General features: G+C 63.1%; 51 protein-coding genes, 1 pseudogene and 1 riboswitch (1 of these 53 cut by a window edge). Of the genes and pseudogenes, 20 read left to right on the forward strand and 32 right to left on the reverse strand.

Annotated elements, in window-relative coordinates:
- Positions 1–44: 44 nt before the first annotated feature.
- The 4 genes from AC5RW2_RS13855 to AC5RW2_RS13870 all read right to left on the reverse strand — a co-directional run bounded on the left by AC5RW2_RS13855 (position 45) and on the right by AC5RW2_RS13870 (position 4293).
- Entirely contained in the window at positions 45–848 is an 804-nt protein-coding gene (locus AC5RW2_RS13855) for an ABC transporter permease (protein ID WP_493963213.1), read from the reverse strand.
- 10 nt (positions 849–858) lie between these two features.
- Positions 859–1839 (reverse strand): ABC transporter permease, encoded by a 981-nt coding sequence (locus AC5RW2_RS13860; RefSeq protein WP_493963214.1) that lies wholly within the window; start codon positions 1837–1839, stop codon positions 859–861.
- A 143-nt stretch (positions 1840–1982) separates the two neighbouring features.
- A complete protein-coding gene (locus tag AC5RW2_RS13865) occupies positions 1983–3179 on the reverse strand; it encodes an extracellular solute-binding protein (protein ID WP_493951013.1) in 1197 nt (398 codons plus the stop codon).
- 46 nt (positions 3180–3225) lie between these two features.
- A complete protein-coding gene (locus AC5RW2_RS13870) occupies positions 3226–4293 on the reverse strand; it encodes an ABC transporter ATP-binding protein (RefSeq protein WP_493951012.1) in 1068 nt (355 codons plus the stop codon).
- A gap of 182 nt (positions 4294–4475) precedes the next feature.
- Between AC5RW2_RS13870 and AC5RW2_RS13875 the strand changes: the two genes are divergently transcribed.
- Positions 4476–5264, forward strand: coding sequence for a winged helix-turn-helix domain-containing protein (locus tag AC5RW2_RS13875; RefSeq protein ID WP_493951011.1), 789 nt, complete (start codon positions 4476–4478; stop codon positions 5262–5264).
- The gene (locus tag AC5RW2_RS13880) at positions 5261–6088 is read left to right on the forward strand and encodes a cache domain-containing protein (protein ID WP_493963215.1); all 828 of its coding nucleotides are present in this window, start codon (positions 5261–5263) and stop codon (positions 6086–6088) included. Before AC5RW2_RS13875 ends, AC5RW2_RS13880 begins: the two co-directional genes overlap by 4 nt.
- Before the next feature lie 330 nt (positions 6089–6418).
- On the opposite strand, the gene AC5RW2_RS13885 is transcribed toward AC5RW2_RS13880, so the two are convergent.
- The 4 genes from AC5RW2_RS13885 to AC5RW2_RS13900 form a co-directional block, all read right to left on the reverse strand.
- Complete coding sequence (locus AC5RW2_RS13885; protein WP_493951009.1) at positions 6419–6892, reverse strand: hypothetical protein; 474 nt, start codon at positions 6890–6892, stop codon at positions 6419–6421.
- Positions 6893–6903: 11 nt separating this feature from the next.
- Positions 6904–8409, reverse strand: coding sequence for an SDR family oxidoreductase (locus tag AC5RW2_RS13890; protein WP_493963216.1), 1506 nt, complete (start codon positions 8407–8409; stop codon positions 6904–6906).
- Between the two features lie 112 nt (positions 8410–8521).
- On the reverse strand, positions 8522–10015 hold the full coding sequence (locus AC5RW2_RS13895) for a peptide MFS transporter (protein ID WP_493963217.1): 1494 nt from the start codon (positions 10013–10015) through the stop codon (positions 8522–8524).
- Positions 10016–10073: 58 nt separating this feature from the next.
- Entirely contained in the window at positions 10074–10589 is a 516-nt protein-coding gene (locus AC5RW2_RS13900) for a DUF6328 family protein (protein ID WP_493963218.1), read from the reverse strand.
- Positions 10590–10777: 188 nt separating this feature from the next.
- On the opposite strand from AC5RW2_RS13900, the gene AC5RW2_RS13905 reads away from it, so the two are divergent.
- From AC5RW2_RS13905 to AC5RW2_RS13950, 10 genes are all read left to right on the forward strand, one after another.
- Positions 10778–11323 carry a dihydrofolate reductase family protein gene (locus AC5RW2_RS13905; RefSeq protein ID WP_493963219.1) on the forward strand — a complete coding sequence of 182 codons (546 nt, stop codon included), beginning with the start codon at positions 10778–10780 and terminating at the stop codon, positions 11321–11323.
- A gap of 109 nt (positions 11324–11432) precedes the next feature.
- Positions 11433–12254 (forward strand): DUF4397 domain-containing protein, encoded by an 822-nt coding sequence (locus tag AC5RW2_RS13910; protein WP_493963220.1) that lies wholly within the window; start codon positions 11433–11435, stop codon positions 12252–12254.
- A 134-nt stretch (positions 12255–12388) separates the two neighbouring features.
- Positions 12389–13108: a class F sortase gene (locus AC5RW2_RS13915; RefSeq protein WP_493951003.1), complete on the forward strand. Its 720-nt coding sequence runs from the start codon at positions 12389–12391 to the stop codon at positions 13106–13108.
- A gap of 67 nt (positions 13109–13175) precedes the next feature.
- Complete coding sequence (locus tag AC5RW2_RS13920) at positions 13176–13748, forward strand: RNA polymerase sigma factor (RefSeq protein ID WP_493963221.1); 573 nt, start codon at positions 13176–13178, stop codon at positions 13746–13748.
- Positions 13735–14451 carry an anti-sigma factor gene (locus AC5RW2_RS13925; RefSeq protein WP_493963222.1) on the forward strand — a complete coding sequence of 239 codons (717 nt, stop codon included), beginning with the start codon at positions 13735–13737 and terminating at the stop codon, positions 14449–14451. Before AC5RW2_RS13920 ends, AC5RW2_RS13925 begins: the two co-directional genes overlap by 14 nt.
- A gap of 49 nt (positions 14452–14500) precedes the next feature.
- Positions 14501–15304 carry a TspO-related membrane protein gene (locus tag AC5RW2_RS13930; RefSeq protein WP_493951000.1) on the forward strand — a complete coding sequence of 268 codons (804 nt, stop codon included), beginning with the start codon at positions 14501–14503 and terminating at the stop codon, positions 15302–15304.
- Between the two features lie 125 nt (positions 15305–15429).
- Positions 15430–15990, forward strand: coding sequence for a Dps family protein (locus AC5RW2_RS13935; RefSeq protein WP_493963223.1), 561 nt, complete (start codon positions 15430–15432; stop codon positions 15988–15990).
- A gap of 81 nt (positions 15991–16071) precedes the next feature.
- On the forward strand, positions 16072–17034 hold the full coding sequence (locus tag AC5RW2_RS13940) for an acyl-CoA dehydrogenase family protein (RefSeq protein ID WP_494074083.1): 963 nt from the start codon (positions 16072–16074) through the stop codon (positions 17032–17034).
- On the forward strand, positions 17031–18473 hold the full coding sequence (locus AC5RW2_RS13945) for a PIG-L family deacetylase (protein ID WP_493963225.1): 1443 nt from the start codon (positions 17031–17033) through the stop codon (positions 18471–18473). Before AC5RW2_RS13940 ends, AC5RW2_RS13945 begins: the two co-directional genes overlap by 4 nt.
- 8 nt (positions 18474–18481) lie before the next feature.
- Complete coding sequence (locus AC5RW2_RS13950; protein ID WP_493963486.1) at positions 18482–19279, forward strand: glycosyltransferase family 2 protein; 798 nt, start codon at positions 18482–18484, stop codon at positions 19277–19279.
- A gap of 61 nt (positions 19280–19340) precedes the next feature.
- Here AC5RW2_RS13950 and AC5RW2_RS13955 read toward each other — a convergent pair whose 3' ends face one another.
- The 4 genes from AC5RW2_RS13955 to AC5RW2_RS13970 form a co-directional block, all read right to left on the reverse strand.
- On the reverse strand, positions 19341–19697 hold the full coding sequence (locus tag AC5RW2_RS13955; RefSeq protein WP_494074084.1) for a hypothetical protein: 357 nt from the start codon (positions 19695–19697) through the stop codon (positions 19341–19343).
- A gap of 29 nt (positions 19698–19726) precedes the next feature.
- Positions 19727–19857, reverse strand: a riboswitch (SAM riboswitch).
- 79 nt (positions 19858–19936) lie between these two features.
- Entirely contained in the window at positions 19937–20326 is a 390-nt protein-coding gene (locus AC5RW2_RS13960; protein ID WP_493963227.1) for a VOC family protein, read from the reverse strand.
- A 134-nt stretch (positions 20327–20460) separates the two neighbouring features.
- Positions 20461–21813, reverse strand: a complete 1353-nt coding sequence (locus AC5RW2_RS13965; protein ID WP_494074085.1) for a GAF domain-containing serine/threonine-protein kinase — start codon at positions 21811–21813, stop codon at positions 20461–20463.
- 151 nt (positions 21814–21964) lie between these two features.
- Entirely contained in the window at positions 21965–22882 is a 918-nt protein-coding gene (locus AC5RW2_RS13970; RefSeq protein ID WP_493963229.1) for a DMT family transporter, read from the reverse strand.
- Between the two features lie 174 nt (positions 22883–23056).
- Between AC5RW2_RS13970 and AC5RW2_RS13975 the strand changes: the two genes are divergently transcribed.
- Entirely contained in the window at positions 23057–23800 is a 744-nt protein-coding gene (locus AC5RW2_RS13975) for a GAF and ANTAR domain-containing protein (RefSeq protein WP_493950985.1), read from the forward strand.
- 190 nt (positions 23801–23990) lie between these two features.
- A complete protein-coding gene (locus AC5RW2_RS13980) occupies positions 23991–24230 on the forward strand; it encodes a hypothetical protein (RefSeq protein ID WP_493963230.1) in 240 nt (79 codons plus the stop codon).
- Positions 24231–24411: 181 nt separating this feature from the next.
- Here the strand turns inward: AC5RW2_RS13980 and AC5RW2_RS13985 are convergent, their stop codons facing one another.
- The 3 genes from AC5RW2_RS13985 to AC5RW2_RS13995 all read right to left on the reverse strand — a co-directional run bounded on the left by AC5RW2_RS13985 (position 24412) and on the right by AC5RW2_RS13995 (position 27142).
- Positions 24412–25230: a CPBP family glutamic-type intramembrane protease gene (locus tag AC5RW2_RS13985; RefSeq protein WP_493963231.1), complete on the reverse strand. Its 819-nt coding sequence runs from the start codon at positions 25228–25230 to the stop codon at positions 24412–24414.
- Between the two features lie 73 nt (positions 25231–25303).
- Positions 25304–25579: a hypothetical protein gene (locus AC5RW2_RS13990; RefSeq protein WP_493950982.1), complete on the reverse strand. Its 276-nt coding sequence runs from the start codon at positions 25577–25579 to the stop codon at positions 25304–25306.
- Between the two features lie 162 nt (positions 25580–25741).
- On the reverse strand, positions 25742–27142 hold the full coding sequence (locus tag AC5RW2_RS13995; protein WP_493963232.1) for a dihydrolipoyl dehydrogenase family protein: 1401 nt from the start codon (positions 27140–27142) through the stop codon (positions 25742–25744).
- 240 nt (positions 27143–27382) lie between these two features.
- On the opposite strand from AC5RW2_RS13995, the gene AC5RW2_RS14000 reads away from it, so the two are divergent.
- On the forward strand, positions 27383–28003 hold the full coding sequence (locus AC5RW2_RS14000) for a phosphoribosylanthranilate isomerase (RefSeq protein ID WP_493950980.1): 621 nt from the start codon (positions 27383–27385) through the stop codon (positions 28001–28003).
- Between the two features lie 16 nt (positions 28004–28019).
- Here AC5RW2_RS14000 and AC5RW2_RS14005 read toward each other — a convergent pair whose 3' ends face one another.
- Complete coding sequence (locus AC5RW2_RS14005) at positions 28020–28712, reverse strand: TetR/AcrR family transcriptional regulator (protein ID WP_493950979.1); 693 nt, start codon at positions 28710–28712, stop codon at positions 28020–28022.
- 108 nt (positions 28713–28820) lie between these two features.
- On the opposite strand from AC5RW2_RS14005, the gene AC5RW2_RS14010 reads away from it, so the two are divergent.
- Together AC5RW2_RS14010 and AC5RW2_RS14015 are read left to right on the forward strand one after the other, a co-directional pair.
- On the forward strand, positions 28821–29552 hold the full coding sequence (locus AC5RW2_RS14010; protein WP_493963233.1) for a DUF2306 domain-containing protein: 732 nt from the start codon (positions 28821–28823) through the stop codon (positions 29550–29552).
- A 44-nt stretch (positions 29553–29596) separates the two neighbouring features.
- Positions 29597–30586 (forward strand): NAD(P)-dependent alcohol dehydrogenase, encoded by a 990-nt coding sequence (locus AC5RW2_RS14015; protein ID WP_493963234.1) that lies wholly within the window; start codon positions 29597–29599, stop codon positions 30584–30586.
- A gap of 15 nt (positions 30587–30601) precedes the next feature.
- On the opposite strand, the gene AC5RW2_RS14020 is transcribed toward AC5RW2_RS14015, so the two are convergent.
- The 4 genes from AC5RW2_RS14020 to AC5RW2_RS14035 all read right to left on the reverse strand — a co-directional run bounded on the left by AC5RW2_RS14020 (position 30602) and on the right by AC5RW2_RS14035 (position 38713).
- Positions 30602–31909 (reverse strand): hypothetical protein, encoded by a 1308-nt coding sequence (locus AC5RW2_RS14020; protein WP_493963235.1) that lies wholly within the window; start codon positions 31907–31909, stop codon positions 30602–30604.
- A 333-nt stretch (positions 31910–32242) separates the two neighbouring features.
- On the reverse strand, positions 32243–32878 hold the full coding sequence (locus tag AC5RW2_RS14025) for a DUF7255 family protein (RefSeq protein ID WP_493963236.1): 636 nt from the start codon (positions 32876–32878) through the stop codon (positions 32243–32245).
- 22 nt (positions 32879–32900) lie between these two features.
- A complete protein-coding gene (locus AC5RW2_RS14030) occupies positions 32901–36068 on the reverse strand; it encodes a UvrD-helicase domain-containing protein (RefSeq protein ID WP_493963237.1) in 3168 nt (1055 codons plus the stop codon).
- Positions 36065–38713 (reverse strand): PD-(D/E)XK nuclease family protein, encoded by a 2649-nt coding sequence (locus AC5RW2_RS14035; protein WP_493963238.1) that lies wholly within the window; start codon positions 38711–38713, stop codon positions 36065–36067. The genes AC5RW2_RS14030 and AC5RW2_RS14035 overlap by 4 nt, the downstream gene beginning before the upstream one ends.
- Positions 38714–38987: 274 nt before the next feature.
- Here AC5RW2_RS14035 and AC5RW2_RS14040 point away from each other — a divergent pair, with 274 nt between their 5' ends.
- On the forward strand, positions 38988–39728 hold the full coding sequence (locus tag AC5RW2_RS14040) for a hypothetical protein (RefSeq protein WP_493963239.1): 741 nt from the start codon (positions 38988–38990) through the stop codon (positions 39726–39728).
- A 5-nt stretch (positions 39729–39733) separates the two neighbouring features.
- On the opposite strand, the gene AC5RW2_RS14045 is transcribed toward AC5RW2_RS14040, so the two are convergent.
- From AC5RW2_RS14045 to AC5RW2_RS14065, 5 genes are all read right to left on the reverse strand, one after another.
- Complete coding sequence (locus tag AC5RW2_RS14045; protein ID WP_493963240.1) at positions 39734–40291, reverse strand: hypothetical protein; 558 nt, start codon at positions 40289–40291, stop codon at positions 39734–39736.
- A 49-nt stretch (positions 40292–40340) separates the two neighbouring features.
- A complete protein-coding gene (locus AC5RW2_RS14050; RefSeq protein WP_493963241.1) occupies positions 40341–41381 on the reverse strand; it encodes a ribonuclease HI in 1041 nt (346 codons plus the stop codon).
- A 102-nt stretch (positions 41382–41483) separates the two neighbouring features.
- Positions 41484–42023, reverse strand: a complete 540-nt coding sequence (locus AC5RW2_RS14055; RefSeq protein WP_493963242.1) for a TY-Chap domain-containing protein — start codon at positions 42021–42023, stop codon at positions 41484–41486.
- 134 nt (positions 42024–42157) lie between these two features.
- Complete coding sequence (locus AC5RW2_RS14060) at positions 42158–43642, reverse strand: ADP-ribosylglycohydrolase family protein (protein ID WP_493963243.1); 1485 nt, start codon at positions 43640–43642, stop codon at positions 42158–42160.
- A gap of 74 nt (positions 43643–43716) precedes the next feature.
- A complete protein-coding gene (locus tag AC5RW2_RS14065) occupies positions 43717–44610 on the reverse strand; it encodes an ARPP-1 family domain-containing protein (protein ID WP_493963244.1) in 894 nt (297 codons plus the stop codon).
- Between the two features lie 124 nt (positions 44611–44734).
- On the opposite strand from AC5RW2_RS14065, the gene AC5RW2_RS14070 reads away from it, so the two are divergent.
- Positions 44735–45397 (forward strand): NUDIX hydrolase, encoded by a 663-nt coding sequence (locus AC5RW2_RS14070; RefSeq protein WP_493963245.1) that lies wholly within the window; start codon positions 44735–44737, stop codon positions 45395–45397.
- Between the two features lie 84 nt (positions 45398–45481).
- Positions 45482–46147: a TY-Chap2 family putative peptide chaperone gene (locus AC5RW2_RS14075; protein WP_493963246.1), complete on the forward strand. Its 666-nt coding sequence runs from the start codon at positions 45482–45484 to the stop codon at positions 46145–46147.
- A 20-nt stretch (positions 46148–46167) separates the two neighbouring features.
- Here AC5RW2_RS14075 and AC5RW2_RS14080 read toward each other — a convergent pair whose 3' ends face one another.
- The 7 genes and pseudogenes from AC5RW2_RS14080 to AC5RW2_RS14110 all read right to left on the reverse strand — a co-directional run.
- On the reverse strand, positions 46168–47718 hold the full coding sequence (locus AC5RW2_RS14080) for an SIR2 family NAD-dependent protein deacylase (RefSeq protein ID WP_493963247.1): 1551 nt from the start codon (positions 47716–47718) through the stop codon (positions 46168–46170).
- 235 nt (positions 47719–47953) lie between these two features.
- Positions 47954–48773, reverse strand: a pseudogene (locus tag AC5RW2_RS14085) (ISL3 family transposase); the annotation flags it as partial.
- A 51-nt stretch (positions 48774–48824) separates the two neighbouring features.
- Positions 48825–50873: an AIPR family protein gene (locus AC5RW2_RS14090; protein WP_493963248.1), complete on the reverse strand. Its 2049-nt coding sequence runs from the start codon at positions 50871–50873 to the stop codon at positions 48825–48827.
- The gene (locus tag AC5RW2_RS14095) at positions 50870–51910 is read right to left on the reverse strand and encodes a PD-(D/E)XK motif protein (RefSeq protein ID WP_493963249.1); all 1041 of its coding nucleotides are present in this window, start codon (positions 51908–51910) and stop codon (positions 50870–50872) included. Before AC5RW2_RS14095 ends, AC5RW2_RS14090 begins: the two co-directional genes overlap by 4 nt.
- Positions 51879–54674: a Z1 domain-containing protein gene (locus tag AC5RW2_RS14100; protein ID WP_493963250.1), complete on the reverse strand. Its 2796-nt coding sequence runs from the start codon at positions 54672–54674 to the stop codon at positions 51879–51881. Before AC5RW2_RS14100 ends, AC5RW2_RS14095 begins: the two co-directional genes overlap by 32 nt.
- A gap of 26 nt (positions 54675–54700) precedes the next feature.
- Positions 54701–56191 carry an ATP-binding protein gene (locus tag AC5RW2_RS14105; protein WP_493963487.1) on the reverse strand — a complete coding sequence of 497 codons (1491 nt, stop codon included), beginning with the start codon at positions 56189–56191 and terminating at the stop codon, positions 54701–54703.
- Positions 56192–56219: 28 nt separating this feature from the next.
- A protein-coding gene (locus AC5RW2_RS14110) for a DNA cytosine methyltransferase (protein WP_493963251.1) crosses the window boundary here: on the reverse strand, positions 56220–57671 show its 3' portion. It continues 30 nt past the right edge of the window; 1452 of the gene's 1482 nt are visible here — the last part of the coding sequence; the start codon falls outside the window, past its right edge; it ends in the stop codon at positions 56220–56222.

The following is a 57671-nucleotide window of genomic DNA, read 5'->3' on the forward strand; positions in this document are numbered from 1 at the left end:
GAACCCGCGCCGCGAGGGCCCGCAAGGGCGGGCCGCATCCGTTCCTACTTCTTGTCGTCGCCAGTCATCCGCTGGCTCAGGTAGACCGGAATCATCGACACGATGATCAGCACGGCTGCGATCACGTTGACCACCGGCGCCTGGTTGGGCCGGGCCATGTTGTTGAAGATCCAGATCGGCAGCGTCTCGGTGCCGGGCGGGGCGGTAAACGTGGTCACCACAATCTCGTCGAAACTCAGCGCAAAGGCGAGCAGGCCGCCGGCCACGAACGCCGAGCGGAAACCCGGGAACGTGACGTGGAAGAAGGTCTTGACCACGTTGGCGCCCATATCCATGGCCGCCTCTTCCAGGCCCTTGTTCATCCGGCCCAGCCGGGCCTGGACGTTGTTGAACACCATCACGATGCAGAACGTCGCATGCCCCACGATCACCGAGAACAGGCCCAGCCCGATGCCCAGCGGCTCCAACACGGTCTTGAAGGTGTTGTTCAGGGCGACGCCGGTGACGATGCCGGGCAGGGCGATGGGCAGCACCACCAGCAGGTTGACGGTGTTTTTCCCGAAGAAGTCGTAGCGGGAGAGCGCAAACGCGATCATGCTGCCCAGCAGTAGGGCGATCACGGTGGCGACCGCGGCAACCCGCAGGGAGGTCCAGAGCGCCTCGCGCACGCCCTCGTTGTGGAAGGCAGCCTCCCACCAGCCGGTGGTGAACTCCGTGATCGGGAAGGCGCCTGAAGTGGTGGCGTTGAAGGAATTGAGGATCACCAGCAGCAACGGCAGGTAGATGGCGGCCATCACCAGGCCGGCGAAAAGACGCAGGGCGACCTTGGCGGAGGAGGAGAGTCTCATTGGTCTGTTCCTAAAGCTGCTTGAGGGCGCCGGACTTACGGGCCAGGAAGAGATACAGGACAACCACCACAATGGGCACGGTGCCGAACGCGGCAGCCAGCGGCGGATTGAGGTTGATGTTGGAGGCGATCACCGTGCCGATCACCTGCGTCTTGCCGCCCACGAACTGCGCGGCAATGTAGTCGCCCAGGCTCAGTGAAAACGTGAAGATGGACCCGGCAATGAACGCCGGCTTCAACAGCGGGATGGCCACCGTACGTACCGTGGACCAAGCCTTGGCACCCAAGTCGGAGGAAGCGTCGAACAGGTTGTCCGGAATCTGGCGGAAGGCCGAGTACACCGGGACGGCCATATAGGGGAACCACAGGTAGGCGAGCGTGATCACTAGCGCCGTGGTGCCATAGCCCGGCCCGGTCATGCCCAGCGGCGCCAGCAACCAGTCCAGCGGGCCGCCGCTCATAAACGTGATGCGCCAGGAGAAAACCTTCACCAGGTACCCGGCCCACAGAGGCAGTGTGATGCCGATGGCCAGCACGGCCCGCATCCGCGGCGAGGCCACTTTGGCCATGTAGAAACCCAACGGCAGCGCCAGCACCGCGCACAGCACGGTCACGGCCAGCGCGATGCCGATGGTCCGCAACGCGGTCAGCTGGTAGGCCTTCACGGTGAGGATCTCAATGAAGTTTTCCAGCGTGAACCCAGGGATCACCTTCGAGGTGAAGGTGTCCGTGGTCCAGAATGCGGTGATGAACAGCAGGATCAGGGATCCGATGTACAGCACGCCGAGCCAGGCCAGCGGCAGGGTGAGGAGTGCGGTCAGCCGCAGTTTGGGCCGCGCATAGAGCAGCCGGGAGAGCCTGTCGCCCATTCCGCTGCCCGTGCTGCCGGGCGCGGGGACGCTGCCGGCTTCGGCCTCCGGTTCGATCGTGGGTGCTGCCATGGCGGTTTCCGGCGGGCTGGCCGCCGTTCCTCCTTCAGGTGCGGTGTTCATCAGGTGCGGTGTTGATCAAGGTGCGGTTCGTACGGCCGGCGGGCGCCGCCGTCGTGCTGGGAGAGAGCCTCCAAGGCAGGGGTACGACGGCGGTGCTCACCGCGCGCCGTGCCCCTGCCGCTGCGTGGGCTGCTGGGGGAGGACTAGCCCTTGACCTCGGTCCAGGCCTTGGTCCACTCCTGGTAGTTGGTGCAGGTGACGTCGGTGCGGCCGTCAATGCACTGCTCTACCGGCGTGGTCCACATCCACACCTGCTTGTAGTAGTCCTCGTCCGTGGCGTGGTACGTGGCGCAGTGCTCCTCGTTCTTCTTGGAGCCTTCGCACGCCAGTGCGTTGGCCGGAGCCATGCCGAAGTTCTGCGCGATCTTGGCGTTCACTTCGGCGGAGGACGCCCAGTCCATCCACTGGTAGGCGCAGTTGGGGTTCTTGGACTTCGCGGAGAGCATCCAGGTGTCGGACCAGCCGGTGGCGCCTTCCTTCGGCAGCACGGATTCGACCTTGCCGCCGTCGGCCTGGGCAATGTTGACGATGACCTGCCAGCCGGTGCCCAGCGAGGCGGTGCCGGAGGAGATCGAGGAGACCGCCTTCAGCGCGTCGTTCCAGTACTCGCCGGCAATCTTGTTCTGCGACTTGAGCAGCTCGACCGCGGCGGCCAGCTGGTCCTGGTCCAGCGCGTACGGGTTGGTGATGCCGAGGTCCGGCTGCGTGGCCATTAGGTACACCGCGGCGTCGGCAATGAAGATCGGCGAATCGTAGGCCATGATCTTGCCGGCGTACTCGCTGTTCGGGTCCCAGGTGGCTTCCCACGAGTCCGGTGCCTCCGGCACGTCTTCGGTGTTGTACATCAGGACGTTGGCGCCGCGGCCGATCGGGACGCCGTAGCTCTTGCCGTTCAGCGTGTCGTAGATCTGGCCCTTCAGGCCGTCCACAATGTGGCCGAAGTTCGGGATCAGGTCCGTGTTGATCGGGGCCACGTCGCCGCCGGCAATCAGGCGCAGCGAGGCGTCGCCGGAGGCGGAGACCAGGTCGTATTCACCGGTGCGCATCAGCTGGACCATCTCGTCGCTGGTGGCGCCGACCTTGCGGTTGACCTTGCACTGGGTTTCTTTCTCGAACTCGGTGACCCAGTCGGCGTCGGGGTTGGTGGAGCCGTCTTCGACGAAGCCGGCCCAGGCGATGATGTTGACTTCGCCTTCCGACTCGCCCACTTCGGTGGCCGCGGGGATGTCCGGAACCTCAATCCCTCCGGCGGACGAAGCGGGAGCGGAGCCGCCGCAGCCGGCCAGGACCAGCGAGAGCGAGGCGAGTGCCGCGAGCGGCAGTGCCTTGGTGATCTTCATGGGGTGCCTTTCCTTCAGGTGCGTAGTTGGTGCGAGTGGTGCAGGTCTAGACGGTGTAGTTGAAGCGGGTGGACCACTGGAGCCGGACCCGGTCGCCGCGCTGCGCGCCGGAGGCGCGGGAATCGTTCTGCTCCTGGACAATCAGGCTCTGCCCGCCGGCGGTGCGCGCCACGTACCGGGTGGCGGGACCGGTGTAGATGATCTCCTCGATTTCCGCTTCCACGGTGGAGAGGCCGTCGGCATCCACAGTCTCGTCCAGCTGGCGGATGTGGATCCGTTCCGGCCGAATGCTCAGCAGTGCCTCGGACCCGGTGAGCTGCTTGGCGAGCGCGCCCTCCACCAGATTGGTGTTGCCCAGGAAGGACGCAACAAACCGGCTGCCGGGGCGTTCGTACAGATCCTCCGGCGTGCCAACCTGCTCCACCACGCCGTCGTTGAACACGGCCACCCGGTCCGAGAGCGTGAGCGCCTCTTCCTGGTCGTGGGTGACGAAGACGAACGTGATGCCCACGGTGCGCTGGATCTGTTTAAGCTCCACCTGCATCTGTTCGCGGAGCTGCTTGTCCAGGGCACCGAGCGGTTCGTCCAGCAGCAGTACCTGCGGGCGCAGGACCAAGGCACGGGCCAGCGCAACGCGCTGACGCTGGCCGCCCGAGAGCTGCGAGGGAAGCCGGTCGGCCACCTGTGGCAGGCGGATCATCTCCAGCGCCTCGGCCACCAGCTTGCGGCGCTCGGTCCGCGGCGTTTTGCGCAGCTTGAGCCCGTATTCCACGTTCTGTGCCACGCTGAGGTGCGGAAAGAGCGCGTAGTCCTGGAACACCGTGTTGACGTCGCGTTCGAAGGGCGCCTTGCGCGTGACCTCGCGGCCGGCCAGATCGATCCGGCCGGAGCTGGGCAGCTCGAAGCCGGCGATCATCCTTAGCACTGTGGTCTTGCCGGACCCTGAGGGGCCTAGCAGCGAGAAGAATTCGCCTTGCTGAATGTCCAGGTCGAGTCCCTGAACGGCGGTGAAGTCGCCGAAGCTCTTTACGACCCGCCGCAGCGAGATGGCCGGGATAGCGGTGTCCGCCGAGCCGACCGGGGCAGTGGTGGCGGAGGTGGCTGTGGCTTGCACGGCTGGATCCTTTCAAGGGGCTGATGTGGTGCCGGTTACATTGTCTTGCGTTAACATATGAAAGCAGATGTTAAATGTAAAGCCGGTCACATCGTGTAGATTTCTGTTACGGACCCTTCGGAGCGGCAGGGCTCGCCGCGTTAGACCGATGAGCGGCCGGTCCGTCTGGAAGGATTTACCGCATGCCCAAGGACTCCCCACCACGCCAGCGCCTGCTCGCTGCGGTCTTCGCCCCGTTGGGCGAGGGCGGCAAAGCGCAGCGCGTCGAGGACAGGATCGTGGAGGGGATTGCCGCCGGCGTGTTGGCCGACGGCGACCGACTGCCCAGTGAGGCCGAACTGGCTTCGTCAATGGGTGTGGCAACCGTGACGGCCCGGGAAGCACTGGTGGGGCTGCGCTCCCGGGGCCTGGTGGCCACTCGACGGGGCCGCGAGGGCGGAACCTTCATCACCGTCCCCACCGGCCGCCGTGCGGAGCTGGTCCGCGGCCGGCTGGGCCGCATGAGCCGGGTGGAACTGCGCGATTTGGCCATCCACTACCGCGCCATTGCCGCCACTGCTGCCGAACTGGCAGCGGAATTTGCCGACCCCGACGACGCCGAGGCGCTGCGACGGATCCTGCACGGTTCCCACCCGTCGGGACTGGGCGGTGCCGTGGTCGGCGAATTCCTTTTGGAGCTGGCGGCTTTGAGTCAGTCGGCACGGCTGACCCGTGAGTTCGTCCGGCTTTACAAAGACTTTGGTTCGCTGATGTCGCTGCTGCATGAGGACGTCGAGTTCGACGCCATGATGGTGACGTTCTGCGAGCGCATCGCCGACGCGGTCGCCGCAGCTGATGCCGCGGCCGCCCGCGAAACAGTGACGGCGCAGATCCAAACCGGCCTCGCTGCACTGATCGATGAACATGCCAGGCTGACCGACCGGCCTGCCCACCAACCCACGTCCGCTACCGCTCAAAGGAGAACGGGATGAGCTCACTGGCCGAACTGGCTGCAGAACGTCACGCGGAGCCGCTCGCCGAGGTCACCGGATTCTTCGAAGAGATTTTGGCCGAGGTGGCCGGCTGGGTGCCGGTCTTGGCAGACCTCTTTGCCGATCCGCAGAGGCCACCGGGCGGCAAGCGGGTCACCACCACCATGCAGCCGCTGGCCGCAGCGCTGGTGCAGCGCGGAGAGTGGCCCGTGGTGGGCGCCGGCTTTGTAGCCGCCGACCAGGTGGTGGCCGACGCGGCTTGGCACATGGCGTGGTGGCAGGGAGAAACCATGGAGCGACTGGTGCTGCCGGCACTCGCCTCGGCGTCGGACGCCTACATGCGGCGGGAGTGGTTCACCAAGCCAATGGAGACCGGCCTGCCGCACGTGACCGGACCCTACGTGGACTTCCTCTGCACCGACGAATACACGGTGACCATGACTGTGCCGGTGGCAGCCGGCGGACGAAAAGTCGGCGTGGCTGGCGCGGACGTCTTTGTCGAATCACTGGAACCGCTGCTGCTGCCGGCGCTGAAGAAAGTGCACCCCGCCGCAGCCCTGGTCAACCATGCTGGCCGCGTGGTGGTCTCCGCCGACGCACAACTGGCGGCCGGAACGCTGCTGGCGCCGGGGGCCGTGCAGCCCGTGCCGGACGAGCAGGCGAGCGTTGGCTCAGTGGGAACGTCCGCTGGCGGCGGGGCAGTCCCTCCTCGCACCGCGCCGCCTCGGACAGTTCTGCCCCGCGGCGACCGGTACACCGGACTCAAGCTCGCCGTGCTGGGCTGCGGCCAGCTGCCACTGGCGGTTGTGTACCCGGAGGGCTAGCCCGTGCAGCCCCGGTCCTAGCCCGTAGAGCCCGGCCCGGCTGCCCCGCTGGCCTCACTCGTCTACCCCTCTCGCTTAACCCGTATCCTCTCAGGCCTCATCCCGAAAGCCGTTCCGAAGGCAGGTTTGGGCAGACATGCGTACAGGATGCGCCACACTGGGTTGCGGATGGTAAAGCAAAACTGGCGCTTATCCGCGTGAGGGTGCGGAGCTGCAGGCGTCACTCCACGCAAGCATGAGGAATGCTGGCCCTTCTTCAGCCAATGTGGCGCCCACTGTACACGCCACTACGGGTGGCGCCTTGTCCAGGCCACAGGCTGCGGCCGCCGGTCAGGTGTCGAGGTCGCGCAGGCTGGGAGCTGTTGCCTCATGGTTCTTCAACCCGTGGGTGCGCCGGTCCTCTTTCATCTCGGCTTCGAACAGGTGCTTGCGGCCGTCGGCCAGCTTCTCGCGAGCCTGCCGTTCCAGCTCCTTGAAGGGTCCGTAATAGGTCTCGTCGTACTCGTCGACTATTTGGAAGGTCCAGCGCCCCTCAATGACGTTTCGGCCCACCATCTCCTCGTTGATCCGCTCAGCCAATTCGTGCTGTCCGGCCTTGCGCAGCAACTCCACGGCGTCGCCCAGGGCAAAGTCGGCCTCGCCGGTGAGCCGGTGGAACGCGTAGAGGCTCCCGCGGGCGTGTTCGATCACTTCCAGCGCCTCGGAGAGCTTGCCCAAAGCCTCCACCGAGGCGTCGTCGAGCCCATCGGGGCGCCGGTAGCGTTCGAACGGTCCGTCGTCGGGGTTCATGGTCCGGTCGTTCATGGTCCGTCAATCTAGCGGATGTTGGCCGCGGCGTCATCAGTCGACCTAAGCCCGGCGGCCCGGTTGATGATGTTCCGTGCCATGGACGGGAAGATCAGGCCGTGGAACGGCAGGACCAGCCACCAGTAGAGCTTGCCGGAGAGTCCGCTGGGGAAATAGATGGCGCGCTGGCGGTACACGCTGCCGCCGTCGTTGGGGGCCACCGAGAGTTCCAACCAGGCCTGTCCGGGCACCTTCATTTCCGCGTGCAGCCGCAGCAGCCGGCGCTCGGGTCCCTCCTCGATGGCTTCCACCCGCCACCAGTCCACTGCGTCGCCGACGCCGAGCCGGCCGGCATGCCGGCGGCCGCGGGTGAGTCCGGCGCCGCCCACCAGCTTGTCCAGCACGCCGCGGATCGCCCACGCGGCGGGCCAGGAATACCAGCCGTTTGTTCCGCCGATCCCTTGGATCACACGCCAGACGTCCTCGGCGGGAATCTCGGATCCACGTTCCCGGTTGTCCACGAACACGGTCCGTCCGGCCCAGTTAGGGTCGCTGGGCAGTGGGTCCGAAGGCGGGGCGTTCGACGCGTTGGTCCAGCTGGTTTCCACTTCGCCGCTTGCCAGCTTCCCCAGCGCCAGTTTCACCGCCCGGCGGTATCCCGTCAGTCCACCCTCGGGCGGCGGGATGTGCCGGTCGATGTCGTGTTCGGCGGACACCGCATCGTGCTGCAGCGACTGCACCAGGGGCACTGCCATGGCGTGCGGGATCGGCGTGGTCAGCGCCACCCACCAGCCAGCGAGCGTGGGAGCGGGGATCGGCAGGGCATAAATCAGCCGCCGCGCCAGCCCGGCTTCGCGCGCATATCCGTACATCAGTCCCGCGTAGGTCAACCGCTCCCGCGAGCCGAGGTCGAACGTGCGGTTCAGCCCGGCCGGGAGCTCCGGCGCGCGTTCCAGATAGTGCAGCACATCGCGGATGGCTATCGGCTCCACCGTCCGCCGCACCCAGCTGGGCGCCGGCATAACAGGCAGGTTTTCGGACAGATGCCGGATCATCTCAAAGGACGCGGAACCGGAGCCAATCACGACGCCGGCTTGGAAGACTGCCGCGGGCACCTTGCCTTCCAGCAGCGCGCGGCCGACGGCGGCGCGCGAGCGCATGTGGCGGGAGAGTTCGACGTTCTCGGGATGCAGGCCGCCCAGATAGACGATCCGACCTACTCCGGCAGCTGCGGCGGCGCTAGCGACAGTGCGCGCCATCGCCAGTTCGCGTTCCTCGAAGTCGGTCCCGGAGGCCATCGAATGCACCAGGTAGAACACCGTCTGAACATCCGCGCAGGCCCGCCGTGCATCGTCCTCATCGGCCAGGTCCCCGGCCACAATGTCCACGTCGTCATGCCACGGCACCGCCGCCAGCTTGCCGGGGGAGCGGACCAGCACGCGGACCTCATACCCGCGCGCCAGCAGCCGCGGAACCAGCCGGCCGCCAATGTAGCCGGTGGCGCCGGTGACCAGCACCCGCTGCGGCGTCACCACGGAACAACCACGGTCGCTACGTCGCCACCATGCACACGGGGCGCCGCCCCGCGTGCCGTCACGCTGTCAGCACAGCCAACGCGTGGACGGTCACGGACGGAACTCGCCACGATCAGTGCACCCCGCTCATCAGGTTCTTGATCGGCTTCGCGGCCAGGAACAGCGCCACGGCCAGCACCATTGCCACCAGGCCGATCGCGCCGAAGTACGGGACTTCGTTCTCCGGGTTGTAGAAGCCGGCCAGCACGCCGGACAGCGCCGTGCCCAGCGACACCGAAAGGTAGTTCAGCGCCACCATCTGGGTGCGGAAAATGTGCGGCGCCAGCTTGGTGGACAGCGACAGCCCCACCGGGGAGATGAAAAGCTCGGCGAGCGTGAACAGCAGCAAGATCCCCACCATGGCCAGCAGCGGAGTGGTGTTCGGGCCGCCGCCGGCCAGCGGGATGAAGGCCAGGATGGCCAGCCCTATGATCGCCAGCCCGACGGCGAACTTCACCGGGGTGATCGGCTGCCGCGGACCCAGCCGTGTCCACACCGCGGCGAAGATCGGGGCCAGCAGGATGATGAAGACCGGGTTGATCGACTGCACCCATTCGATCGGCATCTCCCAGGCGAAAATGGTGCGGTCCAGCCGCTGGTCGGAGTACAGCGTGACGACGGTGAACTGCTGCTGGAACATTGAGAAGAACGCCGCGCTGGCGATGAACATCGGGATGAAGGAAAGCACCCGCCGTCGTTCTGTTTCACTGATGTGCTTGCTGGACAGGATCACCACAAAGTAGGAAATCGCCGCGGCCACCGCTATCAACGCCACCACCGTGGCCAGGTTTCCGGCGTTCACCACTCCGGTCAGCACCGCCACCACAATCAGGACCACCACCACCGCGACGGTGCCGGCCACCACCGGCACCTTGCTCCGGGGCAGCGGGTCGGCGATTTGGTGCGATTCCTCCGGCAGGTTCTTGCGGGTCAGCGCATACTGGGTGAGCCCGATCGCCATACCGATCGCGGCCAGCCCGAACGCGTAGTGGAAGCCCAGTGTGTCCCGGGTCAGGCCGGTCAGCAGCGGCCCGAACAGCGCGCCGATGTTCACGCCCATGTAGAAGATGGAGAAGCCCGCGTCCCGGCGGTCGTCGTCGAGCGCGTACAGCGAGCCCACCAGGGAGGTGGCGTTGGCCTTCAGCCCGCCGGACCCGAAGGCCACCAGGATCAGGCCGACCGCCAGCCCCGGGATCCCCGGAATCAGCGCCAGCGAGATATGCCCCAGCATGATCATGATGGCGCTGTAGAACAGTGTCCGTTCGGAGCCCAGCAGCCGGTCCGCTACCCAGGCGCCGGCGATCGTGGACAGGTACACCGTGCCGCCGTAGGCACCGATGATGCCGGTAGCGGTGGCCTCGTCGATGCCCAGCCCGCCGTCGGCCACCTCGAAGTACATGTAGAGCAGCACCACCACCTGCATGCCGTAGAAGGAGAAGCGCTCCCACAGTTCCACGCTGAACAGGTTGGCCAGCATCCGCGGCTGGCCGAAGAACGTCTTGCCGCCCGGCCCACGCTCATCAGCGCGGGCTCCGGCCGGAGGGGCCGGTTCTGATGGAATGCTCATGCGGCCATGCTTCCACTCGGGCGGAAGCCTGTCACGGGTTCAGCTCAGCCGCCTGAGGTTAGTCTTCGGTGCCGGCTCCGCCGCCGCGTAGCCCGTGCTGCACCATGCGCGGCAGGATCCACAGCAGGAAGACCATGACCAGCAGTACCCCGCCGCCGATCGCCAAGGCAAGCGCATCCCCGGCGATCACATCCACAATGAACGCCACGCAGCCGGTGGCCAGCAGTCCAATGCCCATCACTGCAATCTTCACGATCCGGTGCCCTTGTGCCACCGTGGCGTCCTTGAGATGAAGTCCGAACAGCCGCCGGTGGATGGCCACGGGTGTGAGGATCAGTCCGGTCATCAGCGCAGCCAGCACCAGCAGTCCGATGTACAGACCCACTTGATACGGAGCCAGGTCTTGGAAACTGCTCTGGAACGGAAGCGTCATCAGGAACGCCGTGATGATCTGCGCGCCGGTCTGCATGACCCGCAGTTCCTGCAGCAGTTCGTTCCAGTTGCGGTCCAACTTCTCTTCGAACGTCTCGTTGCGACCCCTTGAGTCTTCGTTCACGCGTTCATCCGTAGCCATATCTAAAACTTAGCGTCTCCGGCCGCCGTCGCGCGCAGCAGAAGCACGACGGCGGCTCCCTCCCGATGCTCGATCGGTCGCCGATCATGGGCATGGGAGCGCCCTTCCGGCACACTGTTGTCAGACCGGCAAGGACCGCGGGCCGGCTGCCGGAGCTGCTCGACTCGTCACCATTCGGGAGGGACCCCATGACCCGCACAGTCTTCTTTACCGCCACCACCCTGGACGGGTACCTCGCGGATGAAAATGACTCGCTGGACTGGCTGATGAAGCAGGACATCGACGGCGGCGGCCCGAACAGCTACGACAATTTCATCGCCGGAGTCGGGGCGGTGGTGATGGGCCGAACAACCTATGAGTGGATTCGTGAACACCTGCTGGCATCGCAGGAGCCGTGGCCATACAAGATGCCCGCTTGGGTCCTCTCGCACGTTCAATTGCCGGGCGTCGAGGGCGCCGACATCCGCTTTGCGCAGGGAGACATCAAGCCGATCCATGCCGCGCTCGCGGCCGAGGCGGCCGGCAAGGACATCTATGTGGTGGGCGGTGGCGACCTCGCCGCCCAGTTTGCCGAAGCGGGGCTGCTGGACGAGTTGGTCCTGTCGATCGCGCCAGCTACGGTGGGCTCCGGACGCCCGCTGTTCCCGCGCAAATTTGACCTTGAGCTCACTGATCTGGCGCGCAACAGGTCCTTCATCTGCGCCATCTACAAGGTCCTGGGGCCGGCGTCTTAAGAACCCGCCAAAAAAACTTCATGAGCGTGCATCCAAACGTGTGGCCCGGCCGGTAGTAGGGGTGTAAGCAGCCACAGCCTGGTGCAGCCGGGCCGTTGAAGGAGATCACATGCGCAAGAGCATCATTACCGTTTCCGCCCTGGGCTTGTTGGCGCTCGGAGCGGCAGCTCCGGCCCAGGCAGCCGAACAGGACGCCCAGCTCTCGGTCCTGCACGGGGTGCCGGACCTGACCGTCGATGTTTGGGTCAACGGCGAGCGGACACTCGACGACTTTGTCCCCGGCAACCTGGCCGGACCACTGGCGCTGCCCGCGGGCGACTACACCCTCGCCATTACCGCTTCGGACGCTGAAAATGCGGACAACCCGGCCATTGGACCGGTGGACGTCCAGCTGGAGTCCGGCGGCAACTACACGGCGGTCGCCAACTTGGATGCTGATGGGAAGCCCACCGCCAACCTGTTCACCAACGACGTTTCCACCATCGAGGCCGGCAAGGGCAAGCTCACCGTGCGCCACGTCGCTGCCGCACCCGCCGTGGACGTCTTGGCCGGCGGCTCGGCGGTGATTGAAGGACTGTCGAATCCGGACGAAAAGACCCGTACGCTGGACCCGGGAACCATCTCGGCCTCGGTCGCCGCGGCCGGGACCACCGAACCGGTGATCGGGCCGGCCGACGTGACGGTCATGGAAGGCACCCAGACGATCGTCTACGCCTGGGGCAGCCTGGATGACGGCAACCTGGCCGTGGCCGTGCAGAACATCGAAGGACTGCACTCAGCACCGGGCGCCGTGCCGGGCGGCCGGTCCGGCGCTGCGGCTGAAACAAGTCCGGACTACACCAGCGCCGCAGTCGCCGGAGGGGCTCTCCTGTTGCTCCTCGGCGCCGGCGCATTCACCCGCCGCAAGCTGACGGTTCGCGCCAACGATTAGCTGCAGCGGGTCCACGAAGCCGGTGGCGCCTGCCCGGGGCGCCACCGGCTTCCCCCGCTTCCGGCCCCGGCCGCAAGCGGGGGAAGGCACCCCCATCTGGTTCGCGCACCCACACACCCTTCCCAGTAGGAATCATGCCCATGAGAACGACGACGACGGCGACCCGGGCCGGGTTGCTGCTCAGCGCGGTCCTGATCGGGGTTGCCGGATGTGCCGCACCGCAGTCCGCCGAAGGAGTCCCGCCCACGCCGGCGGGTTCGCAAAGCATGGCCCCGGCCGAGGGCCAGACGAACGCAGGGACTCTACCGGACGGCAAAGCGCCGGCGTCCTCCGCTCTTCCCGAGGCTTCGGTGATTCCGGACCCGGCAGCCATCCCCGTTCACCGGGCACTGCCCGCGACGGCAAGCAAGAAAGCTCCGCCCACCCGGCTGGTCGTGGCCGGCACCTCGATCGATGTCAGCGTGGTCGCCGTCGGTATTGCTGCCGGTAATGCGATGGAAATTCCTGATTCCGTTGACCGGGCCGGCTGGTACCGCCACGGCCCGGCACCGGGGGATCCGACCGGAACCGCGGTGATAGCGGCTCACGTTGACACATTGTCTGGATTGGCTCCCTTTGCCGAACTCAGGCAGCTTCCGCCGAACACGCGTATCACCGTGGAACGGGCGGACGCCAAGGCCCTCACGTACCGGGTCACGAAGGTGGACCTGATGAATAAGGATGAATTCGATGCGGCGGGCGTGTTCCGCCGGGACGGAAAACCGCTGCTGAAGCTGGTCACGTGCGGCGGCGAGTGGCTGGACGCACGGCAGGATTACAGCCACAATGTGGTTGTCACAGCGGTTCCAGACTGACTTTTCCGGCCCTTCAGCATCAGTCTGCGGGGTCGGTTCAGCTCCCGACGACCGGAAGGACGCAGGCTTGGTACCTCCTCCTTTCGACGTCTGGGATACCAGCATCGATGTGGCCTTCGCTGCCGGTGAGGAGTCGGCAATCGCCGACGCCTACCGTCATATGGCGCCTCTCGTGCGGACGTTGGCGTCCCGAGCGCTGCGGGATCCAACGGCCGCGGACGACGTCACGCAGGAGGTCTTCATCCGGGCCTGGCGCCTGCGGGAAGGATTCGACCCGACGCTGGGCCGGCTGCCTGCCTGGCTGGTTGGAATCACCCGACGAGTAATCGCCGATGCGCAGTTGTCCTCCGCTCGTGAGAACCGAAAACTCCGTGCCGTTTCGGCGGTGCTGCCGGACCCCGAGTATGCGGAAGGCTCCCAGTCCCCGGAAACGCTGGCGGACAGGTTGCTGCTGGATGGTGAGCTGGAACGGCTGGGTGAACCCAAGGGGTCCATCATGCGCTTGGCTTTTTACGAAGATCTGACGCACGAGCAGATTTCACGCCTGCTGGATCTGCCGCTTGGTACCGTCAAGAGCCATATTCATCGCAGTCTGCAGCACTTACGACGCCGATTGGAGGTTGACCATGCAGCACCTTGATCCAGAGCTGATCAGCTTGCTCGCGCTGGACGACACTATCGGCGACCGGTCGGCCCGGGATCACCTCCGAACCTGTGACCAGTGCGCCAAGGAGTACCAGGCGCTCCGCCGGGCCGTGACCGCTGCCAAAGCCGATCCCGATCCGAAACTGGAAGCCCCCGGACCGCACGTCTGGCAGGCCATTCATCGTGAACTGGGGCTTTCTCCGGAACTGGCGGAAGATCCGTTGCGGGGGGCCGGCGGATCAGCACCTGTCCGCAGCCTGCCCTCCCGACGACGCGCAAGGATCCGGAACCTGCCCGCCTGGTTGGCCGCGGCAGCTGCCGTGGTGCTGCTGGCAGCAATTGGTGTGGCCTGGAGCATCAACCGCAGCGCGGATGTTTTGGCGCAAACAAGTCTGGAGCCGTTGAAGCAGTACACCGCCACCGGCACGGCCCGGGTGGTGGAGACGAACGGCATCAGGGAACTGGACATCAGCCTGAGCGCTAACGAGGCCCGGGGCTATCAGGAAGTGTGGCTGATCGCTCCCGATCTGTCCGGGCTTGTCAGTCTCGGTGTGATGGACTCGGACAGCGGCAGGTTCCCCATCCCGCCGGGACTGGACCTGTCAAAGTTCCCCATCGTGGACGTTTCGGACGAGCCATTGGACGGAAACCCCGCTCATTCCAGCGTCAGCATCGTCCGCGGCAGCTTGGGAACCTAAACGGTATTCCATCGTGCACTGAGTACACCGACGACGGCCGGAGGAAGCAATGCAGCAACGAACCGAGATCCGGACCGGACTGGCCGTACCGATTTTGGTGCTGGTCAGCTCCCTGGTGGCCATCGTTGCCGCCTTCCTGGGCAGCGGCGTATTGATCGGGACCCCGATCCAAGAGGCGGCAGGTGGCTGGCTGAACGAAGACTCCACTCCGCTGGCTCCGGCCGCGCCGGCTTTCCGGATCTGGTCCGTCATTTACCTCGGACTGCTCGCCTATGCGGTGTGGCAATTGCTGCCGGCGCAGCGGTGGTCCGGCCGGCATGCCGCCTTGCGCCCCTGGGCGGTGGCCTCCATGCTGTTGAACGCAGCGTGGATCTGGGTGGTGCAGGCCGGGCTGTTGATCATCAGCCTTGCGGTGATTATCGCCCTGCTGGCCGTGCTGGCGCGCATCCTGGTGCTGCTGGTCGATACGCTGCCGGACGGGAGACTGGACGCATTGATTGTCGACGGGACCTTCGGCCTCTACCTGGGCTGGGTCACCGTGGCCACGGTGGCCAATGCCGCGGCCGTCTTCGCAGCGTCGGGCGTGGACGGCTTCGGTCTTCCGGTGACCTTGCTGTCTTCGGTCGTGCTCGCTCTGGCAGCGGCAATTGGTGTTGGCACCGCGGTGTACAGCAGAGGCCGGCTTGCCCCGGCGCTGGCCACCAGTTGGGGTCTCGCCTGGATCGCCGTCGCGCGGCTCGACGGCGGACTGGTCGACCAGGGCACCGCGATCGCCGCAGGAATCTGCGCTGTGGTGGTGCTGCTCGCGGCGATTGTCAGCCGAGTGCTCGTAGGTGGCGGCCCTCGCGATTAGTAAGCCTGCTGAATTTCGCCCTTGGCTGACGAAACGTCGCCCAGCGGGACGTTTCCAGCGTTCGCAGCTAGGTTGGAAAACAGCAGGATGCCGACAAGCGGCATCGCCGAGCAAGGAGGTTTCTCATGGCGGAAACGACCGGATCCAAGGCAAGCTACACAGTTCCCGGCCTCAAGCTGGAAGACGGCCGAAAGGTCGCAAAAATCCTGCAGCAGCGGCTCCACGCGCTCAATGACCTGCAGTTGACCCTCAAGCACGCCCACTGGAATGTGGTGGGCCGGGACTTCATTGGAGTCCACGAAATGCTCGATCCGCAGATCGAAAAGGTCCGCGCAATGATCGACTCCGTCGCCGAGCGCATTGCCACCCTGGGCGTCTCCCCGAACGGACTGCCCGGTGCCCTGGTTAACGAACGCAGCTGGGACGACTACGACATCCACCGTGCCGGCACCGCCGAGCATCTCGCCGCACTGGACGTGGTCTACAACGGAGTGGTCGGCGCGCACCGCGAGGCCATCGAGACCGTCGGTGAAATCGACCCGGTCACGGAGGACCTGCTGATCGGCCAGACGGCCGAACTGGAACTCTTCCAGTGGTTCATGCGGGCACACCTGGAGAACAGCGCCGGCGAACTGGCCTCCGGCGGCGAGAAGACGGAAAAGGGCGCCGCCCAGAAAACCAAGTAGCGCGTCCGCGCTGTGAAACGTAACAGCGCCTTCAGGATCCGGCAGCAGCTCCACCTTGGGTGGGGCGCTGCCGGACCCTTGTTGGCAGAAGCTTCGCGCTGTGCAGGCGACCCGCTGCCGGTGCTCGCGATCCTCCGCGCCGCGCCGGACCCCGCACCGGTGCCGGGCACCGGCAACACCCTGCAACTATGGGAGTTCCTCGCGGCCCTGGCCGCCGAGGACCTGACCGCTGCCCGCACGGTGGAACCGCACCTGGATGCGGCCTCCATCCTCGCGCAGGCGGGGGTGGAGCGTCCCGCGGGAACAGCTTGGGGAGTGTTTGCGGCGGAAGCCTCCGGGACCCAATTGGACGCCAAAACCACCGACGACGGCGGTGCCTGGCTTTTGTCCGGCACTAAGCCGTGGTGCTCCTTGGCAGCGCAGCTGGACCGCGCCGTGGTCACGGCCCACGTTGACGGCGGACGCCGCGCGTTTGCGGTGGACCTGGCGCAGCCCGCGGTCCTCGTGGAGCCTGCCCACTGGATCAGCCGCGGCCTGGCCGCCGTCCCCAGCGGCCCGGTGTCCTTTCAGCAGGCCGCCGCTGCTCCGATCGGCGGAACCGACTGGTATCTGGAGCGCCCGGGTTTTGCCTGGGGCGGGATCGGCGTCGCCGCGTGCTGGTTCGGCGGGGCCGTCGGGCTCTTCCGCACCCTGCACGCTGCTGCGTCCGCTCGGACTCCGGACCAGCTGGCCCTGGCGTGGCTGGGCGAAGCGGACCGTTTGCTGGCCGCCGGCGCTGAGGTTTTGGCCGCCGCGGCCGCCGCAGTCGACGCGGGAGCAGCCGGTGCGGTCCAGGCCCACCGCGTCCGCGGCCAGATCGAGGCGGTCTGCTCACGAATGCTGGACATCTGCGGGCAAGCGCTGGGGCCGGCGCCCTTGGCCTGGGACGAGTCGCACGCGCGCCGGGTTGCTGACCTGACCGTCTATATTCGCCAGCACCATGCTTCCCGTGATGACGCCGCACTCGGTGCCATGGTTTTGGAGCACCAGGAGGCAGCGTGGTGACGTTCTCCCATGGTGACGCCGGAACCCCGGAAGCCGCGTGGCAGGCGGCGAGCATCGACCGGTTGGCTGCGCTGGCAGGAGACGTGGTCCCGGGGCGCGGCTGCCGGCTGGTGGTGGCCGCCGCGCATCCCGACGACGAATCACTCGGCGCCGCAGGACTGATTCATTCCTCACTGGTCCGGGGAGCGGATGTGACAGTGCTGCTCTGCACCGCCGGCGAAGCCTCACATCCGGAATCGCCCACGCACTCTGCCGCAGACTTGCGCAGGCTGCGGCTGGCCGAGTTCCGCGCCGCCATGCAGGCGTTGGAAGCTTCCGCTCAGGCTCAGGCTGAGCATCAGGTTCGTGCCCAGGCGCAGGTTCACATCCAAGACAAGCCGGAGGACGAGACAGGCGCCGGCCGGCTGGAATGGACGTTCCTGGGCATCCCGGACGGAATGGTCGGCCAGCACGCCGACGCCCTGGATGCAGCCTTCGCCGAAGCCCTGGCTGGCCACACTCAGGCGGTCGTTGCTGCGCCCTACCGGCAGGACGGTCATCCGGACCATGAAGCCGTAGGCCGCGCGGCGGCCCGGTCGGCAACAGCCCACCGGGCGGACCTGTTGGAATTTCCGATCTGGTACTGGCACTGGGCAGATCCGGAAGCCGAGACGAGCTGGACTAACTGGCGGATTTTGCCGCTGTCGGCGCAGGACGTGGCGGCCAAACAGCTGGCCCTGGCCTGCCACGTCTCGCAGACGCAGCCGCTGTCCACCGCAGCCAGCGACGAAGTGCTCCTAGGCGAAACGTTTCAACAACACTTTGCCCGTGAAGTTGAAGTGTTTGCATGGATCCCGGCTGGTTCCGCCGGATCGGAGCACGCCGAGGACATCTTCGACCGGCTGTATCGCAGCGACCCGGACCCGTGGAACTACGTGTCCAGTTGGTACGAACGCCGGAAGCGTGTTGTCACCTTGGCCGCCCTCCCGGCCGAACGGTACGGCAGCGGCCTGGAGGTCGGCTGTTCCATCGGCGTGCTGACCGCCGCGCTGGCCGATCGTTGCGACCGGTTGGTGGCGGTGGACGCCAGCAGCGTTGCACTGGACCAGGCGGGCGGCCGGCTGGCGGACCGTGACAATGTGGAGCTGCTGCAGGCGAAACTGCCGGCCGAGTGGCCAGCCTCGGCCATCAACGGCATCGACCTGGTGGCCCTTTCGGAAATCGGCTATTACCTGACCGGTAAGGAGCTGCGGGAATTGCTCCGGCAGGTGCAGGAAGAGCTGAACCCCGGCGGGCACTTGCTGCTGTGCCACTGGCTGCACCCGGTCGACGGCTGGGAACTGGACGGCGAACAGGTCCACGCGCTCGCCAAGGAATCCACCGGCTGGGACGTGGTCACCCTCCATCGCGAACGGGACTTCCTGCTGGAAGTGCTGCAAGCGCCGAAGCGCGCCCAGTGACCGCCGCCATGGTTGCAGGAGTGGCCGCCGCACCGCTCGCGGGTCCAGCAGCGGGTACACCGACAGCCTCTGCCGACGGGGAAGGGGACACTGCACCCAGGTTGCGGCACATCGCCGTTGTCGTTCCGGTGCACAACGAGGAGCAGATGCTTGGAAGATGCCTGCGCCGGCTGCGGCGGGCCATGGACGTGCTCCGGGCCCGGCAGCCACACTGCAGCGTGAAGCTGGTGGTGGTGCTGGACCGGTGTACCGACCATTCGGCCCAGATCGCCAGGCAGGCGGCCCGGGCGGACGGGCGGATCACCGTGCTGGCGGGCGACTATGGCTCTGTCGGGGCGGCACGGGCGGCCGGAGTCTCCGCCGGGCTGGAAGCCGACGGCCGCGACGAGCAGACCTGGCTTGCCTGCACTGACGCGGACACCCTGGTGCCGGATGACTGGCTGACGTCCTTTGCCCGGCTGGCCAACGCCGGAGCGGACGCGGTGGCCGGCACCGTGGAACCGGAGCCGGCCAGCCTTGCACCCGGACTGCTGCGCGCCTGGCGCGACAACTATACGGGTCAGGAACCTGGCACCAGGGTGCACGGCGCCAACCTCGGCGTACGGGCGTCGATGTATCTGGCGGCCGGCGGGTTCCCGGCGCTCGCCGAGCACGAGGACGTCCGGCTGGTCGAAGCCATCCGGTCGCTCGGCGGCACGGTGCTGCCCGCAGCGCATCTGCAGGTCACCACGTCAGGCCGGCTGCAGGGCCGGACTCCGGGCGGATTTGCCGGGTACCTTGCCAATCTGGAAGCGGCTAGCCAGTAAGGCGCCGGGCCGAAGAGGCGCGGAAGCGCACAGCTAGACGCTCAGCGCCGGTGTGTTTGGGCTAAGACCGGCACTCCGATGCCTCGCCAACCCATCCCAAGGTGAAGAACCGCTGGTCCGCGATCGTCTCGATGGTCAGTAATCTCCACTGTTCGTACCACTTGATGTCTCCGCAGGGGAGGGCCAGTGCCTCCGCGACGTCCGCCGTGTCATGGTGCCAGCAGTGTCGTTCCTCCACAGCGCCGAAGAGGCGCACTTTCCCATCTACCTCCAGACGAACGGTCACTGGAACTCCGGCATCGTCTCTCAGCGCCTTCCGGATCTGGATCCTATGGACTTTGTGTCCCGGAAGGAATACCGAGCACCGTTCCGTTCTGATCTGAGGCTCGTTATCGGCTCGGTTTTCATAGGTGGCCACGTCAGTTCCTTTTCCACAGTCCGCCACGGCGGACGCTCTTGCCCGCTCCAGTTGGAGACGGACCGCTTCTTCATCCGAACCACCCGTGAGGTTGGGGTTGGTGTGCGGCCATGTCGGAGCATCTGCCCTCTCGCCGGAGGGCGGCGCGCATCTCGTGAAGCTGTCTCTAACCTAGCGCCCGCTGCTGACAGAATGGCGAGCCATCCCTAGACCGGCCAGCAGTTTGACGCGGGGTGAGCTCAGGATCCCGGACGGGCGCGCAGCATCTCCAGATAGTGCGGGTTCTGCATGACGCCCAGGACGTTGCCGAACGGATCGACCACCGAGGCCGTGATGAAGCCGTGCCCCCGCTCGAAGACCGGCTCCAGTTCCTTCGCGCCCTTCTCCAGCAGCCGCCGATGGGCGGCCTGCACATCGTCCACATGCCAGTAGAGGATGGCGCCGCCCGGATCTATCCCGTGTCCGGCCGGAGCGTGCCGTGTGTCGATCAGGCCGAGCTCATGTTGATAGTCGCCGATCCGGAATTCGGCATAGCCCGGCTGCTGGAAATACGGCTGGGTGCCCAGCAGGTCCGAATACCAGGCCACAGCCGCCGGCAGATCGGCGGTCCAGTAGCTGACCGTGCTCATTCCTCGCAGCATGGGAGCCCTCCCGGTCGATGGCCAGCGCCGCACGCGGGGCGGTTCGCGGTGATGCTGGGACGCTACCGCAGATCGCCCTCGCTGTCTGCCCTTCCCGGTGACACCACGGACCATTCGGTCGACTAGACCGCCAGTGGCTCTTCCGCAAGGTGCCGGCGGCTTTCCAACCTCAGCTCCAAGTCATTCATGACCACGGCGGCCAAGTCCTCCAGTGTCAGCGTGTCCTCGGCGCTGAACTCGCGCGGCTCGAAGTCCAGGATGCACAGCGTGCCGAGGTTGTAGCCGTCCCGGGTCTTCAGCGGGACGCCGGCGTAGAACTTCAGACCGAAGTCGCTGGCGACCAGCGAGTTGGTCAACGCGCGGGGGTCCGCCGGCGCGTTGTTGATGATCCACGGCCCGTTCTGCAGGATCGCCGACGCGCAGAGCCCAGGCTCCCGGTCGATCTGCTCAATATCGAGCCCGTGGTGCGACTTAAACCAGATCCGGTCGTGGTCCACCACACTGACAATAGCGATGGGGGCCGCGAAGAGCCGGGCGGCCAGCGCCGTGATGCGGTCGAAGGCGCCGTCCGCCGGAGTGTCCAGGATGTTGTAGCGGTGGACCGCTTCCATCCGCTGTGGCTCATCGGCCGGGATGATCGAAACGTCCTTGTACCGGCCGCGCCGCGATTGCGACAGATCGGACAGCATCAACGCCACCTCGCGGCCGGTGGGCCGTGCCTCTGGCTCGCGCGCGGTCATCGCGGTCAGCAGCCGCTCCCACTCCGACCCCAGCGTGGCCGGAATCACCGGATCGCGCAAGAGTCGCGCGACGGCAGATTCCAACGGCGGCCCGGAGAACGCGGCCTGACCGGTCAGACATTCCAGCAGCACCAAACCCAGCGAATAGATGTCGCTGGCCGGCCCTATGGGTTCGCCCATCGCCTGCTCCGGGCTTAGGTAGCCGGCAGTGCCGTAGATGCCAGAGACATGGGCATCTTCAGAGATCACGACGGCGACGCCGAAGTCGGCGAGTTTGGCTCGCAGACGCGACCCGCCGTCGTCGTAGTTGAACAGCATGATGTTCCCGGGCTTAACGTCCCGATGCACCACGGAGTTGTTGTGGATGTAGGCCAAGCCCTCTGCCAGATCATGGCCGATCTGCGCCACATGCCGCGGCGGCAAGGCACCCTCCGCCAAGCGGGTCTTCAGGTCTGCGCCTTCGATCATTTCCATGACCAGGTAAATCTGCGGATGTCCGGCTTCGATCCGGTCGATGCCCGCATCCAGAAGGGTTACCAGGTTTCCGTGATTCAGGTGGGCCAACAGCTTGATCTCGGCGTTGTCGTGGCGGAACTCTTCCTCGTTCATCGAGGGGCGCTGAATGACTTTGACCGCCACTTCCCGCCCCAGGACTTGATCTTCCGCCCGGTACACCTTGGCGTTGGCTCCGGTGCCGACGAGCTCCTTAAGCCGGTACCGCCCATCCAGCAGCATGCCGGATCGATCTAGATGAGGCGCCAATGTCTCCTGCTTTCTGGCCGCCCCATGGCGGCACCCCGGCCGTCACTTTGACAGCACCCTTACTAATCGTACGGGCTCGGCATCCCGGACTTGACCAAAACGCGTGGGAAATGCTGAATCGTTATCACTCGTCCGCAGCGACCACGGACCGTTCTTGATAGCGGACGGGCGCCCGCTTGCTCCGGGTGGTGAAGAATATCCCCACAATGACCACCAGCGCGCCGAGGATCTGCATCACGGTGATTGACTCGTCCAACAAGAGGTACGCGCCCAGCATGGTGAACACGGGCACGAAGTTCAGGAACACCGACGCCTGCGAAGCACCCAGCGCGGCGACGGCACGGTTGTACAGCAGCAGGGCGATCACCGAAGGGAAGACGCCCAGGTACAGCAGGCCCGACCACTGGCCGACGCTGATCTCCGGGACGCCTACGATCATCCACTCGCCGGCCACTAGCGGCAGCAGGCACACCACGGACAGGCCGGTCATGACCAGTACCGCGCCGTGGGCGGGGAACAGGTGCAGGTACTTCTTCACGGCCAGGGAGTAGACCGCCCAGGACACCGCGCCGACGGCCATGATCGCGTCGCCGATGTTCCATGACATATCCACAAGGCGCAGCAACTGGCCGTTGGTCACCACCCACAGCGCTCCGCAGAGTGAGAGCAAAATGCCGAGCCACTGCAGCGGCCGGAGCCGTTCGCGCAGCAGCCAGAAGCTCAGCAGCACGGTGACGGCGGGAATGGACGCTTCCAGCACGGAGACGTTGGTGGCCGAGGTGAACTGCAACGCGGAGTAGATCAACGTGTTGAATCCCGCGATCCCGGTAACAGTCATCAGCAGGAGCGGCTTCCAATGCCGCACGAACAGGTGCCGGGAACGCCAGGCGCTGCGGTACCCGAGGGGGAGCAGCACCAGGAAGGCGACGGCGATCCGGCCGAAGGCGATGGTCAGCGGGGGTAGATCGCTCAGTGCCTTGCCGGTGAGGATGTTGCCTGCGTAGAAAACCACCACCAGCATCAGCAGGAGATAGGCGCGCATGCTGCTCCTCCTGCTTGGGTGACGGGTATCCGACAAACAATAGCGCCAAAGGCAGTGCCGGGCATCTGGGCGCCTTTTTTGTTCGGAACGTGGTGCGGGTAACGGCAGGATAATGGCGCGGGGACCGCCCGAGTTGGGTTAAGTTAACGGGAGGAACTGAGAAAGGGCAGCGCCATGCCGGGCGAAAATAACGATGCTATTGGATTGAGCGTGGAGGAGTTCCTCCACGACGCGGCGGTCGACAGTACGGACCTAGAGGTTTTCCTTAATGCTCTGGTGCGCCTGGCCGTGCACAATCTTTCGCACCCCGGCGAGGAGTTGCTATGCGGCATCACGCTGCTGCGCCAAAAGAAGGCCAGCACAGTGGCCAGCAGCAGCGACCGTGCGCAAGCGCTGGACGAGATCCAGTACGGCTTCCCTGACGGACCCTGCCTCAAGGCGTCCCGGGAACAGGTCCTGGTCCACGTGGCCGACCTGCCCGGAGATGCCCGTTGGCCCGAGTATCGGGCCAGAATCATGGATGAGGGCGTCCGGTCCATCTTGGGTGTGCCAATCGCTATCGGCTCCGGTAACGCCGCGGGCCTCAATCTCTATTCGGACGAAGCCGGCAGATTCGACGAGGAGTCCATCGAGTCTGCCCAACAATACGCCCGGCAGGCCTCCCGGGCCCTTTCGCTGGCAGTGCGCCTTGCAAGCCACCGCGATGCCGAAGCCGACTTGGCAGCCGCGCTGGAGTCCAGGACCACCGTTTCGCTGGCCATCGGCATCATCATGGGCCAGAACCGCTGCAGCCAAGAAGAGGCGTTCGCCTTGCTCAGGACAGCCTCAAGCAGCCGCAACATCAAGCTTCGCGACCTGGCGGCCGATCTCGTGGCCTCCGCCGATCCGTCCACCGAAGGAGCACATTTCGACCGTTGATCGGCCCGCAGCAGGAGGTCCGCGTTGACTTTGAGGGGCGTTGCTGTAGCGTGAAACGTGGCTAAAGCAGTTGGCCATGGAACATTTCGTATGGAATGAGACGCCCTTGAAAAACCAACTGCACGCACCTGTCTTGCCACACTCCGCACCGCACCGTGAACTTCGGTCCACTCCAGCTGGAGCTGGCGAATTGAGCTCGGTGATCGAGCCTTCGGAACTTGCATCTTCGGATCAAACCGCCTTCCCCGCGGACTTGTCCGTCCTGTCCACGGACGAACTCCTGATGCTCAGCAGCCGGTTCTTCCGCCAGTTGGATCGCAAGCATCCTGTGCGCGACGCCATCGTCCAGTACTACGCCGTCGCGCGGGAGCTCGAAGGCCGCGAAGAAGCCGATCTGGACGGCGAAGAGCAAAACCGCCTGGGCGCCTAGTCCTCCAGTCGCGCTGTTGTGACTGGATGGCCGGCGACCCACGTCGGCCGCAACCGCGGGCGCTGCCACAAACCATTAAGACCACCAAGCAGCCGAGGCCATGAGGCAACACACCTCATCGCCTCAGCTGCTTTTCTTTTGCGAACGAAGTCGGGTTCCACAGTCGACCGGTGGAACACCCTCAGTACAAGAAGATCGGCAGCCAGTCGGGGTTGTGTGCATGGACAAGTGCGAGGAACAGCACGAAGTCGAAGATCAGGTGCACTGAGACGACGTACGTGAGCGACTTTGTCAGCTTGAAGGTGTAGCCCTGCAGCAGCGCGAACGGGAAAGTCAGCAGCGGGCCCCAAGCCTGGTACCCGATCTCCCACAGGAAAGACGAGAACACCACGGCCTGCAGAATATTGGCGAGCCAATCGGGGAAGTGGCGCCGCAGCAGTGTGAATGTGGTGCAGATAAAGAACAACTCGTCCCAGATGCCAACAGCATTCACGCCGAGAAAGAGCCGCCAGAAAATGGCGGGATCGGAGGCATCCGGCCAATTCTGGTAGACCCCCGTGCTGATCAAGTAGACCGGCAGTATGAAGTACCCCAGCGCGACGACGCCGATAAGGTACAGTTTCGCGATCAGCGGCCACTTGCGCCCGGTGTTCACCGGAAACTTGATGATGTCCTCGCGGTAGACGAACCTTGAGATCAACCACGGCACCACCACGGCCAGCGTGAGGGCGCTGCCCATCAGGACCATATGGGAGATGCTCAGGTCGGCGTTCAACGGCACCAGGCTGATGATGAACATGCCCGCGGCGACCAGCGCGAGGTGCCGAGCAAATCCACGGTCGACAATGACGGCCGTCAGTAGGCTGGCGGCGAGCAGGCTGTAGCCGAAGAGATCATTCTCGACACCGAATAGCAGCACCCCCGATGCCGAGAGCAGTACCGCCGGGACCAATTTCCAGCTGAGCGCAGTGCGGGGTGCTTCGGTCGAGATCGTTGTCACGCAATAAGCATGTCAGCGCGATAGCCGGACGCGAAACCGTTCGCAGCTCGGCGGAGTTTCTACACCGTGGTGCTTAGTGGTGGCCTGTCTTCGTAGTACCGAACATGAGTGTGCGGCGGCTGACGTCATAGTAGACGGTCTCCGAGGTGGAAAGGAGGTCCTGCAGATTGTCGGCGTCGTCGGCGTCCAGTGTCAGCACTTCTTCCCATGCACCCTGGTCAAGGACCAATTGCAGGGTCCAGGTGCCGCGGGCACCCGCCTCGCCGGCCACCCAGGTGAACTGGTAATGGCTGAGCTGGCGGACCTTGATGCTGTCATCGGTAATAGGCTGTTTCGGCGTAGGCGTCATGGTTTTGCTCCTTTTCATGAGGAAGCCTTGACCGGCCTCACATGGTGTTTGGGATCCGGATGTAACACCTCAGCGATGCTAAGGGTGCTGATTACCTTCCTCCATTGACGCCCTGCTGGCAAGCCCCTCACCCGACCTTTCTGTTGGGGGAGCGGTCTCTGCTTAGTCCTCCAGCCACGCAGGCGTGAACAGCAGGTTCAACCCCTCGGCCACCGTGGGGTGCGTGATGACGGCGTCGCGCACCGCGGTGTAGGGGAGTCCGCCGATCATCGCCATCTGCAGTACGGCGATCGCCTCGCTGGCGTTCACTCCACGCAGCGCGGCGCCCAGGATCTTGCCGGTCCCGCGGTCCAGCACAGCCTTCCATTCGCCTGCCAACTGTCCGACGGTCCGGGCGCGCGGGATCGCGCTCACCGGCATCCGTGCGATCCGCACATCATGGCCAAGACCGCGGGCCTGCTGTTCGGACAGGCCCACCCGGGCAAGCTCCGGCGTCGTAAAGACGGTGTAAGGGATAAGCCGTTCCACGCTGGACCTCGGCTGTCCCTCGCCTCGCTCAGCGGCCAAATTGGCCTTGAGGATCCGGTAGTCGTCGTAGGATGCGTGCGTGAACTGAGGTGATCCCGCTGCATCGCCTGCGGCCCAGACTCCATCGGCGGAGGTGTGCAGCCGGTCGTCCACCTGGATGATGCCCTTGTTCGAAAGCATCACGCCCACGTCCTCCAGCCCGAGGCCGTCCGTCATCGGCCGCCGTCCGAGCGCCACCAGCACGTCGTCGGCGCTGACCGTCTCCCCGGTGGACAGGGTCACGGCGACCGTGCCGTCGTCAGCGCGTTCGATCTTCTCCGCAGCCGCCCCCAGCTTCAGCGTGATGCCGGCGTCGGTGAAGTCCTTGGCCACGGCTTCGGCAACGTCGGCGTCCTCGCGCGGCAGCAGCTGGCCCGCCCGCTGCACCACCGTGACCTGCACGCCGATGGTGTTCAACAGGTCCGCGAATTCACAGCCAATGTAGCCGCCGCCCAGGATCACCATGCTCTCCGGCAGCTGCTCCAGGTGCAGCAGCGTGTTGCTGGTCTGCACGTTGGACTCCGCCAAACCCTCAATGTTGGGCAGCATCGGCTCGGTGCCCAAATTAATCACGACGTCGGTGCCGCGCAGCACGCGGGTGCCGCCGTCGTTCAGCGAAACCTCCACGGTTTTCGGCGCCACGAACTTGGCCTCGCCCAAGATGAAGTCCACGCCAGAGCTCGTGAACAGCTTCTCTTGGCCCGCAACCATGGTGTCCACCACGTCCTCCTTGCGGTGCCGCAGCAAATCAAGGTCCATCCGCGGATCCTGCACGCCCGCCACCCCGAACTCCGCTGCCCGCCGCACCGTCTTGAGCACCCGGCCGGAGTGGATGATGGTCTTGGTGGGGATGCACGCCACATTGATGCAGGTGCCGCCGATCATGGCCCGCTCGACCATCGCCACTTTCTGCCCGGACTTAGCCAGGTCCATTGCCAGCGACTTGCCCGCCTTGCCGCCGCCAACCACCAGCAGATCAAATTCCTCGGGTTCCATGGCCAACCTTTCCTCGGCGGTGCGGCGCCCAGCGCCGCCTTAAGGCAACCGTACTCCGGACGCGAGAGGTACCGCGGGCCCACCACGATAGCCCACAGCCTCGGACGGCTGCTGGTTCAGCGGCGCGCGGCCTCCCGCCAGTGGCTGTGCTGTCGGTCCATGAACCAAGCCCGCGCAATATTTTCGGTGCAGGCCGCGAACGGGACATACTTACACGCATGGCACAGACGGGCAGGAATAATGGCTGAAACCTACGTCAAGATCTGCGGACTGCGGACTACCGAGGCGGTCGAGGCTGCCATCGGGGCCGGCGCGGACGCCGTCGGATTCGTCTTTGCACCAGGCGGTCCTCGCACGGTCAGTGCCGAACTGGCTCGCTCGCTCGGCGAGGCCGTGCCGGCTGGGGTCGAAACGGTCGGCGTGTTCCGCAACCAGCCCATCGGCGAAGTCATCGAAACCGCCCGTGCAGCAGCGGTGACCACCGTCCAGCTGCACGGAAACGAAACCCGCGACGACATCCGCTCGCTCGAGGACGCCGGGTTCCGCACCCTGCGGGCCTTCTCCGCCGACGCCTACGATGCCCTGCCGGCGGCTGAAAAGGCGGGCTGGGAGGCCGGGCGGATCCTGCTCGACGCAGTGGAGCCCGGCGCCGGGGTGACCTTCGACGCGAGCGCCATCCAGGCGCAACCGCCGCGCGGATTCTGGCTGCTGGCCGGCGGGCTGACTCCAGCCAACGTCGGCGAGCTGTTTGCCACTCTCCGGCCGACAGGCGTGGATGTCTCCAGCGGCGTTGAATCCAGCCGCGGTATCAAGGACACCGGACTGATCCGCGACTTCGTCCACGCCGCCAAAATGCAGTGACCTGCGGCCCGCCGCCTCAGCGCCGGGCGGACGTCCATCCTTGTTGGTGGAGCCTTTCGAAACCGTCCAGCAGCAGATCCAGCGCAAACTCGAACTCGAACTGGTCGTCGCAGCCCTGGCCGACCACTGACCCGTCGTCGTGCGCTCCCGCCATGGCGACTTCGGCAATATGGGGGTACCGCGCGGCCATCATCTGCAGCATCTCCGGCGGCACCACCGCCGGCGCGCTCTGCGAGTCGTCGAACAGCTCTTGGGTGAAGCCCCACATGCGGCTCCCCAGCGCGTGCATCACGTGGTGCGTCAGGTCGACCGAGAATCCGCCCGCCCGGAACATACCGATCACGGAGTCCATGTAGTCGAGGACAACGGGCGACTTGTTGGTCCGCGACTCCAGCACCTGGCGGGCCCACGGATGGCGCAGCAGGACTTCGCGAGCGGAGAGGACCCGCTGCCGGACGTCGTTCCGCCAGCCCGACCCGCTAATCCGCGTGTCGATCTCGCCGACGATCACGTCGACCATCCCGTCCAGCAGTTCTTCCTTGTTCGCGACGTGCTTGTAGAGCGCCATCGGCACCACGCCCAGCTCCTGGGCCAGCTTGCGCATGCTGAGCTGCTCCACGCCCGCTTCATCGGCAAGTACGACGGCGGCGCTCAGCACCCGCTCTCGGTTCAGCGGCGCCCGGCGCACCTCTTCCGCCTGCTGAGCCATCCGAACCACCTTTGCCGAGCTAAAAACTTCTCTTGACAAGTGTACGTCGTACACCTACCGTATCGATTACGAGGTGTACACCGTACACCCACGACTCGAGGATCTGGCATGATCACAGAAACCACAGGCGCCTCCGCCGCCGTCAAGCGACGCTCCAAACCGGTCTGGCTGGTGCCTGCCGCACTGATTTTTATCAGCATCATTCCGGTGATCTTCGGGTCGCTGCGTGTAGCCGAACTGACCGGCGGCGCTGCGGTCACACCGGCCAACCAGCGATTCTTCGACTCGCCGGTCCCGGTGCTGATCCACATCCCCGCCGCTATCATCTACAGCCTGCTCGGGGCCTTCCAGTTCGTTCCCTCGCTGCGCCACGGCAAGCGCGGCAGGCGCAACTGGCACCGCATCGCCGGGGTTATCCTTATCCCGGCGGGACTGCTTTCGGCCCTGTCCGGCCTCTGGATGGCCGTCTTCTACGATCTGCCGCCCGACGACGGCGTCATCCTGCTCATCCTGCGGCTGGTCTTCGGCACGGCCATGGCCGCGAGCATTGTCCTGGGCATCCTCGCCATCCGCCGCCGGGACTTTGATGCCCACGGCGCGTGGATGGCCCGCGGCTACGCCATCGGCATCGCTGCCGGAACTCAGGCTTTGGTGAGCATCCCGTGGTTCGTGCTGGTCGGCCCGACCAACGAACTGAGCCGGGCTGTGCTCCTCGGTGCGGCCTGGCTGCTCAACCTCGCCGTCGCTGAGTACTTCATCCGCCGGCGCCCCCACCGGTCCGCGCCTTCGCGGCGCCTGTCTGGCCGGTCCACCGCAGTGCCGACCGGAGAATCACGATGAGGGCCGCGGTTTACCGGAAGTTCGGCCCTCCGGAAGTCGTCAGCGTGGTCGAGGTGCCGCAGCCCTCGCCCGGTCCCCGGGATGTGCTGGTCAAAGTCCACTCGAGCACGGTGAGTGCTGCCGACTACCGTTCCCGGAGCCGTGACGTTCCAAAGGGGCTCGGGTTGCTGGCGGCGAAAGGCCTCGGTCTCTTCCGGCCGCGCAATCGAGTCCTGGGCATGGACTTTGCAGGCGTCGTTGCCGCAGTGGGACCGGAAGTCACCAAGTTCCACCCCGGCGATGAAGTCATCGGAATGCTCGGCGCTGACTTCGGCGGCCACGCTGAATATGCGTGCCTGCGCGAAGACGGCAACATCACCGTTAAGCCGCGCAACATGGGCTTCGAGGAAGCCGTGACCCTTGTTTTCGGTGGACTTACCGCACGCAGCTTCCTCAACCGGGCCGACATCAAACCGGGGGATACCGTCCTCATCAACGGCGCTTCCGGCGCTGTCGGAACCGCCGCGGTACAGCTCGCGAAACAACTCGGCGCTCACGTCACCGGCGTCAGCAGCGCAGCCAACGCCGCGCTCGTCACCTCGCTCGGCGCCGACCGGGTCATCGACTACGCCCACACCGACTTCGCCGCCGAGGGCAAGACCTACGACGTCATCATGGACTGTGTCGGCAATGCTCCCTTTGAGCGCGTCGACGCGTCGCTCAATCCCGGCGGTTCGTTATTGCTGGTCATCGCCGACCTCACAGCAATACTGCAGGCATCGAGCCGGACCCGGAAAAGGGGGAAGCACGTCATCGTCACTAGCAAATACACCGTCGACGACCTCAGATACCTCGTCCACCTCGCAGAATCCGGTCAGTACCGCCCAGTCATCGACAGAACCTACAACCTCGACGACATCGTCGAAGCCCACCGCTTCGCCGACACAGGCCGCAAAACCGGCAACGTCGTCGTGCGAATCGCACCCGCCGCCAAAGGCAAGACAGAACCCAATGGAAGTCGCCGCGCTGCCAAGATCGGGGTGGTCAATCTGTAAGCGTGCGGCGTCGGGTTAGGCAGCGACTGCTGGGAACACCACCAGTGATCCGTCGCTGCTTCGTTCGATCTCGATCGCAACGTCGGCCTGGTGTATTCCCGCGTTAAGGCCATCGCCCAAAGCGCGCAGGCGATATACAGCTTGGAGGAGGTGGTCGACCTCGCCTGGCGTGAACGCAGGGATCCGGAAACCACCGTGGCGCTTCAACTCGAGAGTAGACAGTCGGAGCAGGACCGAGTGAATGCCTGATTCCAACTCGTCGAGGCGACGCCCGTCATCGTGTAATTCTCTGATGAACCGCTTGAACGGATTATTTGTGTCCTGTTGAGCGTGTTCAACTGCTTGAAGCACGAGCACTCTGCGTTTGAGGGCAATCGCGAGTTGTGCAAGCTCCAGGTGTGCCCGGAATTCACCGCCGTCCTCTGTGATGCCGGGGAATGACTTCGTTAATGCACCGACTTCGACCGGGCCGTCGGGCAGCGCGTCTAGCGCAGCTTGCCATTTGGTGAGCCGACGCCGGGTACCTGCGATCGCCGAGCTGATCTCGTGGGACGCTGAATCTAGTCCGAGCGAGTGGCCGATTCTGCCTTGGTCGAGGAGAACCGAGGTCGCCTTGTCGATCGCATCACGACAACCGTCGAGCCCGTTGCGTTCGCTCTCGAGGTTGTGTTCGTGCAACTCTTCCAGGAGGTCGGTGATTCGCTCGATCGCTTGCTGGCGCTGGTGATCGGCGTAGGCGCTGACGCTGACCGCGACGGCCATCAGCACCAGCGGCGCGGCCACTGTCAACGCTCCGGCGCTGGCCACCGCCACACCAGCTGTGGTGGCCGAGCCGGTGGCAGCACCCGCAACAGCGGCCTTGCCCGCAACGGGCACAAACGTAGCGCTGGCTGCGATGCGGCCGGTGGAGTTGACCAGCGCACCGTGAATACCTCCGGCAGATGCCTTCATGGGCTGAACAAGTCCTTTACCGACCTGTGCGGCGACCTTTGCCGGTACTACCATTCGGTAGAGCACGTCGCCGTTAGCGGCGACGTTCAGCGTCGGAGGCGCTGACTTCGCGGTTTGGGCCACGAGATGCGTTAATTGCCGAGCGAGCGGGCTGGCTGCATGCAGTGGAATCCCACCGTTCCGATCGCGCTTGGTCGACATCGGATGCGCTTCGAGAGTGGCAATAGGGGAGTCGGCAAGTGTTGCTAGAGCTGTTCTGAGTTCTGAGAGTCGGGCAGGTGTCATGCCCTCATCGCCTAGCACGTTCGGCACGCTCACGGCCTCTGTAGCCAGTGTCCATACTGGCACGGGTGCCTTGTTATTGGTCGTCATCTCTTGTCCGCTCCCCAAACTGAAAACCACCATAGGCGGTGGTAGCGACACAATTCAACCACAGGCCGCAGACAGTATTCCTCGCCCAATGTCTCATAGCTGTTGGCCTATGGAGTCTTCGACGGGCACGGGGCTAAGGTCTCGGAGGTTGAATAGCGCCATCGTCTGATCCGACCCGAGTGCCTCGACGTGTTTCATCTTGTTTCGAGGTGCGCGCCGTCGCTCGCTCTTCCGCGGATTCGTATTCCCGCCGCGACCTGCTGCGCGGCCTCCAGCGGGATCCTCTCCTTCAGCAATTCTGTGCGCCACGCCTTCTCGTATGGCATTGTCCCCTCAGACTGTTCGTCTCTTGATAAAAAGGACCAGTGACTCGTCCGTCACTGTGGCTGTGCCGTCGAGCAACGAAGAGACCTCGACGCCGTCGATCCGGTCGTAGACGGAGATCCTGGCGAGGTGTAGCTCCGGGTTCGTCAGGGCAGCAGCGTCTTTGACCATGTCGTAAAGCGCTCTTTGCTTCCACCTGGGGGCGCCTCCGTTGTCGAAGTCGCCAGCAGGAGCGGCGGGACCGAACATTCGTTCGCACGAGGGGTTCGTCCAGCGCTTGCCCCATCGCCCGGCGCTGAGGCAGTGGGATTCATGCGATCCTGCCAAACGAACGTAGTCGGCTTTCCACGGCAGTTTGTCTGCCCAAGGGAAGTCGAGAGTCATGGCCCGGTATCTGTTGAAATGAAGTTCTTCGTCCAACTCGACGACCAAGCCACCGTCAAAAGACAGATCCCATGACCCAGGCCTAAGGACCGGATGCATGTCAAGCCCGCCCAGTTGCCCATAGACATCCCTGATCCCGGTTTCGAAATCCCCTGCGATCTCAGCCAACCGGGGTGGGCGCACCACATTTGATGATTCGCGAAACCCGGCATTGATCAGCAAATCCTTTAGCGCACCAGCGCGCTGACCAGTCTTGACCATAGTCTCTCCTCGCCTCTTGTCCTCAAATCCCGGTGGCCTGGACCAGCTCGTATACCTTCCCCAAGGCGGGCAGATGGATGAGCGTTTTCACGACTGGCTTACCCGTCGCCGCTTGGACGGCCCGACCGTAGACGTCCATCTGACCGAGGTAGTTTTCCCGAATGTGCTTGACCGGGTCAGTTCCTGGATAGCTCTTGTGGTCCACCAAGACGAAGCCTGCTGGTGTCTCCAACAGGAGATCGATCCAGCCCTCCATGACCTGGTGGGCGTCGTTGCGCCAACTGACCGGTGCCTCTTTGAAATTCAGGGCGCCGGGGTAGTTGGCATTGGCGTAGGCTGCAAGTCGGTCACCGGACGTCACGATCACATCGGCTCCGACCAAATCGCCGACGTTCCACCGGTCAATGATTTGCTTAGCTAGGCCCAGTTGGTCATCCGGTGACAGCGAATCGTACGCGGTTCCGAGGTAGGTATGGATTGCGGATCCCACCGCGTCCCAGCCCTTGTCTCCGTGAGGAATTAGCCGCTCTCCGAGGTCAGCACACAGCGTCACCTCGACTCGTCCGTCCTCGAATTCCTGATTGCTGGCGCGGATGCGGGCCGGTGGGGGGACAGATTGGACGCTGACGTCACGCTGTGGATCGACGTACTGGACACCCAACTGCGGCCCACATGAAACACCTTTGTCTTCGGATACATAGTGATGCACTGTGGCCGGAAGCGCGCTGACCCCACTGACGTGAATGGAACCGCTGCCTTCGTGCTCCGACCACGAGATGAGTCCTTCGATCCCCAGATCGTTAAGCGCCGCTGGGGCAGATTTCTCGGCCGTAAGGACCGTGGTAACTTTCGAACGGGTCATTCCGACATACATCAAGCGTGACAAGTTCTTGCGTTCCCGGTCCTCGCCGCGGAGAGCTACCTCTGTGGAAGCAGCAGCCTTGTCCAAAGGCGATCCGCGGTAGGGGAAAGGCGAAGGCCAGAACCGGATCCACCGGCCGTCTAAAGGCCGGTCGAGATTGAATCCGCCGTCGTGCTCGACAGCCGCGCCGAAGGTGCGGCCTCGGACGGTCTTGTCCAAGCTTTCCAACACCACAACCGGCCATTCGAGGCCTTTCGCCTTGTGGTAAGTCATCACGTTGACGACATCCTCACCGGAGTCTTCCGCACTCCGCTGTTCCGCTGCGGCTAGGAAACGAAGGCAGCCGCGGAGCGTGCCCGGTGTTCTGAGTGTTTTGCAGGATTCGTAATAGTCGTTGAGCGCGGCCCGGAATGCATCGAGATTCCGCAGCCTGGTGGCCGGAGCGGACCAGGACTTGATGAGGCGGGGCAGCCCGAGCAAACCGACCGCTTCTTCAAAGACCTCGGTGGGAGTCGACCGGCCAGCCCGTTCCCGCAGTTCGGACAGTGCGGTCAGGAGTGGATCTGCTGCCCAATTGGTTAGAAGGTCGGCCGGCGAGGCTGCACCAAAAAGCTGCTGCTGCCAAGCAATATGGCCGTGGTGCTCCGGGTGTAGGGAGACGATTTCGGTCAGGGCGACGGTGTCGCGTGCGTCGGCTACAAAAGCCAGAGCCGCACGGACCATTTGGATCTCCCGGGAGGAGAAAAGCTCCTGCTCAGTGGCGCTGGCCCGGATACCTAAGTCACCGAGAGCGCGTGCGATGGCGAGTACCTCTGCGTTCGATCGAGTCAGCACGGCCACATCGCCGGGTTTCAGCTCCGGGCGTCGATGGAGCAGATCCGCCACACCTGCAGCGGTAGCTGCCAGCCGGTCCTCGACCTTAGTTTGGCCGCGCATCCATGCTTCCAGCGATCCCTCGGGCCAGTCGGCGTGCGCGTCGGGCAGTTTGATCCGGATCGTCTCGGCTGGCATCCCCATGCGCCCAAAGACCGGTTCAAAAACAGCGTTAGAGAGGTTGATAACTGCCTGTTGAGAACGCCACGAATGTTCGAGTCGCTCCACAGCATCCACGGAAGCGACGACGGCGTTCATCAGTTCCGGGTCGGTGCCCCGAAACTCGTAGATTGCCTGCTTGGGGTCGCCGACCCAGACAACTGTCTCTACGAGCCGGCTGAATTGCAGGAACAGCTCCAACTGCAAAGGGCTGGTGTCCTGGAACTCGTCGACTACGAGGAATTTCACTCGTTGCCGGAAGGAGGCGCGGAATGCCTCGTTGCTTCTCAGCAAGTCGACAACCAGCGTCTCCTGGTCCACGAAGTCGATGAGTGCGTGCTGGCGCTTGAACTCCGCGTAGGCCGCGAGGCAGTCCGAGGCGCAAGCGAAGATCAGGCGGATGTACTGCTCAATGTCTGCGTGGAAAGCCGGATTGGCCAGCAGACCTTCCTTGAATGCCGTCGTCGTTCCCTCGAAGATCCTCTTCAGAGCGACAGGGGCCGTGCTAGGAACAACTCCGCGCCATTGCTCCCAAGAGATGTCTTCGATCTGCTGCATGGCGGCGATCTTGTTGTGAATGATCGGCCACTTGGCCTTGAAACCAACAGCCCCGGTGTCCACTCGTTTGCCAGTCGAATCTACACCGTCACGAACCACGGCTTGCAGCTCATCGAGTCCCTGCCGGAACTGGTGCAGCCATGTCGCGCGGTCGTCGCTAGCAGCGGGCTCGTCGAGCAGTTCTTGGAACCCATTCCAGGACCGCTCCGCACAAGCAGCCAGGTCATCGGACGCCAACATGTTGTTCCGTGCGGCGTCACAGATGGCGCGGACCGTCTTGTCCCATGCCCCGTCGTCATCCAACTGGCTTAGGCGATTCGCTAGAGGCAGGATTTTGCCGGAGTGGCGCGCCAACACCTCGTCTGTGGCCATGCGGAAGATGCCGGCTTGCTCGTCTTCGGCTATCGCTTCCAAGGCGGGGGACAGGCCAGCATCGATGGCGTATTCCTTTAGAAGCCTGCTGCAGACGCTGTTCACTGTACCGATCAGGCTGACCGGGAGATGTTGGGCCGCTTCCTGTAGCGCCTTCGGATCCTGGCCCGACGTCGGAGCGTCCAGCAGCCTGGCGGCAATCCGCTCCTTCAGCTCGCTGGCTGCCTTCTTGGTGAACGTCGTCGCCATAATGGCGGAGGCCGGGATCCCGGAGCCGATCTTGTCGGCGATCGCGTTCGTCAGATAATAGGTCTTGCCGGTCCCTGCACTTGCGGAAACCATGGTGATGTTGTCCAACGCATTCATGAAATGTCTCCCTTGATTCCGCAAAGCGTGCTGAAGTCGCAGAACGTGCAGGCCGGCTTCAAGTACAGGCGGCCTTCCTCCTCCGCGAGCTCTTCGCCAAAGGTTTCCTCTGCTGCGGCCAGCTCAGCATCACGCAATGGGCCGACCGTGATACGGCCGTTGACTACTTCCGAAATCGAGAATTCCGCGGCCGCCGTCGTCTTCTGCCAGAGTTCCTCCGACGATTGGGAGCTTCCCAAAGGGTTGCCGAAGGCCTCCGACGTCGACGCGAACGTGCCCTGCTTGAGCAGATAGTAGGCCACCGGCGATTCCGTCGGCAGCGAATCGCCATCGTTCAAGGCCCACTGGTATACGGCCAACTGCACGGCCTTGCCATCGCGGACTTCGGCCATCCGATATTTATCCCGGTTGCTCCACTTCAGGTCGACAACAACCCGCCGTCCGTCGGCGTCGATAGCCACGACATCGGCGGAACCCCTCACGGGTACCGCCACAGGATGGCCGTCAACCGTCAGCTGAAGGTCCTTCTCAAACTGCTGTTCCATGGACTGGATGACAATTCCGGCAGCGCTGAGCGTCGTGAAGAACTTCAGCACGGAGGCGCGGACCACGTTGTGTAGGTGCAGCAGACCGCTGCGCCGTCCCGGTAAGAGCAGTTCGGACGCCAAATGGGGCAGCAGCTCATCGATTTTTGCAGCCACCCGCTCAGGGGTCGGCACAGCCTGGTGTGCGGCGGCCAGCTCGTGGTGGAGCTCCTCGACCACACGGTGCGTGAATGTGCCGAGCATAGCGTTGCCGCCTGGGACGCTGCCGGCGTCTGCCACGCGAAGGCGGACCTTTTTGTCCAGCACCCAAGCCAGCGAGCATCCGATCAGATTTCCCAGCTGCGAGAAGGATAAGGATTCAGGGAGCAAGTCCGGTCGCCGTCCCACATCAAAGGACGACGGCGGGGCAGTGATTTCGCGGTTGGGCTCGACTACCAGCTCGGCCGTACGGCCTGCCACGTGCCAGTGCCCGTTTTCGGTTGTAGACGCCGGAGTAACTCTCCGAGCGGCCACGCGTTCCGCAATTCCCCGAGGCGTTTCGTCAGGTCCTCCTTCGTCCCCTTGCGCGGCCACCAATGCCTCCAGCAGCGGGTTGCCTTCGCTGCGTTCGCCGTCCTGTTGCAAGGTCTGAATTATGAGCAGGTTTTGGCATCGGGTCGAGGCAGTTACGGCCTGCGCCACGTTCAACGCCGCGAGCAGTTCCGGCGGAGGAAGGTCCACGCCGATCTCAGCCAGAGCGGCGACATCATGCTCATCCCAGCGGCGTCCTGCTTCGGCCGAACCGGACTTGAAGCCCCACCAGAGAACGTCGTCGACGTCGTCCATAAGTTCATGCAGATGGTTCAGACGCAGCCACGGCGCAGCTTCCGCTGTAGCCAAGGGGTTGGGCGTCTCCGCGACAACGGAGTGAAGGATCCGACGCAGATCTGCCCGTGAGACGACGCGCTGGCCGGAAATCAGCGCCAGCAGAGTCTGCAATTGGGCTGACGTCGTTTTCATGGACTCACTGACCGCAGACAAACGACCGAGGCGACCGACTAGCCAGGAGCTTTTGGCTACTAGCTCGGCGCCGCTGACGCCGTCCTCTTCGCGAAGCAGGCTGCTTGAAAACAGGGCATCAAGTTCTGCCGCCAGTGCGGGGCCAAGATCGGGTTGATTTGCGATGTCGTCGAGAGCCCGCCGCCACGCTGGCCCGCCGGTCCCGGGCTCCGCGGCAAGGGCTTTCAGCAGGGACCTGGAGGCCCTGCCTCGCACCGGTGCGGGGAAGACGGGCAAGGAAAGGAACTCACCCAGCAGCTGGACGTTGACCGGACCCCAGATCACTTCCATGAACAAGGGGATGATCTGGTCCTGGGCGCGCCACGGGGACTTTCCGCTGACCCCTATCCGGGGCAATCCAAGGCCGCCGAGGTAATGGTCAAGGAGAGCTGTGGGGGCGGAACTGACCACGGCTGTGGAACGGTTGGGTGCGCCGGCGGCCAGCCAGCGGGCGGCGTGTTCCGCCGCTTCCCATTCCGTTTCCGTCTCCAGGATGGTGATCGCTGGCGGAGCGGTGTTTGACGGCGGAGGTTCTTCGACCCTGATGCCCCGCTGGGCCAGTTTGGCGAGGATTGCCTGCCATATTGCAGGGAAGGAAGTGGACGGGTGCTGCAGTCGGATGACTGAAATGCCCAACGGGAGTGGCGAATCCAGGGCGGCCAGCAGGCCAGCGACGTCGTCGGGCAACGCGGGGGACAAAGGAACCCCAACCTGTTCGGCGTCGGAAAGGCAGCGCAACAGTTCAGAGACTCCGCTACTCGGGAGGGTCCCGTCCCAGCCATTGGCCACCAGATCGTCTCGGGCGAAAAGCAGATCCTGAGCCGTGGACCAGGGATCAACGGAGAAGGACTCATGGAACCAAGCGTCCTCGCCGTCGATCGCACGCAACCTTGCGGCGAATTGGTGCACTCTGGCGACATGCTGCGTCTCCGGCCGTGTTGTGCCAAGCTGCGTTTGCAGCAAGCTGACCAGCCCCAACCGTCCTACCCGGAGCCTGTTGAGGCCGGGTGTCTGGAATGCCCAAGGGGCGCGGTCAAGGTACCAGCCGAATTCGACGATCATGTTTCCCCAACTCCTGCCGTTGCCTGCTGCTCCGCAGAACCGGCTTCCTGTCGTGTTGTATCACGGAACATTGCCTAGATTGGCAGCCAACCCGCTGTGTCGCAGGTTCGGCCGCCGGGTTCGGACATTGCGATGATCTCAGCCGCCACTGCCGTTTTGCGTCTTTACCAGTCAAGGCTGGGCCTAAAGCAGCCCCCTGCGCACCGTCCGAGTCGACTGGCATCATGGTCGATACGTCATTTGTTGGATTGGTTTTGCTCATGGGGGAGCAGGCATGGTTTTCACAGACTTCTTATTGACTGTTGTTGCCAGCGTGGTGTTTCTTGGGATGGTTGTTCTTGGTGGTAGGACCGCCGGCGCATTTGTGCGGAAGCGCCACAAACCGACTATGCTGTCGGATTCCGAATCCGCGGAACGGGCGCTCCGGAATATGGTTGAGCGAAAGCAGCGATATCGCGTTCAATCCTTGCAACAGTGGGATCGGGATTTTTTCGCGCTGCTACCATCCGCGGAACACCCGGATTACATCAAGCCAAGGGTTGAGGACCTCAGGATCGATCAGGCGGTAGAGAAATCGTCTCAGGGTAAGAAGCTGTCACGCACCACACGTTATAGGCAGCGTGACGGACGGCTTTACTCCATCCGGGAGGACTTCCCGAGCCGGCGCTTCACCATCCTGCACGGACGGTACGCGGAAGACATCACAGAGACATGGCGCGGCATTGTAGAAGCCCGCAAGGCGCTCAAGAATTCGACGGCAGCCGCGCCTCACGTCTCGGAGGAAGAGGAACGGTCGTTTAAGGTCCAGTTCGCGGAAGACGAGTTGATCCGATTCTTCGGCGCAAGCAAGATGCCGGATCCCTTCTATAACGGAGTCAACCGTTTCCTGCTGCTGGTGGACAGCGCCGACCCCGGGAACTGCCCTGGCTGCGGACGGTTCAAAAAGAAGACCACGAACGGATATTTCATCTGTAAGGACCTTCGTTTCCGGCGCGGACGGTGGGAGCACAAGTGATGAATTCAATGTTGCGATGGCCGCTCTGAACCTCTGTCCAGCGCGGTCCACACTGCGAAGGGCGAGACATCAAACCTGTATGCGATCTCCACTAAGCTGATGCCGTCCTGTCGCATGCTCGCCAGATGCGACAGATCCGGCAACTTCTCCTCGTCCCTCAGGAAGTACTCGTCGGTCTCGCCCATCTGGGTCCCGTATCCAGTGCTGCTGCGCCGTTCCACGCGCCACTGGTAATCACACTTCGGGTCCTGGCAGGCCCATTGAGGATCCTGACCGGGCGTGATGACACAACCAGCCATGACGGCTTTAGGTTCGGGATTCTCCGGATCTGGGATCCACATACCGAATCTGACCGGCCAGGCCTCATGGCCACACCGCGGACAAACTGTGGTCCCGTCCTTGGCCACCGACGCACGTTTTGTTTCAACAGCGGTCCAGGGTCCGAAGACCCCAAGCAGCTCCGCCTCTGAATAACCTAAAGCGGCGGAGACCCGGTCAAGCGAAACTCCTCGTAGCCGCAGCTCCTCCAGCATGAGCTTGTCTTCGTTCAGGTCAGAGCGCATGAATGTTCGTTCTCTTATAGGAAGGGCATCGTCGTAGCGCGCGACCTTGCTATGCGGCGAGCGCGAGGTGGGCCGTCTGCAGAACGGTCATGGCATCCTCCCTGACGCTCTGAGCAAGCCGGGCGATTTGGTCAAACGATAGTCCTGCCTCGTGAGCTCGTCGGGACAACACAGCCATGCGGTCGGCAATCGTGTTCAGTGGGTCCCCAGCATGTCCTTTGACCCAGCGGAAATCGACATCGGCATGCCTCGTCAACTCCAAAATGCGTTGGACCTCGTCGGTGCAGTGCCCGTTAGCCGAGGCTGGTTTGAAATGTGGATCGGTCACCATGCGCAGCGCCGTCTGGCTGTCGGAACTGACAACGACTGCGCTCCGACCATCCAATGTGCCGCTGTACGTATGCCGTGCTGCGGCCAAGCCCAAGCGGATTGCACGGAGTTCGCCTTCCAAGACATTTCCGCGCTCGATCGCCTTGTGCCCGAGAACGGGGGTAGCGCCACCTTCGAAACACAGCACCCAGCCATGGCCGACCCACCGGGTCTGCCTGCCCCGAGACGCGTCAGTGGCGATGTTGACAACCGAGAACAGCGACTCCACACGACGTGCAATTGCTTCGTCCAGGGCGCTGACCGCCTGAGGAGGCGGAAAGAAGGACGTCACTTCCAGACCAAGCGTGCGCAGCCGTTCGGCCACCTCGTCGTTTTCACAGAAGATGTCGACGGTGTCGCTGGCGCGAAGCTGGAGTACTCCGGCAAGCAGTTCATGGAACAGGAACACATAGTTCTCACCCGGCACGTGGGCGCCAATTGACCCGGAGCGGACGCTAAGAACGTCCATTCCTTTGGTCCGGATGGCTGCCCAGACATGATGCCCACGGCGGTACACGACCCGAACCGAGATTCCACTGCGGCTGGAGACCTGATCGGCGGCACAAATGAAGGGACGCGCCGGCGGGGCGGGTACCGGAAACCGGAGGGCGGACTGGCCGTCGTTATGCCCGTACCTTCCGTTCTCTTCGGGTGCCGGATCTGCCCCTGCAGGGCTCTCTTGACCGTCGTCTAACTCGAAGATGGCGTAGTTGTCGCTCATAGTTTCCCCCTCTGTCCGTGACCCGGCTGGCAGATGTTTGGCCGTTACCGACACGCTAAATGCTGCCTGTGACATTTTCGTTCCGACGGCATCGAGGGGTTTCTACACCGAGGGCGGCATCATGCCCGTATGCCAGCTCAACAGCCTCACATCGGGGCAACCTCGGCCATCCCGCAGCCCGGACAGCACTGCAACGGCGGTAGCTTGCGAACCAGTCCGCAGGCTGTGCCAGTTCGGGCAAGCCAAGTCCGGGGCGTCCCAACCCGCTTCTTTCAGCACATCGCCGTGCAGCGGCCACGTGTCGCCGGGCAGATAGTCGTTGGAGACAATTTCGCACCAGTAGCCTTCCTCATCCAACGCCACCTGGGCGTAAGGCGCTATGGCGTCATCGGTGGACTCTCCGTATTCGATCATCACGAAGTCACCGTCCTTGAGCCAACGGATCTCCTCAGCTATTAGGCCGACAACCTGCCCCCACCCGGTGCGGGTCACCGGCTCGGCGAAGAGCTCTCCGTCCTCCGCGTCGACTCGGACGGCACTGGCCGAAGCCGGAGGCTCGGCCTCAGGACGCAGCTGATCCTGGCGCAGCGGCCACATGACGTCGACCCCGGCCATATGGGCTTCACCGATGGCATATTCCACGCCGTCCAGCCAAGCGCGTCCCCTTCCGGTGTTGCTGGCACGGGCGAAGCAACCGCTGCAGAGGTAGTTTCGGAGGATTAGATGCTCCGGCCTCTCGCCCCCACAGTGCGGGCACATTGGGTCAGTGTTCGCCTTCATTCGGTCTCTCCGGAGAGCCGGCGAAGAACAGCCATGAATCCGGTGTTGGGGTTCGCCCGCGGGAGCACTTCCTTCACCTTCTCCAGCGACTGCAGCGGAGTCATCCCGGTAACCAAGGCCCCGTACAGTGCGGCGACTGTCGGAGTGCGGCTTTCCATCCGCACGCAGTGCAACAGCACCCGCTTGCCTTCAGACCGGAAGAGCGCGACGGCGGCCGCAGCCTCCTTAAGCACGAACTCCAGGTGGGCGTTCGCGGACGGATCGGCTTCATCCAGCAGCTGGAAGGTGGCATGGTCGGAGGCTTCTACCTGTGTTTCGCCGGTTCCTACCCGGGATAGGGAGACAACGGCGTCGTAGTCTTCCCGGGCCAGGGCGGGGGCGCCACCGAGGAGGACGCCGGGGTCCAGCGGGTGCTCCACCACCTCGGTCCGGGCGGAGTGGATCCAGCCGGAGTTGTCGAACACCTCCACGTCCGGCCAGCGACCCGGCGTCCTGCCCTCGCCGCGAGACAGCTGGTAGCCGATGCGCAGCAGGTCCCGCGCGTTGTATCCCGGCCAGCCGTGCAGGTGCCTGCGCCACTCGAACGGCACGGCGGTGTAGCCGTAGGCAGCGCCCAGCAGCCCGCCGGTGATCGCCGCCACGGTGTCTGTGTCGTTGCCGCCGCGGACCGCCTCCTCCAAGGCGGCACGAAGGTGAGCAGGTCCGGAAGCGGTGCCCGCCGTCGTCGTAATGGCAGACCACGCGCCTTGGAATGCCTCGACCACCCAACCGTTGCGGCTGAAGTCGCGCGGCCGGCTGCGCTCGGCCGTTTCGATGCGTTCGAGCCAGGTTCTCCGGCGGTCGGCAGGCAGCAAGGACAACCCGGCGCGGACATCCAGCTCGCCGGTGAGCACGGCGTGGCGGATGGCGACGCACCAGAGAGCGCACGCCTCGCCGGCCTCCGGATCGAAGTGGGTAAGCGAGCTCAACTCGGTAGCGGTGTCGAACAGATCCTGAGGAGTCGCGTTCAGGTAGGCCAGGGCCAGGGGGGCGGTGCGCATCAGCGAGCCATTGCCGGCGGAGCGGCCGGTATTCAGGTGCACCTGCTCGGCGGAGGCCAGCGCGTCCACCGCGTTCGGTGCAGTGCGGCCGGCGGCTGCGGCCAAGCGCCGGGCACCGCTCAAGGCGGACGACGTCATAGCGCCGACGTCCCGAGCATCTCGCGCCCATTCTGCCCAGCCGCGGACGATCGCGTCCTTGGCTGTTGCGTCGAGCGTATGCGCCGGGGCATCGAGCAGGGCCTCGGCGATCACCATTGCCATGGACGTGTCATCCGTCCACTCTGCCGGCTCGAAGCCGAAGGGGCCGCCACCGATCATGGCCACCGGGGTGCCATCCGGCATCGGGGCATCGAATTCGTAGCCGGCACCGAGGGCGTCGCCGGCGGCCTGGGCGATGAGCACGCCGGCGGCGCGGTCGTTTTGAGCAGAAGAAAGGTTCATGGGTGCCTCCAGTGGGAAGGTATCGGATGGGAAAGAAGCGGTGCAGGCGATACGGGTATTGCAGAAGGTGTGGGTCAACCGGCCATCATCGGGTGCCGTGTATCCCAGCCGCTCAGGTGTGCGAGGGCGGGTTGCTGGCCGAACTTGGGCTCCGCGGCGGTGATGCCGCTGACCGTCACCGGTCCCAGACTGTGGGCGAAGACGTGCGGCAGAGGCGGCAGCTGCACCTCCATCAGCCGAACCGCTAGGTCCCGGGCGGACTGCGCCGGCGTTCTGACGTCCGGTAGGGCGCCCGCAGTGAGCTGAATGTCCAGCCAAGCCGCCTCCACCATGGATCGGTAGTGGCTGCCAAACAGTTTGTGGCTGCCGAACAGCTCCAGCATCAGCGCCTTGCCGCCAAAACCGACGACGACGCCGCGTTGCCCGTCGATCGGCCGGGGCAGCCGGCCCAAATCTGGGCCTGCGCTCCGCGTGCCGGCGTCCAAGTGATGCACCAGTGAACCGGAATCGGACACCGTGTTCAGGCCCTGGTACCTGGCAACTCGTTCCCAGACCCGGCCCTGGGTTTCTGCGCCGCGGTCAGGCCGGTGCAGCTCGGCCCGGACATTAAGCGGCGCGCGGCGGGCGGAGCGGTTGTGAGCCGAAGCGCCGCCCCAACGCCCGTGTTCCACGCAGAAGGTATCCACGTCTCGCGTCTCGCCCGCCGCCAGGATAACGTCCCGGGCGCAAACCCGGTGTTGGTGTCCGCCCTCGAGCAGCTCGCCTTCGAGCAGCAGAACCGGCTTAGTGTCGCGGTTGGTGACGGTGAGCTTTCCAACTTGAGGGCCGGAAGCGAGCTCCATGACGTCCAAGTTCGCAGCCGCCCCGGTGGCCAAGCCGACGGTAGCGCGACCCTCCGCCCAGACCGGGAACAGTGTGAGCGGGCCGAGCCGGCTGCCGCTTCCGATGTGTAGCTGTCCAATCTTCATGCGATCCCCCTTCGCTTTCGTCCGGCCGCCCAGCTTCGGCTGTCGGCGCCATTATCTGTATTGCGCATTTCTGCGCTAAATCAAGAGTAGGCCCAGTTGGCCATTTAGCGCAAGAGTGCGTTTAATGTTTTCTGTGACCCCGCCCAAGAACGCCACGCCCCTGACCGCCTACCCACGCCCTTCTGTAGCAGTAGACACCGCAGTGCTGACAGTTTGGCGGGACGCACTTTGCGTCCTGGCCGTCGAGCACACCAAGGCGCCTGGCTTCGATTGGGCACTGCCGGGAACGTTCCTGCAGGAGGGGGAGCGGCTGGCAGAGGCAGTGCTGCGCTCCCTGCGGGACAAGGCAGGCATCAGCGGCCGCACTCCGAAGCAGCTGTACGTGTTCGACGACCCCGACCGCGACCCGCGCGGCCGAGTGCTGTCGGTGGCCCATGTGGACGTCGTGCCGTTCGAGCAACTGGAACCTGCGCTGCAAAACGACCGCGTGAAGCTATTTCCAGCTGACGACGGCGGTCCCGGACTCCCGTACGACCATCCAGCCATGGTTGCGAAGGCCGTGGAGTATGCACGCGCCGACTACGAGGGAGCACCCGACCCCGGAGGTCTGCTCCGCCTTCCCTTCACCCTGCGCGACCTTCGTCTGGTTCATGAGGCAGTCGCTGGCCGAGAACTCATGCGTGATACCTTCCGACGGTTCATGGAACCGCAGCTTGTACCCACTGGCGAGATGACGAGTAGCGGCCGTGGACGACCGTCGAGGTTATGGGTGCGGCGGTCAGAATGACATATTGCTGGCAAGATGGCAGTCGTGGATGGTGTTGCATGCGGAAGGAACCCTTCCTGCAGGCTCGGAAGGAGGCACGGCTAGGTGCTAGAAGAATTACCCATTGAGTTACGGCCGGTCCCGTATCGATACAAGAACGCGCTGTCCTGGCGAGTCGCAAGCGACCTGTGCCGCCGGGATCCCAGCCTGGTCGTGACTTTCCCAGAGGGCGGCTCGTCTGCATTTGCGAACTCTTTGATGATTGGCAAAGGACAGGAACTGTCCTATGAAATGCGTCGAATGGGTGGCGGAGTGGTGTCCCATGCTCGTGGCCTCAACATGCTGTCGTGGGAGAAGGCTTTTTCCTTCGCCAACCCCCGGGAGCTAGTGAAAGAGCTCGAAAAACTTGGAGGGGTCTACGTAGAGAAGACGCCGCCGACTTTACCTCGAGCCTTGGGTTACCGAGTCATCTCTGCTGTTCTCGACATACTGCTCACGGATCCGCGGGAATGGGACTGGTACCCCCGGTCGACCGGTTCATTGGAGAGACAAGGCGAGGGCCCCGCAGTTAGCATTACGGACTGGCAGCGATGGACTCCTGAGGACACTCGCTGGCATCTCCGCCGCGATGAGACGGATTTGGCGGAAATCGACTCGTACGGGTGGATCAGGACAAGGCGCTATTCAGGTCCGCTGCTGGCGCTTTACGACAGGCTGGATCGGAAGCTGGGCAGGGTAGTCAATGAGGTTCTTGGCGACGTCCTGCCGTGAGTTCTGGTCAGTCAGGGCATTCAACCGCCGAGTTCCCGAAGCATCTTGAGCAGTCGCATGCCGCCGCTGCTGTTAACCTCAGCAGCAGTTAGGCCGTGGGTCAGCCGAAGCAACTTCGTCCGCAATGACAGTTCTTCTTCGCTGAGAGCCTCCTCATACCCGTCGGCAAGTAAGTACGAATGACTATCGGTTGCGCGTGCTAGCAGGAGATCCAGAAATATCTCCAGCGTTCGCGCGGCCACTCCGACGTCGGTTCCCCTGCTCATCGGAATGAGTGTCAACTTGTCCTTCCAGGCTCGGTCGTCCAACGGGTCTCTGAACAGGGTGAGAGCAGTCGCCAGCTCAGGCTTGGCTTTCGATTCATCCGGCAGCGCCCGGCGGACATCGTGGACTATCTCGTGGAAATGGTCGTCTTCGAGACCGAAGCCCACGAACAACAGGTGGTGAGTGATCAGAGTGGCCTTGACCAACGCAGACAGTGCGTCCTTGCTTGTGCTGAACCCCAAGTAATCGTCCCGTGTGAGCACAATGGAATCGGGCCGCTTCGCAGACCCGTGCAGCTTGAGCAGCCAGCGGTCACTGACTGCGGCATCGTCGTCGGGAATGACTGTGCGTTCTAATCCGGCATCGCTGGAAGCCAGTTCGAAGAGCTCGTCGTAATTGAGAGTGATCGCCTGCTTGCTCGGGAGACTGGCCAGCAGCGCCGGGGCGAGGCCATAGCGCTCCAACCGAACCTCGGAGGCGATCGCTTCATTAAATGAGGGCCAGTCATCCTCTCTGCGTTCTTCATACAGCGTGCGCAGGATACCCGCCTGATCGAGAACATCGCGGTTCGTCAGGGCCTTTAGCTCGTTGTCGGACAAACCGATGAGAAGTGCTAGGCACCGGATGAGCTCCTTCCAGCCGGGGGCACCCGCGCTGATACTCACGCCGGCTCCCATGAACGGCACAAGCCTGCCGGCACGAGCATCCTGTGAGAGATCCTCCGCGTGGGCGTGCAACTCAGGTTCGAGTGACTTCCACCAGACCTTGCCGGTTCGCTTTCGCAGTTCCTGGGCAAGGGCGAAGTCGTTCTTGTTCCTGAGCACGAGAACGACGTCGACGCCGGCTTCGGCTGCGGCGCGGCGCGATTCTTCCAGCAGCAAGCCCAGTACTTCGCCACGCACTCGACCGGCTCCTCCGGCGCCAGTGCCGAACAGCGGAATGGCAAGCAGAGGGACGGGGCGTGCGGTCTCGACACTACCTCGCCGGGATCGAGCCCGGTCAGCGCCTACCTTGATGAACTCGCGCAAAGGCGGCACCAAATCTCGGGTTGATTCCATGCCATAAAGAGGCACAGCCGTCAGCACGGGCAATGGCCGTCCCAAGGGCCAAGCAGCCAAAGGAACCGCGAATATCGATCCAGCAGAAAACGCTTCGTTTTGGCTTGAAGCAACCGCGTCTTTCAGACCGGGGACATCCAGACACCAAGAAGGGCGAATGGAATACTCCCGGTCCGAGGGCAGCAGCCACGCATCGCAGGCAACGTTGGTGATGCTGCCCATGGTCACGAAGACGTGTGAATCAGTCATGATCGGTTTCTATCATGCGGCCTCGCTGTAATCAGGGACCGCCTACGAATGAAGGCTGGCCCTACGCTGCAGCTTCCTTGGTGGATAAAGCCCTTCCTCCGCTTTACCCACGACGCTCTAGGAGTACGAACATCGCGAGCCAGTCTCTAATATTGTCGGTTAGTTCAATTACCCTGGGTGGGTGAATGCATTTACTGGGGGAGTGTCAGCGGGATCCTTTACGAAGGTTTGTGGCTCATCGGAATCGGGAGTGTAGTCGAGGCCTGAATCCTCCGGCTTCAAGCAATGACCGAGCGATGTAATTGGTGAGGTTGCGGAATCCGAGGGCTGAGCCTCGCAGGTGCTCCAAGCGGCCATTGATGGCCTCAGTAGGACCGTTGCTGGTGCCGGGCCTGTCAAAGAACGCGAGCACGTCCGCGGCGCGGCGCTTCAACGTCCGGCCGAGCGTGATCAGCTCGGTGAGCGCGGCAGGAACCGAATGGCTGAGCGCATCGATCACCGCCTGCATCATCCGCTTGCCTTCCGTCTTGTCAGGCTCGCGGTAGGCGGCGACCATTCGTTGGTAGATACCCCAGGTCGCTTCGACCTCAACGTGCCGGTCGTCAGAGAACAGCCCTGTAAGCCGTTCCCGCTGCGGCTACGTCAGTAGTCCTGCACCGGTGTGCAGTGTTCTCCTGGATTTGTAGAGCGGATCAGGACTGCGGCCGCGGTGCCCGAGCGTTTGCTGCTGCACGCGCTGCCGGCAACGGTCTAGGGCGTCGCCGGCCAAGCGGACGACGTGGAAGGGATCCATCACCGGGGCCGCGTCGGGCAGCTCTTCGGCGGCCGGTCTTGAACCCGGTGAATCCGTCCACTGCCACGACTTCGATGCCGTCCCGCCACTGCCGTGGCCGGCCGGCCAGCCAATGCTTGAACACCTGCTTCGAGCGGCCCTCGACCATGTCCAGCAGCCGGGCGGTGCCGGTTCCCTCGCGTACCGGGGTCAGGTCGATGATCACGGTCACGTACTTGTCCCCGCGACGGGTGTGTCTCCAGACGTGCTCATCCACACCAATGCGTGACCGATTTGTGCTCGCGGCCGAACCGTAGCCGCAACAGGTCCCGCGTCATGAGGTGGCCAGTTGCAGATCAAAGCCAAGACGCGTTGCCTCTGCCAAGATCTTCTGTCCTTGGACGGCCTGCTTGATTGAGGGCTTCCTGTCGGATTCCAAAGCGCGGCCGATGCTGAAAGCGATCCCGCGCTGCCATGCTGCGAGGTTGTCCGTCTGTTTCGCCCACGTGGAAAGACTCTTCCATACCTCGCCCCTCACTGCGCAGACGACATTCATAGCTTCACTTTCCTCCGAGGACCGAGGCCCGGCGTCATCAGGCGTGGCCGCCGTCTTCTTGGCCCCGGTATCTCTTGCGGTGACGGATAGCAAAGAGTCGGGAGCGGTCCAGCCAATCTCTTGGACCGCCTCCCAGCATTCCTTCTTCTTCGCCCACTCGGTTACGTTCCGGGCCCCCGCGGTGCTAAGGATTCGCTCATGAACCAAGGGGGCTAGGTCCAGGATCGCTTGAAGAAGGTCCTCGGGAAGATCCTGCCGCTGCCAGAGCTTTGCCAAATCAATCCGCTGCGCGGTTCGGTTTGAGAGGAGAGCCAGAGTGTACGCGACGGTGGCCGCGCGGTAGCCGCCCAGCTGCAGCTTTGTTACGGCTGCCTCGGCCCTCCTCCAGAGGATTGCCTTCGCAACAACTCGACGGAAGTATTCCTGGTCGGGGATCAGGTTGGCGTTGGTTTCCCTCCGACGCTGCAGAAACTCATTAAAGTTCTTCTCGGCTCCCAGGCTCACCAGATACGGAAGCTGTGACCACGTGTTTTCGTACTTGGCGATATCGGTTTTCAGCAGCTTCTGATTTACGGGATGTTCGCTCTTGAACTTCCTTTGGGCTGCGGGTGTGCGCTCCCGAGCCACGGCATCCGCATACTGTCCCCGTGCGCGTTCAAAGAACCAGCGCGTCATGGTGTTGGTACCCTCAGCACTCGGCGCCCAAGTAACCCGTGAATGTTTCTCCAATTCAATGTGGAAGGCATCATTCGCGCTGAAGTCCGCCATTCTGACGGGGTTTTGAGAGTTCGAATATTCTGAAATTTTTGGTGCAAGGTCATCGCGAACTGCGTGGTCAACGACAGTAAGTTTTACCTGCACTTCGATTTTGTCCAAGCCAGTTTTGCCGCCTGACAGAGCATGATAGAGAGAAGCAGTTGTCTGTCCACCATTGACGATCTGGATGTCATGAAGTCTTGTGATGACTCGTCGTCCCTCGACGATCTCCGTTTCTACGCTGGACGCCGTCATTGAAAGACCGTTGTTGTAGGCAAGAAATCGACCTGGTTCGCTGCTGATCGTCGCTTGTATGCCCTTGTTGATCTTTCCCCTCGTCTGAAGGAAAGAACGCACGTTCAATTCCAGCAGCCTCGGCCCGTATTCGCTGTAGATGTCGGCCAATACCCGCCCTGGCACAACAGCCAGATAGGACTGATACTCGTCCTGCGATCCGTTGGGGCCTAAGAAAGGAAGACCATTGAGTCCAAATTCCAGCAAGTCAACTGATACGGGCTCTTGGGCGTTGCCTGAAGCGGACAGCTTCTGGATTCGTTCGATGTCCCAGATCTCTACGATCGTATCTATGTTTCGGATCGGGGCAACTACCGGCACAGCTGTTCTCAGTCGGGAGTTGCTTAGCACGACAAGGCGCAGCCTGCGGACTTTGGGCCAAACGGACTTGATCTCTGCCACGACGTCATGAAGTACCGTCGACTCGTCGATCTTGGAGCCGAGATCCATAGTCGCCCGAGTGGCAAATTCAGTGACCCGCTTGAGCACTGGTGTGAGTTCTGCTTTTGTCAGAGATGCGATGTCCGGGAGTGCCGAAAATTCCGTTCCGAAGATGCTCAGAAGCCCACGCTCTTCCTCCCAGTCATATCCAGACGTGTGCATCTTGGGAAGGCCATACATCGCCACGACCGGGTCCGCGGCTTCGCCCCCCTCGGTCAACAAGTCCATCACATACTGCGTGAACCCGTGCGCGAGAGTCTCGGGATTGCCTTCTTCCTCTGCCGCCATCCGCACAGATTGAAGCAGATCCGCATGGAACATGGAGAGCTGATTCATAGCTCATGGGCCCTTCTAATAGTCTCAATTGCCGCTTCGGGGTCCAGCGCCCACTCCTGACACGACTCGACATTCACCTTGTAGGAGACGTGGCTGACGCCAGCCGGGAGTTTCTGCTCTGTTATTCGCGGGAACGATCCGGCCACCCGGAACCAAGCCGCACTTCTGACAGTCATCCGATGGCCGTACTTGGCCCAGTGGGCGTCGGAATACCCGGAGCGGATTAGTTTGGCTTCGAACAATGCGGAAGCAGACTCGTGTCCGGCCAGGTGAGCGCGGACGTCTTCGATCTTCCCTGGTAGCGTTTGGCCCTCGCCCGCCTCACGAATATCTATCTTGTAGACGGCCAGGAGTAACTCTCCCACCAGGCCATCATCGAGCTGGCGCTCGTTCGCAATCGTGACCATTGCGGGGCCTGTGGACGAGACGGACTTCACTTCGACGCCCAGGCGGTCGTCGGCGAAGTCCTGCAGTGCACCCTCTGGCCCGTACCACGCGCGTGCGGCTGATTCCTCGCCAACGGCGGCGCACATCACGTCGATCAACACAGTCAATTCCGCAAAGAGGCCCGCCTGTTGGTTCAGGCTCAGACCATCGCGACTTACAGTAAAGAATTGCTTCCACAAATCGAGGCGACGGCAGACGGCCGCCAAGGCCTCGCTGGAGACGTCGTCGGCTAGTGTCCTCACGACATCCTCAATCAACGTCTCAAAGACGGACGACACTGCACCTCGCGACTCGGCTATCCGCAGTTCCGACCGGCCTGGACCGGACGCGGAAACCGCCGTATCGAGCCCATAGACGTCCGGAAGTCGTGCTGCGACGTACTCCACCGCTCCCGCCGCTTTAATGCTGAGTCCTCTCCTGCCGTGCTTTCCTCCTTCCCAGAACACTAGAACGTCGCGATCCGGAGCCGAAGCTAGGCGTCGCGTAAGAAACCCCGGGTACTCGGCTTCTGCTTCTAATGAAGACCAAAGGCGGTCAAGCCCAAGGTTGCCCACGTAGCTACTTTGAACTGGCATTCGAACCCTCATCATCAAAAAGTTCGTCCCAAAAAACAGAATTTACCTGATAGTCCACTGAAAGCCCGTTGTCACTCGCTGGGAACGAAACGGCGAAGCCTACGAATGGCACCGAGTTCTTCTCGAATCCGAAAGATTCAGGGTCAATCGGATAAATCATGAGGAATCCGTGGTCTTTGGACCTCAAGTGGCGTTCGGCAGCTGCCGTCGGTTTCTCTGGCTTCTTGGTTCCGGGTTTCGCTGCTCCGGATTCGAACCGGTCTACCGCCCACTTGAGCGCCTCGTCCCACGCCGACGACCCCTCTTTGAGAGGAAGGAGCACGTCACCTGGACTCACAAGACGCTTTATCGACCGTTTTCCATCAGTCTGTTCCTGCGGGAATGGACGACGTGTGTACAAGCCGAGCTCCCCCACCGCAGACGGGAAAGAGTTGTCCGCGTCCGTTCGATCGCCCAGCATGACCGTCCAGCGGGTAAGTTCAGAAGTTCTTGGTTCAAGACACTTCTCGATGTACTCGATCAGAGGCTGCGGCAAACCCCTGCCTGAATCTCTGTGACCCGAATACCCCCTGAGGAAATCTAGAACCGAATCTGCCGACACATCGTGCTGGACGTGTTTTCCTCGAGTATCAGTGGAAGGTCCGAAAACGTCACTGGCGAGCTGTTCCAGAGCGACCCAGTTTTGCTTTCGTACGCTGTCTCCAGTATCGAACAGCAAAGTCTCGCATTGAGTGGCGGCAAAGCTGACCTTCATCTTCTGGGAATGACGCGATTTATTTGCCGCGGTGACCATCAGGCCGTCGGGATGCTGCTGAATTCGCAATCCATATTGACGTGGTGTCCGGTTCAGCTGGCCCATCACTTCAAACTCCCGATACAACTTTGCGGCGGCATCGGTGATGCGGGAGTACCAAGTGATCAGTTGCGGAGTCGTGTAAATACGACACAGATCAAGGTAGCCAGGCCGATAGCCAAACCAGCGACCCATTTGCATGAGAGTGTCGTACATCTTGGATGCTCGAAGATAATACGAAACCATCAAGCCCTCGAGGGTGAGCCCGCGTGAGAGTTTGTCCCCTCCAATGGCGATTACTTTTAACCCGTTGGGGCGCTGAGAATACATCAGAGAGTCTTTGACCGACCCGTTCACGACTTGGATCTCAATCTCCGATAGCGTCTGGAGCAGCTCGCCCTCGACCTCGTGCCACACTGGAAGCGTCCGGCATTCGGCGGCGAGATCCTCGTTGACGAGCAGAATGTCGTTTACCTCGACAAAGTCCGTTAAATAGAGGTTCTTAAGCAGCGCCAGCGCGGATTCAGATTCCGCCTTCGCTTCAAATTCCACTGCAATCCGCAGGTCCTCGACGTATTCCTGCACCTGCCGAGCCACTTCCGCTTGAACGTCCTTGAACCTAGTGACATGCACAAGCATCGAGGAATGCTTGCTTCGCAAACCCCGCATGCGTTTCACGGTGCACGACAGCACAAATGATTGGATGGCCTCCTTCAGCGATTCCGGTAGTTCGTCATCTGGAATTTCGGTGGATTTGTGACCGTCTCTTAGCCAGTCCTCGTGATCCTGGATGCGCCTCAAGGTGGGCATTGCCTCGACGGTCTCTAGGCCGGCCTCGGTGTCTCCGTCTAGGCCGAAGAAGCGGATGGGGCCTGAATAGTTGGACGGCTCAGGTAAGCGAACAATGAAATGTTCCGGGAACAAGTCGAGACCAATATCGGTTCTGGCAGCATTGGGATCTATGTAAATATTGGCAAATGGAGTCGCTGTGTATGCCACATAAGCACTCTTCTCAAAGGTGTCGAGGATCTGCCGGATAAGTCCGTTGATGGTCGACGGATCGGTTTCATCCTCGGCTTCACCCGGTTTGGTGACCGTGTCAATGGATGCGTAGTCAGCCTCGTCATCCAAAACCAGCAGGGGAACACCTGGCACGACTTTTTTCCCTGTAGCCGGATCAACGATGTGCTGCAGGCCCGTTGCCCACTTGTAGACATTTCGAAGGATGGATGCATTCTTCTTGACGACCAGAACTGTTGGATCTCCGCCGATCGCCTGGTGGGCTTGCTTAGCAACTGTGAGTTTGAAGTCGCCGCTGGATTCGACCGTGGTCGAGCAGTTGATTAGGAGGTTCGGGCCAGACTTGAGGCCGACTCCTGTCTTGGAGCTCAGTCCAGAGCCGCTGAACGTCTCAGCGGTGTTGAAACCCAGCACCCCTTCGTTAATTCGCTGTTGAGTCTGGCTCCGAAGGCTGTCATGTGCGCCGGCCATCACAATAATGAGTTTGTAGCCGGCATCGATGGCCTTGTTGAGAAGGCCAACGTAGTTCGACGTCTTGCCGGATTGTACCTGCCCGGCGACAAGCCCTCGCCTCTCCCATCTCCCAGGGCGGAGAGGGTTTTCGAGTGACGCCAAGATCCGATCGGTAACCGCACCTATAGATTTGTCGAAGGCGTCGCTCGAACGCCCCTCGTCTTCGATCATGTAACGCCGGTATCGGTCCCAGAACTTCCACTCGATAGTCTCGCGGCGCTCCTCGAGCCACGGCACATGGCCTTTGGTGTTCGTCAACTCTCCTCCGCCGATCACATAAACGTTGAACTGCGTTTCAATGTCCCTGGCGATTTCTTCGGCGAGCGATGCCGTAAGGCCTCCAGGCATCTGTTTGGCCGGACCGTCGCAGAACAAAGCAACGGCTTCCCGAACCGCCGCTGCTGTAATCAACGTCCTCTGTCCTCGGAGGAGTTCGAGATGGGAGGTGGCCATTTTGGTGACGTAAGACCTAGCAGTTGTCATGAGTTCATGCTTTCTTGGAATGCGGCTACGATGCCTGGGTGCAGGGAGAAGGGTTCGGTTCTCGCTAATACGTCGAGAACTTGCTCGCCAGTTGCGCCGCTGGTGAGCATACGGTCAAAGGAGAACTGGAGAAGCTCCCGCAGGCCCCTCGTGTCCTCCTCAAACGGTTGCTGTGAGGATTCCAAGGAACTAGCCAAGTGGACGGCGATTTGGGTCAGCGGCACAGTTTCTTCAACAAATCGTAAAAGCTGCTCAATCTGCGCCGCATTGGCTGTGCCCGTCTCTAGGCATTGACGTACGACAGGGTTGTCGCGATTGACGCGATAGGAAATGTTACTGTCTCGGTCCTTGTGCTGCAGCCAAGCAAAGACAAACTTTTGAGACGAACGCGCGGCCTCCATCTTTCCCCGGAAACGGTAGACCTCCTGAGCTTTCGCTTTGGTTGCACGTCCTATCCTTTCGAGATCTCGCACGATTGATGCAGGCGGGCGTACCTGTGACTTCCTTACGTCGACCTGCCACATGTGGTCCAAAGCGACCGGTATATCTAGGGCTATGCGAGCAAGTTTGGAGTGTTCCTCCTTCATCCCGCCGACGCCCAACCAGCTGCCCGCAACGAGGAGTCGATCCTCTCGGTATACATAGAAGCCTTGGTGCGCGTTCCACCCGTGGACGCCCGCCGCCCTCCTGTGCTCTTCGCCCTCAAGTTTGCTCTTGTGCGGAAGGACGTAGGGGGTGACGCCTATGGCGTGCCCGTGCATCGGCAAAGTCTCCTTGCCGGGTGAGTATGTTGAGGCGTTATCCGTAAGGAATGGGTCCCAGGGTTGGACTTCAGATCCATTTACATAGATTGTCAGGCGTCGGGGAGATTCTAGGAAACGGTGGAATGTCATCGCCAGGTGGTGGGACACAGTGTCGGCAACTCTTAGGAACTGGACCTTGGTCATGTGGGATCCGGTTGCCGGATCTCCGATTAGGCGATCACATTTTGTCCATATGACCGCAGTTCCCGTTTCCGAAAAGGCAATGTCATCGAGCGCTTGACTTGGGAGCGAATTCCTCAAGCGCCATTCGCCCGTCTCTTGGACTTCATCGAGGTCCCAGCGGCGGACCGCGGCTTCCTTGCCCGTCGCGTTGGAGGTGACGACGGAGAACTCTCGAGCCTGAGCAATCGATGCCGTCTTCAGTCCCAGCCCAAAGCGGCCAAGGTCTCCTTTTTTGCGCTCCACGACTGGGCTCTGGCTTCCCAACCGCATCGCATCAACCAGTGCCTGCTCACTCATGCCCTCACCGTCGTCTTTGATGACGATGTAGGCGTCGCCATCATTCCACACAAACGCGATGTGAACGTTTTTGGCCTTTGCTGCGATGCTGTTATCCACCAAATCTGCGATGGACGTCTCTGGCGTATAACCAAACGCTCGAAGTGCTTCAAAAACAGGACTCGCTACGGGCTCGACGATATCCCATTCAGTGGCATGCATCATTGCAGTCACTCCCCCAAACTTTCTGATGCTAGTCGGTGACCAATTCTGAGACGATTTTGGCAATTTGGTGCGCCAGATAGGGCGGCACTGCGTTTCCTACCTGCGTGTACTGCTGAGTCCTGTTTCCAAGAAATATGTAGTTGTCGGGAAACGACTGGAGCCTGGCGGCTTCGCGTATAGACAGGCTCCGCATCTGGCAAGGATCCGGATGAATGTAATAGTGCCCGTCCTTGGCTATGTGAGACACAACGGTCGACGAGGGTTTGTCCCAGACTTGCACCTTGAACCGGTCCGCGAATGACTTTTTTTCGCTTCTGGCACTCTGATGATTCGGGGTGAGGCCCTCGGAAAAATCGGACAGGACCGGCGAACGTCCATGCTTCAGGGCGAAGGCGGAAGCGAAGAAATACCTCTGCAGGTCCGACGCCATGTGCCCCCGCGACACGTGACCAGCGAAGCCCCCCAGCTTGGCATCTTCTATCCAGGTGCGGTATTCAGCCACAGCGCCCTCCCCGGTGCTCGTTCTCAGAGCCGTGTGGAGGAAGTCGTTATTAAGTGGGCCCGGATCGTTTAAGTATGCGAGGGGAGCAATGCCGTCGTCTGCTAATGCGTCGTTGGCATCCGCGCGCAAGGCAGCCCACTTGGCCGCCGAATCGATTCCTTTCGAAATCCGCGAGCGGATCGAAGGCATATTGTGGATCGCGTCCCGCACGGTGACTTGAGTGTCAGCGCGTTCGAGCGTCCTCGGCTTTCGGTTGAGGTCCTTTCGGATGCCGAGAAGGATGACCCTGTGCCTCCGTTGAGGTACACCGAATTCTTCCGCTCTGATGATGAAGTCTTTGGGCTCCAGAGCCTCAGGCGGTCCGGACTTTGTAAGGGAATAGATCTCGTACTCCGCGTCGCCACCCACGTTGCGGAGGTCATCCAGAATGCGCTCGAACATGGGCTGCCCGCCGTGGGTTGACGATAGAAGCCCCTTCACGTTTTCCATGACGAAGACCGATGGTAGGAACGTCGAGATGATGTGGAGATATTCGCGGTAAAGAAAGTGTTTCTTGTCTTCCTCGAACGCCTCGTCATTGGCTCGCCGGGACCGCCCCACAAGCGAGTACGCCTGGCAGGGCGGGCCTCCGACGAGCACCCAGTTAGCCTGTCCTTGGAGCGCCTGCCTGATCAGAGCATCCGATTCGTCGCGGGTGTCTTCTCCAAGTTCGAGTTGATGCACGCGCCCGGAAGCCTGTTCCAAGGCGGCCCCCATATCGGGGTCGTCCCACAGAGCCTGGTGGTCGACCTCGCCGCGAGCGAAGCGGTAATAGATATTCGGAACCCGACCTCGCCTGTCCAAGTCCCGGAAGGCATGGCGGAGGGTCAGCGTCGAGTGAGCAGAGGATTCCATTTCAATGGCCGTGACGGACTCAAAAACGTTACCGCTCTTGCCCTGCAGAGCTCCGAAGCCTTCGCCAAGGCCGCCGGGCCCGGC

The sequence above is a fragment of the Arthrobacter sp. B0316-1-20 genome, from assembly GCF_059091865.1.

Bases quoted from the DNA above. Each gene is read 5' to 3' on its own strand.
- AC5RW2_RS13855 (WP_493963213.1), bottom strand. From the start codon at position 848: ATGAGACTCTCCTCCTCCGCCAAGGTCGCCCTGCGTCTTTTCGCCGGC.
- AC5RW2_RS13860 (WP_493963214.1), bottom strand. From the start codon at position 1,839: ATGAACACCGCACCTGAAGGAGGAACGGCGGCCAGCCCGCCGGAAACC.
- AC5RW2_RS13865 (WP_493951013.1), bottom strand. From the start codon at position 3,179: ATGAAGATCACCAAGGCACTGCCGCTCGCGGCACTCGCCTCGCTCTCG.
- AC5RW2_RS13875 (WP_493951011.1), top strand. From the start codon at position 4,476: ATGCCCAAGGACTCCCCACCACGCCAGCGCCTGCTCGCTGCGGTCTTC.
- AC5RW2_RS13880 (WP_493963215.1), top strand. From the start codon at position 5,261: ATGAGCTCACTGGCCGAACTGGCTGCAGAACGTCACGCGGAGCCGCTC.
- AC5RW2_RS13885 (WP_493951009.1), bottom strand. From the start codon at position 6,892: ATGAACGACCGGACCATGAACCCCGACGACGGACCGTTCGAACGCTAC.
- AC5RW2_RS13895 (WP_493963217.1), bottom strand. From the start codon at position 10,015: ATGAGCATTCCATCAGAACCGGCCCCTCCGGCCGGAGCCCGCGCTGAT.
- AC5RW2_RS13900 (WP_493963218.1), bottom strand. From the start codon at position 10,589: ATGGCTACGGATGAACGCGTGAACGAAGACTCAAGGGGTCGCAACGAG.
- AC5RW2_RS13905 (WP_493963219.1), top strand. From the start codon at position 10,778: ATGACCCGCACAGTCTTCTTTACCGCCACCACCCTGGACGGGTACCTC.
- AC5RW2_RS13910 (WP_493963220.1), top strand. From the start codon at position 11,433: ATGCGCAAGAGCATCATTACCGTTTCCGCCCTGGGCTTGTTGGCGCTC.
- AC5RW2_RS13915 (WP_493951003.1), top strand. From the start codon at position 12,389: ATGCCCATGAGAACGACGACGACGGCGACCCGGGCCGGGTTGCTGCTC.
- AC5RW2_RS13925 (WP_493963222.1), top strand. From the start codon at position 13,735: ATGCAGCACCTTGATCCAGAGCTGATCAGCTTGCTCGCGCTGGACGAC.
- AC5RW2_RS13930 (WP_493951000.1), top strand. From the start codon at position 14,501: ATGCAGCAACGAACCGAGATCCGGACCGGACTGGCCGTACCGATTTTG.
- AC5RW2_RS13935 (WP_493963223.1), top strand. From the start codon at position 15,430: ATGGCGGAAACGACCGGATCCAAGGCAAGCTACACAGTTCCCGGCCTC.
- AC5RW2_RS13950 (WP_493963486.1), top strand. From the start codon at position 18,482: ATGGTTGCAGGAGTGGCCGCCGCACCGCTCGCGGGTCCAGCAGCGGGT.
- AC5RW2_RS13960 (WP_493963227.1), bottom strand. From the start codon at position 20,326: ATGAGCACGGTCAGCTACTGGACCGCCGATCTGCCGGCGGCTGTGGCC.
- AC5RW2_RS13965 (WP_494074085.1), bottom strand. From the start codon at position 21,813: ATGCTGCTGGATGGGCGGTACCGGCTTAAGGAGCTCGTCGGCACCGGA.
- AC5RW2_RS13970 (WP_493963229.1), bottom strand. From the start codon at position 22,882: ATGCGCGCCTATCTCCTGCTGATGCTGGTGGTGGTTTTCTACGCAGGC.
- AC5RW2_RS13975 (WP_493950985.1), top strand. From the start codon at position 23,057: ATGCCGGGCGAAAATAACGATGCTATTGGATTGAGCGTGGAGGAGTTC.
- AC5RW2_RS13990 (WP_493950982.1), bottom strand. From the start codon at position 25,579: ATGACGCCTACGCCGAAACAGCCTATTACCGATGACAGCATCAAGGTC.
- AC5RW2_RS13995 (WP_493963232.1), bottom strand. From the start codon at position 27,142: ATGGAACCCGAGGAATTTGATCTGCTGGTGGTTGGCGGCGGCAAGGCG.
- AC5RW2_RS14000 (WP_493950980.1), top strand. From the start codon at position 27,383: ATGGCTGAAACCTACGTCAAGATCTGCGGACTGCGGACTACCGAGGCG.
- AC5RW2_RS14005 (WP_493950979.1), bottom strand. From the start codon at position 28,712: ATGGCTCAGCAGGCGGAAGAGGTGCGCCGGGCGCCGCTGAACCGAGAG.
- AC5RW2_RS14010 (WP_493963233.1), top strand. From the start codon at position 28,821: ATGATCACAGAAACCACAGGCGCCTCCGCCGCCGTCAAGCGACGCTCC.
- AC5RW2_RS14020 (WP_493963235.1), bottom strand. From the start codon at position 31,909: ATGACGACCAATAACAAGGCACCCGTGCCAGTATGGACACTGGCTACA.
- AC5RW2_RS14025 (WP_493963236.1), bottom strand. From the start codon at position 32,878: ATGGTCAAGACTGGTCAGCGCGCTGGTGCGCTAAAGGATTTGCTGATC.
- AC5RW2_RS14030 (WP_493963237.1), bottom strand. From the start codon at position 36,068: ATGAATGCGTTGGACAACATCACCATGGTTTCCGCAAGTGCAGGGACC.
- AC5RW2_RS14035 (WP_493963238.1), bottom strand. From the start codon at position 38,713: ATGATCGTCGAATTCGGCTGGTACCTTGACCGCGCCCCTTGGGCATTC.
- AC5RW2_RS14040 (WP_493963239.1), top strand. From the start codon at position 38,988: ATGGTTTTCACAGACTTCTTATTGACTGTTGTTGCCAGCGTGGTGTTT.
- AC5RW2_RS14045 (WP_493963240.1), bottom strand. From the start codon at position 40,291: ATGCGCTCTGACCTGAACGAAGACAAGCTCATGCTGGAGGAGCTGCGG.
- AC5RW2_RS14050 (WP_493963241.1), bottom strand. From the start codon at position 41,381: ATGAGCGACAACTACGCCATCTTCGAGTTAGACGACGGTCAAGAGAGC.
- AC5RW2_RS14060 (WP_493963243.1), bottom strand. From the start codon at position 43,642: ATGAACCTTTCTTCTGCTCAAAACGACCGCGCCGCCGGCGTGCTCATC.
- AC5RW2_RS14065 (WP_493963244.1), bottom strand. From the start codon at position 44,610: ATGAAGATTGGACAGCTACACATCGGAAGCGGCAGCCGGCTCGGCCCG.
- AC5RW2_RS14070 (WP_493963245.1), top strand. From the start codon at position 44,735: ATGTTTTCTGTGACCCCGCCCAAGAACGCCACGCCCCTGACCGCCTAC.
- AC5RW2_RS14080 (WP_493963247.1), bottom strand. From the start codon at position 47,718: ATGACTGATTCACACGTCTTCGTGACCATGGGCAGCATCACCAACGTT.
- AC5RW2_RS14090 (WP_493963248.1), bottom strand. From the start codon at position 50,873: ATGAATCAGCTCTCCATGTTCCATGCGGATCTGCTTCAATCTGTGCGG.
- AC5RW2_RS14095 (WP_493963249.1), bottom strand. From the start codon at position 51,910: ATGATGAGGGTTCGAATGCCAGTTCAAAGTAGCTACGTGGGCAACCTT.
- AC5RW2_RS14100 (WP_493963250.1), bottom strand. From the start codon at position 54,674: ATGGCCACCTCCCATCTCGAACTCCTCCGAGGACAGAGGACGTTGATT.
- AC5RW2_RS14105 (WP_493963487.1), bottom strand. From the start codon at position 56,191: ATGATGCATGCCACTGAATGGGATATCGTCGAGCCCGTAGCGAGTCCT.